Raw genomic sequence first — 44,706 nt, 5'->3', positions numbered from 1 at the left:
CGCCGGTGCCCGCCGGCGCCCGCGCGGTGGCCGCCCCGATGCCCGAGGAGGCCCCGGTGACCAGGACGTGGGCGTCGGCGAGCCTCATGGCCGCCCGGCCGAGGCGTCGGTTCGGGTGCGAGCATCGGCCCACCTGTTTCCGTGACGATGCGTGACGTGGCGTACAGCCGTGTGCTTTCCACTCCCGCGCCGTCCCAACCGGCCGGACGCCCCCGGCACTGTGGACGCTGCGTCAAGGAAGTGTGGACTCCCGGGTGACACCTCCCCCGCGGCGACGAGGGATACTGGCCGCGATCTCGCACCACAGACCCCTCAGGAGCGCAGCACACGCGTTGCCAGGCAATCTGCTGACTTTCCGTCAACGGACCCGTGCCGTGCCCCCTCTACCGTTCTAAGAGGAATTCATGCGTCTGTTCCGAACATTAAACGCCACGGCCGCGGCACTGATGGTGATGGCGGTCACCGCCTCCCCCGCCGCCGCCGCGCAGACCCCGACGTACGACTTCCACAAGCAGGTCTTGTGGGCGTCATACGGGAGCGGGGAGACGAGGACCTGTTTCCGGCTCCCCGCCGTGGTGAAGACCAAGAACAACGTGCTGCTCGCTTCGCCGAGAAGCGCATCATGAGAAACTGCAACGACCACGGCCCGTTCGACGTCGTCATGCGGCGCTCCACCGACCACGGCCGCGAATGGGACGACAGCACCACGGTCCTGCGCAGCACCACGGGAGCGGCCCTCCAGGGGAATGCGACGGTCGTCGCGGACTCCACCGGACCCGTGTTCCTGTTCACCACATCCGAGCCCACCACGGACCAGCACCTCCCGCGCACCCCGAAGGTCCAGGTCAGCACCGATGATGGGGCGCACTGGTCGGATCCGAAGGACCTGTCGAACGTCATCAAGGCCCCGGCGGGGGCCGGCGACTGGTTCGCCACCGGTCCCGGGCACGGGATCGAGCTGACCCGGGGCGCTCATGCGGGACGATTGCTGGTGCCCGTGTACTTCACCGTCGGCACCCGGCAGAGCGTACGGCTCATCTACAGCGACGACCACGGCACGACCTGGAAGACCGGCGCGACCGCCACCTACGACCAGTCCGTGCTGGAACTCGGCGAGCAGACCTTGGTGGAGCGGACCGATGGCAGCGTCCTCGTGATCGCTCGCAACGGCCAGGTCGACGACCCGACCTCCGTCCACGGCATGGCCCAGGCGGTGAGCACGGACGGGGGCCTGACCTTCGCCGGCGACTTCCGCGTCAACTCCAGCATCATCGCCCCGCCGACCCACCCCGCGCTGCTGCGCCAGCGCTGGGACGGCGGCCCCTACAGCCGCATCCTGCTGTCCGCGCCCGCCACCCCCAAGACCGCCGGCAACAACCCGGTGGGGATGAACGTCCGCTCCTCCTTCGACGAGGGCGCGACCTGGCAAAACTGGGACGGCAACGTCAACAACGCGGGCCTGCGCATCGACAACGACCACGGCGGCTACTCGGACATGGTGCTCATCGGCAACGGCGCGATCGGCGTCCTGTACGAGGCGGGCGTGATCCGCTTCCGCGACGAGATCCGCTGGAACTGGTTCTGGGAGAGCGCCATCGGCCTGCGCTGAGGATGCCGCTGCCGTAGGTGGCGCCGCCGTGGATCATCACGAGCAGGTTGGGCAGGCAGCCGCCGCCGTAGCCGATCACCGGGCCTGTTGGGTGCGAGAAGTTGGTCATGGTGGTTGACCTGTGGCTATGCGGCTCGAGCGTGGTGTGGGCTCGGGCATTGCGCCTGCCGATAACCACATCCGCCCAGGTCATAACTCTGCGATGGCTTCGCTTGGCGACGCGAGCTCCAGCCACCAGGAAAGGCGAACGCGTGCGGCATGATGATCGGCCGTGCTCCTTCGCCTGACCTATCTCACAGGGCAGCCGGGTTCGAGCCCCGGATCGTGCAGGAGGCCGTGGGAGATGCAGACCATTGTGGGGCTGGTCGCGGCGGGGCTCGGGGTGTCGATCGTGCCGGAGTCGGTGGCCCGCCTCCGCCGCGGCGACGTCGTTTTCCGGCCGCTGTCACCACCGACCCGCGTGGTGACCCTGGACCTGACCTGGCGCACCGGCGACCTCAACCCGATCGTCCATAACGTCCGGGCCCGGTTCCCTCCACCCCCAGCCCCTGCCTAAGGGCTTGCAGAGGGAACCCCCGGCTTTCGAAACTCGACATTCCGATCCCGAAGAAGACCGTCGATGTCATGCCCGCCGCAGACGCGTGACCAGGCACAACACCCACGCCCAGCGACATGTCACTTCGGCGTGCCCGCAGGCGTTTCCGTGGCTCGCAGCCCCTGTGGCGCTTTCCGACCCACCGTCCACAGCCAGGCCGGCGAGCGCGGTCCGGCCTGAGGGCCGGGGGCGAACGTTTCCCGATAGATGATCTTTCGCTCGCTTTTACGGACGGGTTGATTGGCTGACCACGACCGTGATCTTGATCGCCAATCTGAGGAGTGACATGGGAGTCGAGCGAACGGATTCCGGCGTGTCGCGGCGCCAGGCGTTGCGCGCCTCAATGACAGCGGCCTCCTCCGCCCTGGTGGTGACCCAGACGGGAGCGACACCGGCCCGGGCAGGAACGGGGGTGGCCCAGGCGGGCGCGGACTCCGGGGCCGGTGCGGTCGTCGCCGGTCCGCGTGGCCAGTTCGCCCACAACGTGCAGGTTGTCGGCTACACCGACATGGATCATCGGCCGGCCTTCAAGCTCGCGATCCGTCGCGTGGGCGATCGGTGGTACCTGTACACCGGTCACTTCTGGCACTCGGGCTGGAGCGTCGTGGACGTCACCGATCCGCGGCGGCCGGAGGTGGTGGCGTTCGTGCCGGGGCCGAAGGACACCTGGACGCTCCAGGTCGATCTGCACGGCGACATCATGGTGACCGCGCTGGAGCAGATCTTCCCCAATTTCGGCGGCGATCCCGGGGCGTCTTTCGAGGAAGGGATCTACATCTGGGACATCAAGGACCCCGTACGCCCGCGACGGCTCGGCCATTACACGACCGGCGGCACCGGGACGCACCGCAACCTCTATCCGGGTGGACGCTACGTGCACGTGGCGGCGGGCGCGAAGGGATTCCGCGGCAACATCTACACCATCGTCGACATCGGGAGCCCGTCCCGGCCCAGGGAGGTGGGTCGGTGGTGGGTGCCAGTGCAGCGGGACGGCGAGAAGGGGACGCCCGCCGCCGAGCTGCCGCACACGCACGGCTTCTGCTGCGCGAACGGCGCGGACGTGTCGCTGCACGGTCCTCCGTACGTCACCGGCAACCTGGCCTACCTGCCCTACGGCGCGGCCGGGCTGGTCGTGCTGGACATCTCTGACGTGACCGAACCCAAGCCGGTCGGCGGCCTGAACTTCAGTCCGCCCTTCCACTCCCGCTTCGGCGTGCACGGCGTGCTCCCGATCCCGGACAGGAAGATCGCCTTCGCAAACTCCGAGGACGTCTCTTACGGCAAGGGCGCCGCCCCGCACGCCTCCATCGTGGACATCTCCGACCCGGCCAACCCCTGGCTGCTGTCCCTGCTGCCGACACCCGAACCTCCACCCGGAGCGCCGTACGCCGACTTCTCCGGTAGGGGCGGCTGGAGCGGGCCGCACAACATCAACCACCACCAGCACCACCCGGACGTGCAGAAACAAGGCGACCTCTTCTACGTCGCGCACTTCAACGCGGGGCTGCGGATCTATGACGTCTCCAACACCCGCCTGCCGCGCGAGGTCGGCTACTTCGTACCCCCGGACCCCGTCCGCAGGTACGGCCCGATGCCCGAGGGGGAGTTGGTGGCCCAGACGGAGGACGTCGTGGTGGATACCCGCGGCTACATCTACGTCTCCGACAAGAACCAGGGCATCTACGTCCTGCGCTACATCGGTCGCGGCAGGGACTGACGGAGCAGGTCGAGGAAGCGACGGGCGGACGGTTCGAGGTGTGCCGCGCCCAGATGGCCGAGGTGCCGATGCCGAAGCGCCCGCTCTCGGTGCGCCGGTGGACCACGCCCGGATGACCCGGGTTCCGCACCGCTACTGCGAGCGGACCGGCTGCTTCGAGCACGTCACCCCTTAGGCATCTACGCCGGCCTTTACATGGCTTTTCGGTGTTCGTTGATTGTGTGTTGACCCGCACCTTGTTGATCCACTTCTTGGAGTGTCATGAAGCTGAAGACCGTTCTGACCGCGGCGACCGTGGTCGCGTGCCTGTCCGTGCTCACATCGCCCGCGGCCGCGAGCGCCGTCCCGCCCGATCCCGCCCCCGGCGGGCCGCAGCGTCCCTACGAGCCCGACGTCGAGGGCACCAAGAACATCGATTCGCTGTCGGTGACGGCGACCCGCGGGGCCGGCCGGAGCGTGACGATCGCCTTCGACCGGCGCAGCCGGGCCGAGACGGGGAAGGTTCCCGCCGGGGCGCGGCGGTTCGTGTTTCTGTTCGACCGGTCGGTGAGCTTCAATCCCGGTGCCTTTCCCACTTGCGCACGTACCGTGATCGAGAAGCAGGGGGCGCAGGCGTGCCCGGCGGGGTCGCGGATCGGCGGCGGGCTCGGGGAGTCCGCGGACGGGCAGTCGCAGGAGGTGCTGGCCTTCAACACGCGGGTGGGGCCGCTACCCGGGGTGCTGGTGGTACTGCCCACCTCCGGGGTGATCCTGGAGCAGACCTTGGAGCGGGTCTCGGACCCGTACCGCAAGGACTACCGGTGGGTGCTGGACGAGATCCTGCCGCCCACGTCCGTGCCGCCGCAGGAGCGCCCCGGGACCACGCGGTTCCAGCTCTCCTTCGGCGCCACCCGCCAGTACCAGGGCCGTACGACCGGCTTCGCCGAGACTGTGGCCGAGCCGGGCGACACGCTGACCTTCGGCCTGTGGAGCGAGTTCGTGACCGGCCAGGTCGTCCTGCCCACCGCCCGGACGCCGCTCATGGCCGGTGCGGATGGCGGGCGATGAGCCGGGCCGTGCCGTCCCGGCGATCGCTGACGGAGACGGGCTACTCGCGAGCGCCGGCATCATCAAGATCCGCGCCGGAGTCGAAGGCACCATCCGGCAAGCCGTCGCCATCACCGGCATACGCCGAGCCCGTTACCGCGGACTCCGCAAAGTCCACCTCGAACACGTCATCGCAGCCACCGCCCGCCTGGTGGAACGGCCACCCTCTCGATCGCACCCGAACCAGCCACCTCGCCCGCCTCGACCACGCTCTCACCACCTGAACCCGAGTTAGCCAGCAGGGTCTTGAGTTATCGGGGTCCAGACCGACTCGGCGGTTTCGCCGCTCGGCTCAGGCCGGAGTTGGCCACCGGTGATACATACCCGGTAGAAGATGCCGACATTCTGGTGCTCGGACAGGCCGGGCAAGCGGTCGGCCGCGGGGAGCCGCTCGCCCTTCGGTCCTACGTGATGAGCGAGCAGAACCCGTCCGTCCTCGATGCACAGGCCATGACCGCGAACGTGGACACCAGACGCCCACGCCGCCGATCGAGCTGAAACTCAGCGCACCGACTTGATCGGCATCACGAGGAACGCGGACGCCACCCCGGTCACCACCATCGCCAGGTAGAGGGTGGTGAAGCCGCCCAGCGAGTTGATCAGTACGCCCGCCAGCGCCGAGCCGAAGACGTACGGCAGGACGTTGGCGATCTGGATGACGCCCAGGTCCTTGCCCCGGTGCTCGGCCTTGGGCAGCACCTGGGTGACCAGGGCCTGGTCCACCGCCTGGTAGCAGCCGATACCGACGCCGAGCAGGACCGCGCCGACGATCGTGGAGGGCAGCGTGTACCAGAAGGCCATCGAGACGCCGGCCACGCCCACGCAGAAGGAGGCGAGGAAGACCATCCGCTTGCGCTTGAGGGTCCTGTCGGAGATGCGCCCCGCGGGTACGGCCACCGCGCACACCGCGACGGTGTAGATGAAGGTGACGACCAGCGTGGTGGTGTCGGGGTCCACCCGGACGGCGTCTTTGAGGTACTGGTACATGAACAGCAACCCGAAGGCGTTGGAGAGCTGGATCATGAAGCGCTGTCCGAACGCCCAGGCGAAGTCGCGGTGTTTGAAGGGCGAGACCAGCCCTGACAGCAGTTCGCGCGGGTTCAGCGGCGGCCGTTCGGCGGCCGTCAGCCTCACCCCGCGGGTGCGCAGGGCGAACGGGATGGCGAGCAGGATGACCGCGATGCCCAACCCGGCGTACGCGTTGAAAATGCCGGTCAGCAGCACGCCGACCATCGCGATCCCGGCCAGCGGGCCCACGGCCTGCGCGACCGCCTGCATGCCGGAGACCGTGGCGCGCTGGTTGACGGGGACCTCGTCGGGAACCGCCGCCAGCAACGAGGTGAGCAGGCAGTTGTAGCCGATCTGGAAGACCGACCAGGCGATGACCAGGCCCAGCATGGTGGTCTGCATGCCCTGGACGAAGTAGGCGCCACCGGCGAGGATCGCGCCGGAAATCACCCAGATCTGCCGCCTGCCGCGGCTGTGCAGCGTCCGGTCGGAGAGGACGCCGACCAGGACCGAGACGATGATCGCCACGAGGGAGGCGGCCATCCCCGCGTAGCTGGTGATGGAGACGGCGAGGGCGCTGTCGCCGCCCGCGATGGCGTTGGCGTGACGGGGGAGGAGGATCTGCTGGCTGGCGTAGTAAGCCAGGAAGGCGCCGAAGATCGACATCGTCCAGTAGCTGATCCACCGGCCGGTGGCCGGCTGCTGCGGTTCGTCCAGGGCTGAGCGTGCTGAGGTGAGGGTCATCGCGGTCTCCTAGGACAGCCCGACGCGGAGGGCTCCTGCGGCTTCGAACATGGCGGCACTGGCGGCTCGCCCGACACCGGTGGCGTTGACGAACGCGTGGATGAGTCCCCTGTGAACGCGCAGCGCGGTGGGGACACCCGCTTCCCGCAGGCGTTCCGCGTACCGGATGCCCTCGTCGCGCAGCACGTCGAATCCGGCCACGGCGACGTAGGCGGGGGGCAGCCCGGTCAGATCCTCTGCCAGGAGCGGCGAGGCCCGGGGGTCCAGTGCGGCGTGCTCGTCCGGCAGGTAGTGGGTGCGATACCAGTCCATCTGGGCCTCGGTCAGGAAGAAGCCCTCGGGGAACAGGGTGTAGGAGCGGTGCTTGGCGGACATGTCGGTCCACGGGAAGAACAGCAGCTGGAAGGCGGGCGCGGGGCCGCCTTCCGCGACGGTGACCTGGGAGACCACCGCCGCGAGGTTGCCGCCCGCGCTGTCGCCGGAGACCGAGATCCTCGACGGGTCCGCGCCCAGCTCGCCCGCGTGTTTCACGGCGTGGCGGAAGGCGGCGACGCCGTCCTCGATCGCCGCGGGAAACTTGTGCTCAGGGGCAAGCCGGTAGTTCACCGAGAGCACGGCCACCTCGCTGTGCTGGGCGAGGAATCGGCAGACGGAGTCGCAGCTGTCGGTGCTGCCCACGACGAACCCACCGCCGTGGAAGTAGACCAGCAGGGGAGCGGGGGCCGTCAGGCCGTACGGCCGGTAGAACCGGGTGGGAACCTGGCCGTCGAGCACCAGCTCCCGGACCTCCGCCATGGGGATGGGGGGTCCACCGAAGATCCCCGCCTCCGCGTCGGTCTGCGCGCGGCCCTGGGCCAGCGGGAGCTTGTCGAAGGTCGGTCCGCTCAGCTTGTCGAGCAGTCGCAGGATCAGCTGTGTCTCCGGATGGAGGTGCTGGTTGTCGATCTGAACGGGCTTGCCCGCCGCCAGTCGCTGGAGCCCGACGGGCAGCGCCCCGGCCAGCCTGAACAGGGCGGTCGCGGCCCGCTCGATGAGGACGTCTTTCATGCCGATCACCATTCTTCGGACGTTTGTCCAAAGTAGGGTGAGGTCGGACGATTGTCCAGACTTGATTAGAATGCTGATCATGGCTAACCGACCTGCCACGCACCGCGCCAGCGGCCTGGCCCGGCGCGAAGCGCTCCTTCGGGCCACGGTCGAGATCGTCGCCGAGCGGGGCATCGGCGGCGCCACCCACCGGGCGATCGCTTCCCGCGCGGGCGTTCCGCTCTCGACCACCAGCTACTTCTTCGGCTCCCTGGAAGAGATGATCACCGAGGCGCTGCAGGGGGTCGTGGAACGCTCGGTGGCTCGCATGAACGCCCTCGTCGAGCGGCTGGTCAACGAGCCGCTCAGCCGGCGGGAGGTCGTCGAGCGCTACGCCGACGTGCTGCTGGCGATTCCGCGTTCGGAGGTCGTCGCCCAGTTCGAGGCCTACCTCGACGCCTCCAGGCGTTCGGAATTGGAGCAGGTCGTGCACGGCGTGCTCGCCTCGTTCGAGGAGGTCGCCCGCCGTTCTCTCGCGGCCGAGGGAGTCGAGCGGCCGGAGGAGGCGGCACGAGCCTTCGTCGCTCTGGCCGACGGTTTCGCCCTGGCCCGGATGGCGCGGCCGGAGCCGCAGGCGGATCGGCGGGCGCTGGTCGAGGGCATGAGCGCGCTGCTGGTCGGTTACCTGGCGTCACGGGGTCCCGGAGAGGGGACCCCGTGACGGGAGGCGTCAGGCGGCGTCGAGCGCAGCGGTGATCTTGCGCTTCATGTCCGCGACGGTAGGGCCGGGCTGGCCCTGGTGGGTGCGGGCGGCCGCGTCGACCGCGACCAGGACGGTGCCGCGGAAGTTGCCGGCCTCCGCCGTGTCCTGCTTCTTGAGCAGGAGCATGGCCTCCGTGAGGGCGGGCAGCACCTGATCGGCGATCGCGGCCACGGACTTGCTGGCCAGCTTCATGTCCTTGGGGTACTCGGCGAGGACGTGCCCGATCGGGCCGGTCGCTGAGGACAGGGCGATGGAGCCCTCGGTGGCGGCCTTGTGCGGCTTGCCTGCGGCGTCAATCGTTATCTTGGGTTGTTGGCCTGTTCTCCCAGGTCAGAGCGCGATGGTCTTGTCAGGCACGTAAGGCACGTGGACCGGCCTCGAAGGCACGTTGCGTCGAAGGCCATGCCGTGGGTGTTCGGCCGAGTTCGCGATGCTCATCAGGGCCGAAATCGGCGTGAGGGCTGGTCTGGGCCGGCCGCTGCGTCGCCGTCGTCGTGCTGCGGGGTCGTGTTGGGCGGCGCTGCGGGCGGAGGTTTCCTCGCCGAGGCGGACGTAGCGGCCGAGGCTGCCCAGGTCTTGGCGGCGGTACTTGGCCTGGAGTTCGGGGGTGGTGCGGCCGGCACGGCCAGGAGGTCGCGTCCCAGGTCGCCGCCGTGTGGAACAACTGACCGTACGTGGCCGGGTCATTGGCGGGAGGTGAACCGGCGTCGCCGGGTCAAAGCCGTGGCCACCATGTGGCCCGACCCACCGCCCAGGCCGGCGCCGGGATGGGTGGAGGCCCCGATGTGCCAGAGCCCGCCGACGCCGGTCGCATGCCGTCCCGAGGAGGGCAGGGGGCGCCACAGGTAGCTCTGGTCGAGCTCGCTCGCGCCGCCGTACGGGTCGCCGCTGACCGCGTTGGGATTGCCGGCGGCGAGCTGGACGGGGGTGATGACGTCCCGGGCGAGCACCTTGTCACGCAGGTCGGGGGCGTGCCGGGCGATGCGGTCGAGCACCCGGTCGGCGTAGCCCCCGGCCAGCTCGGAGGTCCAGCCCCCGGAGCTGTCCAGCTCGCCGGCCGCGTCCCCACGTGGCGCGAAAGGCACCTCCTGGAGCTGCAGCCAGAGCGCCGCGGCGCCCTCGGGCACCCGGCCGGGGTCGAGAACGTACTGCTGGCCGACGACCACCGTGGGCCGCCCTGGCAGCAGGCCCGCCTCGGCCTCCGCGCATGCGATGCCGGTGCTGCCCGAGCCGTCGGCCAGGTGGACGAGCGGTATCCGGCCAAGCCGCTCGTCCCGCCAGCCGAGCGGCCCGGACAGCGCGACGTGGATCTGCATGGCCGCCCGGCCGTACCTGAAGCGGGTGGCCTCCTCGCGGAGTCTGGGGTTCACCGATCCTTCGGGGAGGAGGCCGCCGTACAGCGCGCTCGGGGTCACGGAGGCGAGCACGGCACGCCGAGCGCGGATGACGCGGTCGCCTGCCGCTACCCCGGTGGCACGACCGCCGTCGACGATCACGCGATCGACCATCGTGCCGGTCTCCACCTGGACGCCGAGGGCGTCGAACAGCGACCGGAAGGCGTCGAGGAACCGCCCGGCACCTCCGGCGACCACCGGCAGCCCGAACCCGTGCAGGGTCGCGGCGAAGAGCGGCAGCATGAAGCCGCCAGAGGCGTGGTCGGGTGAGAGCCCGGCGTGCAGCAGCCACGGGGCGTAGAGGTGGTCGACCTCGTCCCCGCGGAACCGCTCGCGGGCCCACGCCCGGCCGCTGGTGGCCACCGAGCGCAGCCATCCCTCCAGCCCGGTACGGCCGCCCGAGCGCATCAGGCCCGCCGCATGCCGGAGCAGGGCGGGGGAACGGAGTTCAGCGCCGAGCAGCCCGCCGATCGGCTTCATGGCCCCGCCGAGCCGATTCAGGCAGTCCAGGTAGGCGTCCCGGTCGGCCTGGTACGCGAACCCTTCGGCCGTCCGCACGGGGTCCCGGTGGGCCAGCGTGACCCGGCCGTCGTCGGCCACGCTGGCCGTAACCCAGCCGTCGGTGTTGCGGTATTCAAGGCCGTGCCGGTGCAGCAGCTCGCCGAGGCTCGCGTACGCGCCGCCCGACACGAAGAGCGGGTGCCAGGAGGAGTAGGTGTCGTGCAGGTAGCCGGGGAGGGTGCGTTCCTCAGTGGCGATGAAACCGCCTATGTCCTGGTTACCTTCGACCAGGGCGACCGTCCAGCCCGCCTTGGCCAGTTCGGCCGCGGCGACGAGACCGTTGATCCCTGCACCGACGACGACGGCGTCCACTTCGTCCATCAGTCGCTCCTCCGTTTCATAACTCCTCGTCTTGGTACATCTACGCCATCGCCGGCAAAGAGATCTCCTTGTTCGTGATTCGCGCCGCGGCTTTGAGCGCCGGTGGGCGAGCGCGTGGCGGCCTGGCGGGCGGCTGCCGGCCTGGCAGGCGGACGCGGACGGGCGGCAGGGGCTGTGCCGGGCGAGCCGACGAAGGAGGCAGGCGGGGCGACAGGCGGGCCGGCTCCGAGGGCAGGGGGTGACAGGAGGGTCGGACGTAGCCGACCCGGATCGCGTTCGAGCGTGCCGGCTTCGAGACCGTGGCGCCGAGCTGGGAAGGCTTCAACGCCGCCAGGCTTGAGCAACTGCGCTATGTCGCCGTCGATACCGAGACGGGCCAGTTGGCCGGCTGGGTGGCGGCCTCCCGGGTTTCGGCCAGGCCCGTCTACGCCGGCGTGGTCGAGCACAGCATCTACGTCCACCCTGGCTGCCAGGCGCAAGGGATCGGCCGTTCCCTGCTGGAGGCGTTCGTCGCAGCCGCCGAGGACGCGGGCGTGTGGACCATCCAATCCGGGGTCTTTCCCGAGAACGCCGCCAGCCACGCACTACACCAGGCGCTTGGCTTCCGGAAGGTGGGAGTACGCGAACGCATCGGATGCCACCACGGCGTCTGGCGCGACGTGGTCTTCATCGAAGGCCGCAGCCCGGCTTTCTAAGCCGCCGGCATGGCGGGAAGGCCGCGCACAACGGCGAGGACGCGGATCACGCTCGCGGGTATGGCCGCGGCCAGAGGCCACACCGGGCCGGTCGAGAAGCGCAGCGCTCCGGTCACCATCAGGCCGTCCAGCAGGATCAATCCCAGCGCGCCCGCGATCACGATCACGCGCGTCCGGTGGTAGGCGCGTGGGTACAGGGCCGCGGCGATGAGCAGGCCGGCGACGGTCAGCAGCGCGACGCCGTACAGGACTTTGATCGGTGTGTGCACGGGCCAGGTCCACGCCTGGCCCGCGATGAGCGTCGCGGCCCAGATGGCGGCCATGATCGGGCGGGTGACGAGCAGCGTCAGGGCGGTGCGCCGCCAGGGCGAGGCGCGGCCGAACGCGGTCATGATTGTCTCGGCGTCGCCGAACTCGGCGATGGCCGCCCGGGCGGCGACGTCGGGATCGCCGTGGCGGCGTTGCTGATCCTCGTAGGCCTCGTACAGCCCGTCGGCCAGTTCCTCGACCGCTTCGGCGGGCAAGCGAGCGGCCAGGATGTCGAGCTGTGCGGCGATCAGCTCGTGGCCGGCCATGGCCGTGTCCCCAGCGCTGCGGTGATCGCGGTGGCGAACTCCTGCCAGCCGGTGCGTTCCCTGCTGAGTGCGGTGCGGCCGGCGGTGGTGAGTTCGTAGGTGCGGCGGCGGCGCCCGCCGACGACCGACCAGCTGCCGGCGATGAGCCCGGCGCGCTCCAGTCGGTGCAGTGCCGGATAGATCGTGCCGGTGGGTAGGTCGATGCGGCCTTCGGTGGCTTCCCGCAGAGCCTCTTTGACGGCGTAGCCGTGGCGCGGGCCGTCTTCGAGGGCGGCCAGCAGCAGCCCGTCGAGGTGTCCTTTGAGCGCTTCCGCTCTCATAGGTAGTAACGCTATATCGGGCCTTGGCGGGCGGCAACGGTCGGAGTAGCGTCACTATAGGTAGTAATGCAACGCATGGCGGTGTGTGGTGGACATCCTCGGCATCCCGGTCCCTGACGCTGGTCCGGTCTTCCTGGCCGCGCTGGCCGTCCACATTCCCGTCGGTCTGGCCTGCGTTGCGAGGGTGCGGGCAGCCTCGGCGATCGAGACACCGTCGCCGACCAGGCGGCCTAGGGTGGCCAGCTCGGCGAAGCCGATCACGCGCGGCCGGCCGGTCTTTTCTTGCCGGACAGCGTGGCACCGGTGGCCTCGCGGCGCTTGGTGGCGGTCATGCCCTCGGACTGGTGCTCGGCTCGCAGCTCCGGTTCGTATTCCGCGGCCGCGGCCAGGACCGCGAACATGAACCGGCCCTCTTCGGTGCCCAGATCGAAGTTCGCTTCATCTCATGCACCATGACGATCACGCGCCGGTGCGGGACGGCCTGCTTGAGGGTGCGGGCGTACTCCATCGCCCGAGTGAACACCGGCCGCGTTGCCGGGGAGCATGCGCAGGATCAAGTCGACGGCGTCCTCCGAGTGGACTCCTGGAGTCAAGACTTCCTGTAAGAGCAGGCCGCGGATCGCGGCAACGGCGACAGTGGCCATGGTCAGCGCTTCCCCGGTGTCGTGCCCTTCGCGTTCCGCGAGTGAGGCCAGCATTTTGGTCAGGTCGTCGAGCGAGTCGATGAACTCGCGGAAGTCCTCCGGCCTGTACGCGGCCAGTCCTACGACGTGGAAGAAGCCGCGGACACGCGACAACTGCTCCGGGCGGGTGTAGGTCCGGTAGATCGCCACAACGAGGTTGGTGAAGGTGCCCTGCTGGGCGGCTGCGAAAAGGGCCTCGTTGTCACGAGATCGCTGTGCCTTGAGCATGGCCGCCAGGACGCCCGGAAGTGACCCGAAGTGGTATCGCAGGAGGGCGTGGCTGGTCTCGGTCCGGGCGGCGATCTCGCGGAGCGACACCTCCGGTGAGGGAAGGGCCTCGTCGAAGGTGTCGAGGAGCCGGGCCAGGAGGCGCTCGCGTGCGTCGCCTTTGCGTTCCGTGGTTGACAGGATCACTCCTACAGTTTATCCATTGGAAAAGATTGCTGGTGGCGCCGTGTTGCTTCGTACATGGTCGCAGTCAGCTCGCGACGGCGGAGGGAACGACTCGTGGGACGTTTGCAGGTGGTCGGCGCGGCGGTCGCCGACGGGACGGGGCGCGACCCCATAGACGTCGACGTCACCGTCGAAGACGGGCGGATCACCCAGCTCGGGGCCTCCGGCGACGAACCCGGCGAGCGGCTCGACGCCAGGGGACTGACGATGACGCCCGGCCTGATCGACGCGCACGTTCACCTGGGCCTGTCGAGCCCGATCCAGCCGCAGTTCTCGTTCCAGATCAGTGCCGCCGAGATCGCGGCGGACATCTTCGCCACGGCCGGCGCAGCGCTCGACGCCGGCTTCACGACCGTCCGGGACACCGGCGGGATCGACGGTGGCGTCGTCACCACGATCGCGAAGGGCAAGGTCAGGGGACCGCGCGTCCTGTCGTGCGGACCGGTGCAGTGCCAGATCGGTGGGCACGGCTACTACGGAGCCGACTGGGAACCCACCGAGCTGTGGAGTGGCCATCACCTTCCGGGTCTGTGTGCCCTGTCCATGATGTCGGGCAACGCGGACGAGCTGCGAGGCAACGTACGTGAGGCCTTCCGCCGCGGAGCCTCCTTCCTGAAGCTCTGTGTGACCGGGGGAGTGGTCAGCGCTCACGACCGGCTGACCGACACCCAGTTCACCGTGGAGGAGATCGCCGTCGCTGTGCAGGAAGCCACGGCACGGGGCACTTACGTGACGGTTCACGCCCACAACAATGAGGGCATTCGGAACGCGGTCGAGGCCGGGGCGCGCTGTGTCGAGCACGGCACCGACCTCGATGAGCCCACGGCCACCTTGATGGCCACGCGTGGGGTCGCCCTTGTGCCCACGTTCGCCGTCGTCGAGCGACTGCTGCACGACCCCGCGGAAGCCGGCCTCGGCGAGTCGGTCCGCGATCGTGTGCTGGGTGTCCGCGAGCGGATGACCGAGGCGCTCGCTGCCGCCAAGGAGGCCGGAGTGCGGATCGGGCTGGGTTCCGATCTCATCGGTCCGGCTCAGGACCGTCGCGGCAAAGAACTCAGCCTCCGCGCAGCCCTCGAGACGCCGATGGAAGCGCTCGTGGCGGCGACCCAGACCAACGCCGAGATCCTCGGCCTGTCCGGCCAGGTGGGTGTCATCACTCCCGGCGCGCAGGCAGACCTCGTTCTTTGGAACGGCAACCCGCTCGAAGACCCAGAACTGTTCTCCGACCCCACCAACGCCGTCCTCGTGATCCAGGCCGGCCAAATCGTAAAGGACCTCAGATGAGCACCATGTGGCAGGGCTGCCTCGCCTACACCGACTACTTCGAGATGCGCTCCAGCGGTGGGCACGACTACGGCGTCTGGGTCACCACGCCACCGCGTTACGACCCTGCCACGGCGCAAGCGCCTGTCGTGTACGTGCTCGACGGCAATTGGGCCGTGGGCATGACCGCCCCACTCATCGTCACGCAACTGGACCCCATGCAGTCGATTCAGCCCTACGTCCAAGTCAGCGTGGGTTACGCAGGCGAGGAGGCAGAGCACTGGGAGCGGTTGCGCAACCGCGACCTCGTGCCCCCCGGCGAACCCATCGCGAAGGAGTACATCGATGCGGTGGAGATGGGGGTCGAAGCGGGCGCGATGACTCGCGAGCAAGCCGACGCCTACCTCGCTGAATTGAGCGACAGCCGCGGGGATATGTTCCTGAGCTTCCTTACCGACGACCTACACCCGCGGATCGAAAGCGACTACGGCACAGCCCCGAGCGGTCACGGCCTCTTCGGCTATTCCTACGGCGGACTCTTCAGTCTCTACGCCTGGCTCACCAATAGCACCTTCTTCGAGAGCATCGGCGCGGGCAGCCCCGGCATTGTCAATGCAGACAGTCAGGTCTTCGCTCGTCTTGAAGCAATGGGTGACACCCTGCCTGCTACCAAGCTTCACGTGACCTTCAACGACCGAGAGATCCTCGGAGACGTGGCGGTCTACCAGAATCTCGCGAAGAACGCGGCCACGTTCCTTCACCGCCTCACCTCACGCAGCGGATCCGTCACCAGCGCACTCATGCACGAAACGCACGTGACTGGGCTGCAGGCCTCGTTCCTCAGTTATCTCAGGACCTGCCGTGCCCGGTAAGCGCACGGACGTCGTGGTGATCGGGTCGGGGGTGATCGGCGCGTCGGTCGCCTTGGAACTCGCCCGCCGTGGCTGGCATGTGACGGTGGTCGACAAGGCGGGGGGCGCCGGCCACGGCTCCACGAGTGCGTCCAGCGCGGTGGTGCGGTTCAACTTCTCCACCGCCGCGGGCGTCGCCACCGCCTGGGAGGCGCACTTCGGCTGGAGGTCGTGGGCGGAGCACCTTGGCCGCGACGTCGGGCCGTTGGCTCGGTACGTACGGTGCGGGATGGCGATGCTGGACGTGGACGTGGCTCCTCGGTCGGTGTACCTGCCGTTGTTCCAGAACGCGGGTGTCCCGTTCGAGGAGTGGACGAGTGCGGACCTGTCGGAGCGGATCCTGGGTGTCGACGTCGGCAGATACTGGCCACCGAAACGTATCGACGACGACGAGTTCTGGGCCGAGACCGAAACCACGCTGGGTGCCGTGTACACACCTGATGCGGGGTTCGTGAACGATCCGCAACTGGCGGCGCAGAATCTGGCCGCCGCCGCGCGGGCACACGGTGCCGAGTTCCGGTTCCATACGTCGGTGCGCGGGATCGAGCGGGCTCATGGCCGGGTCACCGCGGTGACACTCGCGGACGGGAGCAGGATCCCCTGCGGCGTGGTGGTCAACGCCGCAGGCCCATGGTCGACCCGCATCAACGAGCTGGCCTCGGTCGGATCCGACTTCACCGTGGGATGCCGGCCGTTACGGCAGGAGGTCGCGCACGTCGCGGCCCCCGTGGGTTTCGGCGCCGACAACCGCGCCGGGATCTGCGTCGCGGACATGGACCTGGGTATCTACCTGCGCGGTGAGGCCGGCGGGGGACTGCTGGTGGGTGGTACGGAACCGGAATGCGACCCGCTGCAGTGGGTGGACGACCCGGATGCCGTCACCGCGCATCCGACGACGGCGGTGTTCGAGGCCCAGGTGACGAGGGCTGCGCGACGGCTACCGGCGTTGGAGATACCGAATCGGGCTCGCGGAGTCGTGGGAGTCTACGACGTCGCCGACGACTGGACGCCGATTTACGACCGTACGGAGCTGGACGGGTTCTACGTCGCCATGGGGACGAGCGGCAACCAGTTCAAGAACGCGCCGGTCGTCGGCAAGTTCCTCGCCGCGATCATCGAACAGACCGAGAACGGCGTAGATCACGACGAACGGCCGGTACGATTCGTCGGCGAGCACACCGGCCTGGCCATAGACCTTTCGGCGTTCTCCCGCAAGCGTCCCCGCGGCACCGGGAACTCGGGCACAGTCCTGGGCTGATGCGCCTTCTTGGCACCTCGTCCACTAATGTCATCCGCCTGGGATTCGTCTGCTGAATCCGTACGGTGTCGGTTGTGGCGCGTCCAGGACCGTCCGCAGTGGAGATCCACTTATCCTGGCGGTGTCCGGTCGGATGAGGAGCCGTGGCCGGTGCAGGACCTTGCCCGGCGACAAGGTCAGAAGCGCCCTCGGGCAGCAGTCGTACTGCGGCGAACGTGTTCGTGACGGTGAGACAAGCCAGGCGAAGAGGCACGGTCGATCATTCTGCCGCTTGTTTACACATGCGCTCCTAGCGACTGTTTCAAAAGGTGGGCTCGTCGTGGATGAGCAGGTCGGCCTCACGGTACAACCCGCGGCCACGGCGATTGCACTGCCAGTGACCGCCGGACAGCCATCGCCGTCCTTGAAGCGGCGCTCCAGCAGGGCGCGACAGCCGGGGCAGGCCGGCCATGACGTCGTCAACGCCGGCGCTGGCGACCGCCGTTCCGAAGCGCTTGCCTGCCTCGTTGGCCGTGGGCGAAGGTATCGCCAACGGCCCTGGCCTCAGGCGTGCCGATGGCGCGGGAGCTGAACAGACCAGCACCAGCGCCGATATCGTCGTGGCGAAGAACCCTACAGACCACAAACAGACGAATAAAGCCGCAGGTCGCTACCGCTAGTTTCTGCACTCAGCCTCCCCCAGGCCGAAAGCACTGAGGCTGAAAATGCGGAGAGTTCGTCAGAGTCCCCACAGGCGCCGCTCCCATGGGGATCACTGCCGGGATGCCTGGTCGAGTTCGTCGGAAAGCAGGTGCTCGGCGACGGCGGAGTATCCAGCGGCAGTGCTATGGGAGATCCCGAAGACCCACGACAGGCGGCGCGGCTCCGCCTTCGCGGCGAGGGCTTCGTGGAGGATGCGGTCCCTTGCGTATCCGATCGACGCCGCATCCGGTGCGGTTCATCCGCAGCGTCACGGATTGCTGGCTGATTGGGCCGGCGCCGTGGGCGGTCTTGTCACTGATGAGGACGTGTGGATTGGAGGGTGCGGCCAGGTGATGCGACGGTGGCGGAGCGCTCTGTGGCTGAGGTCGCCCAGTCGCTGACGACGGCCCCCAAGGTGATCCGCCGGTTGGCCAGGTCGAGGTCATCGAGCGTCAGGCCTTGGACGGCTCCGGTACGAGCGGCGTTCTCGGCCGCCAGGGCGATGATCACTCCTCCGGCGAGGTTATCGGCCAGCTGCTCGATGGCCCGAATCTCCTCATCAGCCATGGGCAGTGGGGCGAAGTCCGCCGGCGACCCTTCAGCCCGGTCGTCGGGTTGCGGAAGATCAGGCAGCGCTTCTTGGCGAATCCGAACAGCGACCTCAAGGGTGCTGGTCGCCGTGGCGACGTCGTAAGCCACTGCGAGCAGTGTCACATGGGTGTCGGGAAACCTTCTGATCTCGACACCCCTCAAGGTAGAAGCCGGCCTATGGATCAGCCGTCTGGCGGTAGGGCACGTTCGAGAGCGCAGGGCCCTGATGGGGAGCCGGGGTCGGTATTGGCGAGCAGGGTCAGGCTGGTGACGAGGCTGGCGGCCTCTGGGGAGGCGAGCCGGTAGCGGACGACGCGTCCGAACCGGTGGGAGGTCACCAGTCCGGCCGAACGCAGTACGGCCAGATGGTTCGACATGTTCGGCTGGGTGACGCCCATGCGGCCGGTCAGTTCGCCCACGGACGCTTCTCCCTCGGCGAGCGTCTGCAACACGGCGAGCCGCACCGTGCAGCTCAACGCGCGCCCGATCGCGGAGAGCCGATCGTTGCTATCCATCAGTGTCAGATGATACCTTCCGCGACATATCAGTGGTGAGTGATGTATCCGACGGGAAGGCAGGGTCATGGTCAGGAATGCCGTCGTCACAGGTGCCGGCAAGGGCATCGGGCTGGCCATCGTCACCGCGTTACGCGACGAGGGATACCGGGTCGTGGCGGGAGCACGGACGATCAGCTCCGAACTCAGGCAGGTCACCCCGTTCGCTGTCCCTGTGGACCTCAGCACGCCCAGCGGGCCCTCTCACCTCATCGACACGGCCATGGCTGAACTCGGCGGCATCGACCTGCTGGTCAACAACGTCGCCGGCACCGCAGGCCCGCACCCGGGCGGGTTCCTGTCCATCTCCGACGACGACTGGCGGCACGCCCTCGACCTGACCCTGTTCAGTGCCGTACGAGCCAGTAAGGCCGCGCTACCCAGCATCGTCGAACGCAAGGGCCACATCATCAACATCGGTTCGGTCACCGCCCGCCGCCCGGCGGCCCAGCTGGTGGACCTCTCCGCTGCCAAGGCAGCTCTGGCCAGCCTGGGCAAGGCCCTCGCCGAGGAGTTCGGCCCCCAGGGCGTCAGAGTCAACACCATCTCGCCCGGACCAGTACGTACCGCGGTGTGGACCGAACCGGGTAGCACCGGGGACGCGCTCGCGAAGAAGGCCGGCATCTCGCGCGAACAGCTGCTGGACTCCCTGCCCGCCACCCTCGGGATGTCCACCGGGCACATCACCGAACCTGCGGAGATCGCTGCCCTGGTCGTGTTCCTGGCCTCCAGGAAGGCGCCCAACATCAACGGCTCCGACCTCGTCATCGACGGTGGCCTGCGCAAAGAGTGGTAGCGGTCAGGACAGCAGGACCGCCAGGGTTGGTGGTGGCCCGTGACGCCGGCGCCCATGAAGGCAGACGCCGCCGATCTTGAAGACGCCCCCGTCCGGGGAACGTCACCGGGATAGACACTCGAACCGGCGGTTGGGCAAGTGGTGACGCCGCGGGGCAACTGGCGAGAGGTCGTCGCGCTGATCGCCTCACTCAGCCCGCTGGCGGGTTTCCTCTTCGCCACCGCCGCCTTCGGCAACGAGCCGGCCGTCCTGGGCGCGCTCGCAGCCGTCCTGCTGAGCGGCCTGGCCGCGGCCCTGCCGATTGCAGCGGTGCTGAGCCGTCGCCGGGGCGGCTCCACGACATGAAGGCCCGCAGCCCAAGTACGGTTCGAAGGTGAGCCGTACGGGCTCCCGCAGGCGCGGAGTCGCTACCCCGTTGGTGCTTTGCGTGCTCGGCCCCGAGAGGCTGGCCTCCGTGGCGGGGTGCGGTGGCCAGAGGTCATCTTCGAGAAGGCACGGATCGGCGTGCATTGACACGTGGGCTGCGGCGTGGCGAGGTCACGGGCCTGCGCTGGGTGGACGTCGACCTGGGGCGGCGTGAGCTCACTATGGCGCATCAGTTGGTGCACCCCGAGGAGGGGCTGGTCTGGTGTGAGCCGAAGAGCGCGGCCAGCCGGCGGACGTTGGCACTCGATTCGGAGAGCGTGCGGCTGTTGCGCCGGCTTGAGTGTGCGCAGCGCCGGCTGCCGGGGGAGGGCGGTCACCGGCCAGCCCGATCTTCACCTTGGGGAGCGGAGCGCCGGTGCAGCCGAGCTATCTCACGCACCGTTTCCACAAGCTGGTGGCGGCCAGTGGGTTGGCGCCGGTGCGGTTGCACGACTTGCGGCACGGAGCTGCGACGTTGGCGCTGGCGTCGGGGACAGAGTTGAAGGTGGTGCAGGGCACGCTGGGGCATGCCGGCATCGTGCTGACCGCCGACACCTACGTCTCGGTGCTGCCGCAGCTGGATCACGACAGCGCCAAGGCGACCGCGCGGCTGGTGCTGAAGGCGGTGCGGACGACCAACCGTAAGATCGGCAAGACCCGGGAGGCGATGTGACTCACATGGGGCTCACTGTGACTCACGATCAGACGACGCGACTACAGATCCGCGTAAAGCCGCAGGTCGGCGTGGTAGGGCGGGTGGGACTTGAACCCACGACCCACGGATTATGAGCGGGTGCCCCTGCCGGGTCACCGACTCGTAGCAGAACCCGGTGACGACCACCAGCACGACCACCGCCGCGCACCAGGCGGCGACCCTGCGCAGCGCTCGGGCGACCACAGCTCTCTTGGACACGTCACGAATCTAGGGACGCGATCGCCCTGCCGGCCCATCCTCCAGGACGAACCGCCTGCGGGAGGGGACGCCAGAGAACCTCATCCATCAGGATGAGACTCTCCTCTTTCGTCACCGCGCCCACCCGGTGACGGCGAGGTGGGGTCACGGGAGGTCGACGCGGGTGACGGAGAGGGTGCCGTCCGCGCCGAGATCGTTGAACAGGACTGCTGAGCCGTCCGGGGCGAAGACCGGGTGGGGGTGGGCGGGGTGGCGGGTCGCACGGGTGCGGGCGAGCGGCGTCGTACGGCCCTCCACCAGATCCACCAGCAGCACGTCGGCGATACCGTCGGCGCCGTCCCAGCCCTTGCCGGGCCGGTCCGCAGGTCCGGTCGTGTCGACCACCGCGAGCGTGCCGTCCCGGCTGACGTCGCAATGCCAGTAGCGGTCGCCGCGCGACAGCAGGCGTCCTGAGGGGTCGTCCGGTGACGTCCAGTACAGGCCGCGCGGCTCGGCCGGGCTGACCCCGTATGCCACGACCACCGCACCCACCGCGTGATGCGCCCACCGCTCGTGCCCGAAGTGCAGCCCCTCCGGCTGCTTGAGCACGCACCGGCCCTCGGGCATCTCGACGGCGTGCTGCGCCCACACGCGATCGGGCACGGTCTCGGTGGGTCCTTCGTGGGAGAAGCCGATCCACTCCTCGTCGGCAGGGCAGTAGTGGGCGTGGTTCGCCCACCAGTCGCGGGTGTGCAGTTCGCGAACGCCTCCCGTGTCGACGTCCATCTCGAGCAGCGTGTACGCCCCCGGCGACTCCTCGGAGAACAGCACCCGCTCTCCGGACACGCTGATGCTGACCAGCCCCTGCAGGGTACGGCCCGCCGGGGCGCGATACACGGTCTCGGGCTTGGCGGCGTGATCGGCGAGGTCCACGAGGTGCAGCGCGTCGTCCCACATCGCGGCCAGCCGTTCCGTCGCACGCGCGACGTCGAACCAGACAGTCCCCTCCTTCGCGCTCCCGTCCGGCAGCCCGCACACCTCTCGCATGTCCGCTTCGCCGGGGTTCCGCCACGCCACGCTGGCGAGCCCGGTCGCCAACCGGTCGGGATCCCAGCGGGTGACAACCAGCCTCTCTCCGCCGGCATGGAAGCCGTTGGCGTGGGGGTACGTCAGGTGCGCGCCCGTCGATACGTTCATCCCTGAATCCTTCCTTCGTGGGTGTTCACTAAGCTGCGTGGATGGATCGTCAGCCGGTCACGACAGCGCGGCGGGCTGCCGGCTGGGCCCAATATCTGACGCCGGCGCCGGAGTCCTTCCGTCTCGGCCTCGTGTGCCTCGGTGTCGGCGCCATCGAGGGAAAGATCGTGTCGCAGCCCGACCGTGCCCTGGAGTCGTACGCCGCCGTGCTGGTGACCGGGGGGCGCGGCTGGTTGCGGTGGGACGGCCACCACCACGACATTGTCGCGCCGGCCATGTTCTGGCTCCCGCCGGGCGTACGGCATGCCTACGCCCCGGACCCGCAAGGATGGAGCGAGTGGTGGGCGCTCTTCGACGGTGACGCGACCCAGGTGTACGAGCGATTCGGTTACATCGATCTGGACCATCCAGTGCAGCGCCTGCACGACACCGGTGCGCTCGAGATCGCCTTTCGCACGCTGGCCAGGGTGAGCCGGCCGGACGATCCGCGCAGCGACGTGGAGGCGGCCGGCGCGATGCACCAGCTGATCAGCGTTGCCTACAAGTCGATCTCCGCGGCGGGGCCGGCCCAGAGCCCGATGCTGCGTTCCCTGCAGAGCGACGCGTACCGGCCGGTGTCCGTGGAGGCTCAAGCCGGCCGCCTCGGCATGTCGGTGACCGCGTTCAGGAACGCCGTACGGCGCGCCGCCGGCTGCAGCCCCAAGGAGTACGTGCTCCGGCTGCGGCTCAACCGCGCGAAGGAACTGCTGGTGAGCACAGACCTGCCGGTCGCCGCGGTCGGCAGGCGCGTCGGGTACGACGATGCCGGTTACTTCAGCCGCCTCTTCACGCGCAGGACCGGGACCGCGCCGAGCCGGTTCCGCGAGAGCCAGCGTCGGATGGGTGGAGCCCCGCAACCCTAGCCGCCGGAAAGTCCATCCGACATGTCGATCCGTGCATGGCGGGTCCGGTTGGCGGTTGGCAAGGTCGTCTCCATGCTCACCTCCAACGGCTACACCCTCGACGAGTCCCGGCTCGGCGAGCTCGAGGCCGTACCCGGCGCCGAACGTCACGATCGCGATGCCCTGCTGACGCGGATCCGCCGCGACGGCTACCTCTTCCTCAGGCAGGCTCTCGATCCGGCCGCCGTGCTCGGGTTCCGCCGGTACTACTTCGAGCGGATCAGCGCGGCCGGCGCCGGTCTCACGGCACCGGGAACGGCGGCCGGGGACGGGATCGCAGCCGGGCGGGTGGATCCCGCAGCGCTCCGCCGGGTCCTGTTCACCGACATCGTTCCGGGCTCCACCTACCATGCTTTCTGCACGCAGCCCGCGATCAGGGACTGGTTCGCCTGGTTCCTCGGCGGGACGACCCACCTGCACCGTCGTAAGATCATCCGGCACACGGCGCCCGGTGAGTCCGGGATCGGCACCGCCACCCAGGCGCACTACGACCTCGTCTACATCCGCGAGGGAACGGACCGCGTGCTGTCCGCGTGGATCCCGCTCGGCGACTGCCCGGTCTCCCGCGGCGGCCTGACGTACCTGGAAGGCAGCCACCGCCGGGTCATGCGCGCGGAAGCCGAGGGCACCCTCAAGCGTCCCGCGGCATCGATCACCGCCGACCTGCCGGCGCTGGCGGCGGAGTACGGCGCTCGCTGGCTGGTGGCCGACTACCGGGCCGGCGACATGGTCATCCACACGGCTCACATCGTTCACGCCGCACTCGACAACGTCGATCCGGACGGGGTCATGCGGCTGTCCACCGACATCCGCTACCAACGCGCCGACCAGCCCATCGACCTTCGCTGGCAGGATGACTGGCACGATCGCGACGGGCTGTGAGCCCGCGGGGACGCCGCCCGGCGGCTCGCTCGGCTCCGGCCGTACTCGCACGGTTTCAGCCCTTGATCCCGTCGGCCAGCCCCGCACCGCGGATGAAGTAGCGCTGGAAGAGCAGGAAGATGACGATCGGCAGCACCACGGAGATCAGCAGTCCCGCCATGAACAGGTTGATCTGCACGTTGTCGCGGATCGCCGGAAGCATCACCGACAACGGCTGTTTGGCGCGGTCGGGGAGGACCAGCTTCGGCCACAGGTACTCGCGCCAGGCCGCGATGACGGACAGCAGCGACACGACGCCGATGATCGGCCCGGACAGCGGCAGCACCAGCGACGTGAACATCCGGAAGTTGCCGACGCCGTCGATCTTGGCCGCCTCGAACAGCTCGGCCGGCAGTTGCGCGAAGAACCGGCCGGTGATGATCACGTTGAAGGCGCTGGCGCCGGCGGGCAGCCAGATCGCCCAGTAGCTGTTGATCAGCGACCCGCCGACGATCGGAACGTCCAGCACGGTCAGGTAGAGCGGCACGAGCGAGATCACGGCGGGGATGAACATCGTCGCCAACAGCGCGCCGTTGATGATCTTGGCGTACCTCGGTCGCAGGATCGCCAGCGCGTAGCCTCCGGTCGTCGCCACCAGCACCGACACGGCCCAGTTGCCGAGGGCGATCAGGACCGTGTTGATCAGCGCTGGACCGACCCGGAGCCTGGACCAGGCGGTCTCGATGTTCTGCCACTGTGGCGGCCCGGACCACAGAGCGAGTGGGTTGGAGGCGATGTCGTGCGGTTGCGAGATTGCCGCCTTGGCCAGCCACAGGATGGGCCCGAGGCCGGCCAGGGCGAGCAGGATCAGGATCAGCGCCTGGCCGCCGCCGAGGGTCCAGCGCACCACTGGTCGCCGTCGATCCGCCGTGGAGATGAGGCCGCGGTCCTCGGACCGGGCGCTCACGTCGTGCTCCAGCGCCGCGTGAGCCGGAAGTACAGCAGCGACAGCAGCCCGAGGAAGATGGCGAGCAGCACCGACAGCGCGGTCGCCCCGCCGTAGTCGCCGTTGATGAAGGCGTAGTTGTAGAGCAGCATCAGGATCGTGGTGGTCGCGTTCGCCGGGCCGCCGCCGGTGAACAGGAACGGTTCGGTGAACACCTGGAAGGTGCCGATGATCTGCAGCAGCAGGGTGATGAGCAGGATCGTCCGCATCTGCGGCAGCGTCACGTGCACGATCCGCCGCCAGATCGAGGCTCCGTCGATCTCGGCCGCCTCGTAGAGATCCGTGCGGACGCCGGACAGCGCGGCCAGGTAGATGATCATCGTCGAGCCGGCGTTGGCCCAGGTCGCCTCAAGGACGATGCTTGGCATCGCGGACTGCGCGTCCTGCAGCCACTGGAACGGGCCGAGGCCGATGCCCCGGGCAAGGGTGTTGAACAGGCCGGAGTCACTCGCGTCGTAGAAGACCCGCCACAGCAGGATCGCCACCACCGGCGGCAGCACCACCGGCAGATACGCCAGCACCGAGAACAATGCCCGGCCACGGCGCAGCTCGCGGACGAAGACCGCGAGCGCCAGCGGCGCCGGATACCCGAACACCAAGGCCAGCAACGCGAACCACGCGGTGTTGCGCGCCGCGGTGACGAGCAGCGGATCGGCCAGGACCTTGCGGAAGTTGTCCAGCCCGACCCACTCCGCCGCGGTGACGAGGTTCGTCTGCTGGAACGCCAGGACCAGCCCGCGCGCGATCGGCCACCACGAGAACAGCCCGAAGACCACCAGCGTCGGGATCAGGAACACCAGCGTGCTGATCCCGCCGCGCCGGACCCACCGGGCCACGCGCCGCATGACGCGCGTGGCCCGGCCGTCCTCGGGCGAGAGCGGGAGACTCACCGCCTTCGACGCCATCACGAGTTCGCCAGCAGCCCGTCGACCGCCTTCGACGCGTCCGCGAGCAGCTTGCCGACGTCGGCGTCCTTCTGGGTCAGTACGGTCTGGACGACCGAGTCGAGGTTCGCGTACACCTTCTGCCCGGCGACCGGCGGCTCGATCATCAGCTTCAGCGACGCGGCCTTGGACGTGTACGGCGTGAAGTTCGCCTGGACCGTGTTCACATACGGCTTGATCCACTCGTCGTACTGCTTCTTCGACGCCTCGTCGAACAACCACAGCATCGGAAGTCCGACGGAGTACTGCTTGTCCGCGTTCGCGGCCTTGGCGTCGGTGACCGCATGGTCCTGGTCGGTGAACTTCTCCAGCCAGAAGAACTCGGCCCACTTGACCGCGGCCTCGATCTGCTGCTTCGACGCCTTCGGGTTGAACATCTGTACGGCGCCGCCGGTCAGCGTGCCGCCGTCCGGCGAGCCGAGTGGCAGCGGCGCGACGCCGAAGTCCGCACCCTTGGCGCCCATCGTGGTGACCGCGTCGCGGTAGTCGCCCGGGGTACCGATGTACATCCCGACCTTGCCGCCGGCGAACTCCTGCTGCAGCTGCTTCTGGTTGAACAGGAAGTTGCTGCCCATCGCGTTGTCGGTCCAGCGCATCTGCTGGAGCGTGGTGAGCGCGCCGTTCATCGGGGTGTCGGCGAAGGCGGCCGAGGCCTTGCCGCCGTTCACCTTCTCGATGGATCCGCCGTACGTGTAGGTCATGGCCGTGAGGACCCAGCCGCCGGTGTTGTTGGTGGTCATCATCGCGTAGCCGGCCTTGCCGGTCTTGTCCGCGATCGCCTTGGCGTCCTGCCGGACCTCCTCCCACGTGGCCGGCGGCTTGTCCGGGTCGAGCCCGGCCTGCTGGAAAAGCGCGCGGTTGTAGTTGAGGCTCATCGTGTACGCCTGCACCGGCAGGCCGAAGATGTGGCCGCTGGAGTCCTGGACGGTCTTCAGCACCTCTGGGTTGATCTTGCTTCCCGCCGGCGACGCCTTCACCACGTCGGTGATGTCGGCGAGTTGCTTGCGCTCGATCAGCCCCTGAACGTCGGTGTACGGGATCGCGACCACGGTCGGCAGCGTCCCGGCCGCCAGGTCGGCCTGGAACGTCTGGACGTCGTACCCGTATTCCGAGCCCTCGATCTTGATCTTCGGGTTCGCCTTCTCGAACTGCGCGACCCGGTCGGTCCAGGTCTTCAGCGCCGCCGCCTGGTCCGGCGTGGGCTTCTGCCCGACCGTGATCGTCACGGTGCCGTCGTCGCTGACTGCCGTTCCGGATCCTGACGAGCAGGCGGTGGCCGTCAGGATCGCCAGCGCGGTGACGGCCCCCGCCCTCCATCGTGTGGTCAGCACTCTTCGCTCCTTCTTTCAGCGGGTGAACGTTCCTGGCAGGAACAAGGTGGTGGTCTTCCCCGTGACGATCCCGCTCGCCCACTGCAGGGCGCCGGCACGCCCGGCGCCGTCGTCCTCGTTCAGGGCGAGGGCGATCGCGACCGGTCCGGCCGGCTGGGACTGGAACCCGAGCGCCGCCCAGGGCACCTTGACCTGGTACGACGTGACACCGTCAGCGCGCGCGATCGCGGCGGTGGCGTCGGGCGTGGTCCCGGCAGGGCTGCCGTCCGAGGTGCCGAAGGTGTATACGGCCGGCCCGGCCGGCAGCAGTGCGGCACCGATCTCGGTGGCGGACGGACTCTCACCCGGCAGCCCGTCGCTGATCGCGAACTGCAGGCTGTCGCCTCGCCACAGGGTGGCAGCGGTCCCGGTCTGGGAGAACACGTCGTCGGTGACGGCCGCGTTGATGGTCAGCCCGGTCGCGTCGTACTGGAGGCTCGCCGTACCCGAGAGGTCGCCGGGCCCGCCCCAGGGGCGGGTGAAGGCGATCCAGCCCGCGTCGGTGGTGAGGTTGATCGAGCTGCTCGGGGTCGTCGCCGAGGGCACGATCGGGTTGAAGGCGGTGGCGCCCTTCGCGGAGACCTTGTTGCCGTCGGAGGTGGTGAGGTCGACCGTGTAGGCGTAGGCCTTCCAGGGCTGGAGGCCACTGACCGGGACGCTGATCGTCGCCTTCTGTCCCGGTGCGATCGACTGGCCGGCGCCGGCTGTGCCCTTCTGCCCCGCGATGGTCCAGGTCAGGTCCTGGATCGTCGCTGCCGTGGTCGCTCTGGTGTTGGTGAGCTCGACACCGAGGCCGGCCTGCAGCGGTGAGGCCTGGGCGATCTGGGGGATGATGCGGATCTTGGTCGCCGGTTCGACGCTGGTCCATGCGACCAGGCGGGCGGTCGGCCTCCCGTTACGGGCGACGGTCGCCACCAGGTGGCGTGACCCGAGGGTGTCGCTCGCAGGGACCGGGATGGTGACCGTGGTGTCCTTGCCCGGGGTGACCAGAACCTGCTTGGTCCGGCCCGCGATCGTCACCGCGCGCGGGCCGAGGTTGCGGACCGTACCTTTGAGAGTCACCGTGACCGCGGTCGGCTCCAGCGAGTTGGACGGGTCCGCGGCCGCGACCTTCAACTCCGGCTTCGACTGCTGGGAGGCCGCGGTGGCGGGTCCCTTGACGAAGAGCGGATCCTGGTCGACGGTCAGGTTCACGACGCCGCCCGCCGGGGTCAGGGTGGTCTTGTGGCCGTACATGTCGGTCACTTCGAGCGGGCTGCTGGTGGTGAGGTTGACGGATGAGGTGCCGGTGCCGGTCGACCAGAGCACGCGGGTGGTCGAGGCGCCGGAGCCGAAGCGGTAGGAGTACAGCGGGGACGGCAGGGTGTCGCGGCCGCTGTAGGCGAGGCCGGTGAGGGCGCGGATCGTGGTCGCCTTCGCGACCAGGCCCGGCTTCGGGGCCATGCCGGCGATCGGCCCGGCCGGGGCCTGCAGGAGGCCGAAGGTGCTCTCCTTGTCGTCCAGGTTGGTGCCGTCGTTCAGGGCGTCGTACCAGTAGAACTGGCTGACGCCGTTCGCAATCATGATCACGTCGTTGCGGATCGATTTGCGCGCCTGGTCGAGCATCGAGCCGCCGAAGCTCGGCGCGGTCGGGTAGCCCTCCTCGCTGATCCAGATCGGCTTGCCGGCGCCGCCGTGCGCGTCGGCCGCGGTGCGCAGGCTCTGGATCTGGGTGTCCAGGTCTCCTTCCGGGCCGGGGAACGTGTAGATGTGCGCGTTGATCGAGTCCACGTAGGCCAGTCCACCGAGGGACAGCAGCTGGTCGCGGAAGGAGGTGTCGCCCTTGTTCGGGCCGACGTCGGCGATGACGTTCGCGTTCGGGTTGTTTTTGTGGGTCTGCTCGTACGCGGCCTTGATCAGCTGGAGGAAGCACGCGCCGGTGATGCCGCAGGCGCTGTCGTTGAAGCCGGCCATGTAGTACTCGTTGTAGGTCTCGATGTCGTTGGTGGTGCCGGCGAAGTGCTTGAGCCACCAGCTCTGGTAGCGGCCGTACGCCGCCAGACCAGTGGGCGTGCTCGGGGTCCGGCCGCCGTCGTACAGCGGGTTGCGGTATCCGGTGACCAGCAGCGGGATGATGCCGTTCGCTTTCGCGTCCGCGATCATCGCGTCGTACCGCGGGTCGACCGCGTAGTTGCCGGGCGAGCCCGACTCGACGCGCGGCCACTCGAGGCTGTCGCGGATGTGCGAGAAGCCGGCCAGGGCGAGGGTGCGGATCAGGGCGTCGCTGAGGTCGTAGTAGTGGGACATGTGCGTGTTCACGCCCCACTTGCCCGTTGGGGACTGGATCCCTGCCGGGAGCGGCGGGATGACGGCGAGCGTCGTACCGACGACGGTCTGGCCGGCGGTGAGGCGGAGGTTGTAGAAGCCGGGCTTCAGTCCGCTGGTGTCGATCGAGCCCGCCCCGGCTGCGATCGGAACGTTGCCCGAGGTCACGGGAAGGTACTGGTCGTCGGTGATGCTCCAGGCGACCGAGGACGCGGTCGAGGTGAGCGTGACGCTGCCCGCGCCCTGGGTGAAGACCAGGCTCTGGTTGGTCACCGTGATGCCGGTGGTGTCGGCGAACGAGACACTGACCGACGAGACGCAGACCGAGCTGATGACACCGCCGGGCGCGTTCGCCATCAGGCGGATGTCGGCGCCGTTCGCGCGGTTCTGGAAGTTGACGTTGGACATCCGTAACTGCGTGGTCGCCCAGGCTCCGGAGCCGGGGAAGGAGAACCACGGCAGCGGGCTGAAGGGCGCGCTGACGCTGTCGTACTGCGCGGTGAGCTGCTGGCCCGGGCTGTCGAAGTAGTTCACCGTGAGCACCGCGTCGGTGGCGCCGGCCGGGATCCGGGCCGCGTCGATGTTCAGGTAGATGTACTGGTCCTTCAGGTCGTTGCTGGTCTGCCAGCACGGCACCCCGAGCCGGCTCGACGCCGCGTGCTCGGGTGTCTTGTCCCGATCTCCCGGCCAGGCGGTGATCCCGTCCGCGGCCACCGGGTTCGTGAAGACGATCTCGGGGTCAGCCGCTGCTGATGCCGGTGCCACCAGCTGGGTGACGGTCAGCACCACGGTCGCGACGAGGGTGAGAAGCCTGCGACGTCCGCTGCTGACTCTGCAATGGTGCATGGCGAACCTCCGGATCGACAGCGCGTTGGGTCGTCATACTGCCCGGCTAGCGCTTTCCCGACAAGAGCACCAGATCGGTTTTTTTGCTGCTATAGCGGGGCACAGGTCGGATTGGAGTGTTGGACAGCGCTGTCCCGCTCCAGCTGGTTATCATGACAATCGTGTCGAAGGAACCGAATGGGACTCCCCGTCTGGCCGATGTCGCGCGCGCGGCGGGTGTGTCGCCGTCCACAGCCTCCCGCGTGCTCAACGGCAGTGTCCGGCAGGTCGCCGACGAGTACAGGGAGCGGGTGCTGGCCGCGGCGGAGCAGGTTGGATACACCACCAATCTCGCCGCGCAGGCGATGGTGCGCGGTCGCTATCCCGCGGTCGCGTTGGTGGTCGGCGACATTCGCGACCAGTTTTTCGCCCGGATCGCCTTCGGGGCGATGGGGGAGGCGTCCAGGCGCGGGTACATCCTGAACCTGCTCTCGACCGACGGCGACGAGTCACGGGAGCGCGATCTGGTGCAGGATCTGCGCCGGCAGCGCCCCCAGGCGCTGGTGCTGGCCAGGAAGCGGGACACGACCGCGAAGGCCGGTTCCAGGCTGATGGAGCAACTGCTCGGCTTCCAGCGCGAGAGCGGCCGGGTCGTGATCGTCGGCGAGGCATCCGAGCCGGTCCTGGCGATCAGGCCGCCGGACTTCGACGGTGGCAAGGCGCTCGCCGGCGCCCTGCTCGGCCTCGGCTACCGGCGTTTCGTCGTCTTCCTCGCCGACGAGGCGGTCCCCTCGGAGCGCGATCGGCTCGACGGTTTCCGGGTCGGGCTGTCCGCCGGCGGCGTAGCGCTGCCGGACAGCCACGTCTTCCGAGCCGTGCACAGCGTTGCGGGCGGGATGGAGGCCGCGACCGCGTATCTGGCGGATGGACCCGATGCCGAGATCATCGTCAGCACGGAGGACGTGGTCGCCTGGGGCGCGATTCATCGCTTGCGGGAGAGCGGCCTGGTGGTGCCCGACGACATCGCGGTCGCCGGGTACGGCCATCGCATGTTCAGCCCGCTCGGCGACGAGGCCGACTGGCTCACCACAATCCGGTCTCCCCTGGAGGAGATGGGCGCCGCCGCGGTGAGCGCTGCGCTTGATCCGCTGGCAAGCGACATCCTGACGCCGTCGCCGAAGATCCATCTCGGCGGCAGTACACCGGATCGCAGCATGTTCAGCGCTGGGGGGGCCGACTGCCGTCGATGATGTCCAGAGCAGCGACCGGCCCCTGAGATCCTGCGCCGCGATACCGCTCGGTCGGCGGATCGTCGGCTGCTCGCCCTCCACTGGTTGGGCGCCGCCGGCGTTGAGGAGCGGCCGGTCCATGCCGTCCACGGTGGCGAGCGAGGCGGGCTCGTCGAAGTTCCCGACCACGGCGTCACAGCCGAGGGCCCGTCCTTTGGCCTCCCGGCGGACCCCATGGTCGAGGAGAAGGCGGAGGACGCCCGCATGACCACCAACCGCCAGCCTCATCACCGTCACGATGGACGGCCGCGCCGCCACCCCTGACGCCGCGACGCCCGGCCGAGGGCTGAACGTTTCACGGCAAGGGCCACAGCGACGGGTCGTGTGAGGTGCGGAAATTCAGCCGCCGAGGTTGACCTGGGGGTTCGTGGCTCGAGCATGATGAGGGCTCGGGCATCCTGCTGACGGTGTCGTGGTCCTCCCTCTACCTCATGCTCGGGCGTGTCTTTCAGCTCCTGGTCCTGCTGGGCCGCGGTGATCGGGCCAAGACGGCCGAGATCGTGGTGCTTGGCCATCAGGTCGCCGTATTGCGCCGTCAGGTGAACCGGCCCGATCTCCAACCGGAGGATCGGGTCGTGCTCGCGGCCTTGTCGCGGCTGCTTCCTCGCCCGTCGTGGGATGTCTTCTTCGTCACCCCGCGACGTTGCTGCGCTGGCACCGCACGCTGGTGAAGCGCCGATGGACCCACCGCTCCAAGCACCCGGATCGTCCCTCTACCCGCGCGGAGGTCCGGGAGACGGTGTTGCGCCTGGCCCGTGAGAATCCCACGTGGGGCTATCAGCGCATCAGCGGAGAGCTGGCCGGCGTCGGCCTTCGGGTACCGCCCAGTACCGTGCGCGACATCCTCAAAGAGCCGGGCTCGATTCCGCGCCACGTCGCATCGGCCCGTCGCCACCCGCGTGGTCCACGTCGTGGGCGTCACGGCGCATCCGACCGGAACCTGGGTCGCTCAGCAGGCCCGCAACATGGTCATGAACCTGGGAGAGCAGGCCGAGGGCATCCGATTCCTCATTCGCGACCGCGATGCCAAGTTCACCGCGGTCTTCGACGAGGTGTTCACTTCACTCGCCGCCCGCGTCATCAGAACACCGGCCCGCGCACCGCAGGCCAACGCGATAGCCGAGCGCTGGGTCGGCACTATTCGAAGGGAATGCACCGACCGGCTGCTGATCTACAATGCAGGCCATCTCCGCCGAGCCCTGAAGGCATACGAACGGCATGACAACCGGCACCATCCCCATCGCTCACGAGATCGTCGGCCGCCTCAACCGTCACATGCCCCGGCTACACCCACCGATCTCGATCAGGTCCGCCTGCAACGCCGACCGGTACTCGACGGCCTGATCAACCAGTACCGGCGGGCCGCCTAGACGGAGTGAATAACCGCAGTTCAGAGGCCGTACCCTGGTTTTCGCACCCCACAGGGTGATCCCACCCCCGTACGGGGTAGCGGCAAACCCCATGACGGAAATTTTGAACAAGACCGAACGCACCTACGAAGGTGATCATGACCGGCCGCTCGGCAAGTACGCCGGCATCCTCGGCGCGTACGGCGGCACGGTCGCGGTGGCCGCCGCCGTCGCCACGCTGGCCGGGCGGCGCGTTCCCGACCACATCGGCGTGATGGACCTGCTGCTCATGGCGGCTTGCACGCACAAAGTGTCACGGCTGCTCGCCAAGGACCCCGTCACCAGTCCCATCCGCGCGCCCTTCACCCGGTACGAGGGTGACAGCGGGCCTTCGGAGGTGCAGGAGGCGCCGCTCGGCGTGGTGGGGGAGCTGATCGCCTGCCCGTTCTGCCTGGCCCAGTGGGTGGCCACCGGGTACGCCGCCGGGCTGGTGCTCGCGCCCAAGGCCACCAGGCTCGTGGGCGCGACGATGACCGCGGTGGCGATCTCCGACTGGCTGCAGCTTGCCTACGGCAAACTGATCAAGTCGGCGGAGGCGTCCTAGCGGACCCTGGGCAGGACCTCACGACCCGGACGTCTTCCGGACCATCCCATGCCGGCTCGCCATGGCGCATGGCGCGTGCAAGAACGCGGCCATCCGGGCGACGATCAGAACCGGCTGGGCGAACGTCCTCATCACCGACGTCACCCAGCCCCTGGATGACCGCCGGGGCAGCGAGGCCGACAGATGCTGCCCTTGGCTCGGACGGGAGGAACTTCTGATCTTCCAGTGCACCGACGGGGTAGCACCGTACCTTTCGAGTCCGCGATCGGAATACCAAGTTCACCGCGACACGCTGGATCGGCGGCCTGCGCCCGATCGGATCCTTGTCATCAACGCCCGAAACCTACGACGCGTGCCGGCCGCCTACAGGACCCACTTCAATGAGCATGGTCATCGACGTGACCGCCTCGGCCGGCTGATCCACGAATACGCGTAGGTCGCATAGGGCGGCCGAATTCTTGGCACCCGCACGGTGGACAGCCGTCACCTCGGCCTCGGGAGGGTGGTACTGGCACGACCGGCGACGAGCATGATTGCCGCCGCCCCGTTGACTCTGTGTATGAACCGCGCCGGCGCGATGACCGCTGAAACCCGATTTCCGGACACGACTCACGCTTCCGATACGCCACTTTCAGCTGGAGGCAGGACCTTGCCGGTGTAGGTTACTCGCGGCCGAGCGCCTCTCGTCCTACAGCATCCGCCAACTCTGACAGCAGGACGATCCTGCGGGTCCTTACACCCGACGGAGTGGGGGTGGCCTGAGCAAAGTCACGCCCGCAGACATGCGGGGCACACCGGGAGCGGCCAGATTCTGCGCGGAGTCACCGCCGGCACGAGCCTGTCAGGGCTTCAGCGGAGGAGTTGACGTCGGGCTGGTCACAGAGCGCATCACGCAGATGGCCCAGAACGGCGCGCAGGATCCGGGAGACGTGCATCTGCGAGATGCCCAGCTCGGCGGCGATCTCGGCCTGGCTCAGGTCGCCGTAGAAGCGCAGCAACAGGACGGCCGTCTCCTCTTCGGTGATGCCCATCCGGTGTGCCAGTTCGGCGCTGGTCGGCGAACGGCCGAGGTCGTGGGTGCACTCGGCGATGGCGCGGTTGAGTGCGGCGCGTCGCTCCTGGTAGCGGTGCGGCACCCGAACGGCCCACGTTCGGTCGCGGAAATGCCGCTTGACCTCGCCGAGCATGGTGACGGCGGCGTAGCCCTGGAAGGCGTGGCCGAGGGTGGCGTCGAACCCGTTGATCGCCTTGACCATACCGACGTACGCCGCCTGGATCAGATCTTCCATCGGCTCGCCGCGGTTGCGGCAGCGGTAGGCGATCTGGCGGGCCAGCGGCGCGTGCATCCGTACGAGCCATTCGCGCAACCGCGTCCGGTCGGTCTCGGAGGTCTGTGGCCTGGCCAGCTCCGTCAGGAGTTCTTCGGCGGTCATCCCGTCAAGGGCGAGGCTTTGAACGGTCATCTATGTGCGCTTTCGTGCCGATACGAGCCATCCCATCAATGCGAGTAGCCCATTTCTGGTGCTGTCTTGACCGGCTTGAAGCTCCCCGGAGTGACCCTCAGACCCTTGCTACTCAGCTACACCATGGTTAGACGCTTCCGCTGTTGGGCGGACATGCCTCAGGGATCTCCCGACTCCATCCCGCCCGTGCTCGCCGCCACGGCGGACTTGGCCGTGGTGCGTTTCCACGGCCATTCAGCGAAATGGACCAGCCACGACGTCCACGAGCGGTTCGGCTATCTCTACAGCGAGGAGGAACTGCTGGAGTGGGCACCCCGGTTACGGCGCCTGGTCGATGACACCCACACGACGCACATTCTCATGAACAACTGCTACCGCGACAACGCCCAGGTCAACGCCAGGCAACTGGCTCGCCTGATCCCGCGCCACAAGGCCGAGGCCGCCTTTCCTCGCGAAACCTGGCCGCGGCAATTCTGACGGCCCCGCGGTGGAAACCTTCACGAATGAGCGATCCCTGAAGTCACGTACAGGCGGTCGGCATGGAGCCAAAGGACGAGGGTAGGTCCGGGTACAACATTGGGCTGCCGGGCGCTGCTGTGACAGGCCTTCTCCCTGCCGGCATGCAGATCACATCGGTCGGATCGGCAGGGGGCAGTGGCCATGGATAGACCACGCTTGGAAGAGCCGTTGACGTCTCTGGCTCCGGTCCGCGCGCGCCGCCCTGGTGAGGTGATAGTCGACTGGCTGTCGTCCACCGATCACAAGGTGATCGGTTACATGTATCTGATCGCCTCGTTCCTCTTCTTCGCGCTGGCCGGGATCATGGCGCTGGTCATTCGCGCCGAGTTGATCAAGCCCGGCATGGACCTGGTGAGTCAGGAAATTTACAACCAACTGTTCACCATGCACGGCACGATCATGATGCTGCTGTTCGCCACCCCACTGTTCGCCGGATTCGCCAACGTCATCATGCCCTTGCAGATCGGCGCACCCGACGTCGCCTTTCCCCGGCTGAACGCCGTCAGCTTCTGGCTGTTTCTGTTCGGTGGGATCATCACGGTCAGTGGCTTCTTCACCGACGGTGGCGCGGCCGACTTCGGCTGGTTCGCCTATACGCCGCTGTCGTACTCCACCTTCAGCCCGAGCCTCGGCGGCGACCTGTGGCTCATGGGGCTGGCGCTGTCCGGACTGGGCACCATCCTCGGCTCGGTCAACTTCTTCACCACCATCATCTGCATGCGCGCGCCTGGCCTGACGATGTTCCGGATGCCGATCTTCACCTGGAACGTGCTGCTGACCAGCATGCTCGTGCTGATGGCGTTCCCCGTGCTGGCCGCGGCGCTGCTCGTGCTGGAGTCGGACCGAAAGCTCGGCACCCAGGTCTTCCACGCTGAGAACGGTGGCGCGCTGCTCTGGCAGCACCTGTTCTGGTTCTTCGGCCACCCCGAGGTCTACATCATCGCCCTGCCGTTCTTCGGCATCATCACCGAGATCATCCCCGTCTTCAGCCGCAAACCCGTCTTCGGCTACGTCGGCCTCGTCGGCGCCACCATCGCCATCGCCGGGCTGTCGATGACCGTCTGGGCACACCACATGTTCCCCACCGGGCAGGTCCTGCTGCCGTTCTTCTCCTTCATGACGTTCCTCATCGCGGTGCCGACGGGTGTGAAATTCTTCAATTGGGTCGGCACCATGTGGCGAGGGCACCTGACCTTCGAGTCGCCCATGATGTTCTCCATCGGGTTCCTCATCACCTTCCTGCTCGGAGGCCTGACCGGGATGATCCTCGGATCACCCCCACTGGATTTCCACGTCACTGACAGCTATTTCGTGGTCGCCCATTTCCATTACGTCGTGTTCGGCACCGTGGTGTTCGCCATGTTCGCCGGGTTCTACTTCTGGTGGCCGAAGATGACCGGCAAGATGCTCAATGACCGGCTCGGCAAGTGGCACTTCTGGACCCTGTTCATCGGCTTCCACACCACGTTCCTGGTGCAGCATTGGCTGGGCATGGCGGGCATGCCCAGGCGGTACGCCGACTACAGCGCCGCCGACGGCTTCACCGGCCTGCACCAGATCTCCTCGGCGGGGGCGATGCTGCTCGGCGTCTCGACGCTGCCCTTCCTGTTCAACGTCTGGCACACCGCGCGCTACGCCCCGCGGGTCGCCCTCGACGACCCGTGGGGGTACGGCAACTCGCTGGAGTGGGTGACCTCGTGTCCGCCGCCTCGGCACAACTTCACGTACCTGCCGCCCATCCGCTCCGAGCGGCCCGCCTTCGACCTGCACTACCCGCATTCATCACACGGGGAACCGCAAGATCGTGACGACGACGGCGAGAGCGACCGGACGCCATGACCATCCGGTCAACGTCTCCAGGCTGTCGCACCGTGTCCGCCCGGAAGAGCGCCACGGCGCTGTCGCGGTGTTGAGCGATGGATTCATCCGAGCGCGAGCACCGCCTCCTGAAGGAGATCGAACAGAACCTCCGCCATCACGACCGCGCCTTCGCCTGGCGCATGGACGCGCTGAACACCGCCTCCGCCAGACAGGGGCCGCAACGCTTCGCCTGCCATACCACGCGCCGCGAACTCGTATGCGTGTTCCTCGCCGTCGTCATTCTGACCGCGCTGTCGATCCTCCCGATCCTCACCGTCGGCCGCACCCGCATCCCACCGGCTAGGCCGGTAGACACAGCAGTATCAGGGAACAGCAGAGGCACCTTCGTCTCCGAACTCACGGCCGGGCTCTTCGTCGGGCAGGATCGACGCCTGCAGAGTCGGCGTACCAATGTGTCCTCGCGTCGTGGACGGGTACCCGGCCGGACAGCTCCAGCCGGGCAGCCAGCATGGCCGGGGTGGCGGAGTCCTCCACGAGTACTCACATGCCGCTTGAACTGCATGGATGAAATTTTTGGCAGGCGCACGGTGCCCGGCCGGGCGGCGGCACCCGTTCCTGGGAAGCGTCAGTGAGGAGCCGGTCCACGAGACCCGGAACTGCGGCGCGGAGCGCTCGCAGCCGGCGCAGCCCCAGCGCGGGCAAGGACACCGCCGCGACTCGGCGCCGGGCGGACGTCTGCGCGACGCCCGCTCGGCGAGCCGGTCGGCCAGCTCGTCGGCGAGCCGCGCGACCACCTGCGCCGGATAGTCCGGCGGGGTCGCCACGAGTCCGACGACGATCTCCGGCCGATGCTGCTCACTGATGGTCATGGGCGCTCCTCGCCGGTAGCCGGGCGAAATCCCGGGAGACTACCCACAGTCGCGCGGCACATGCGTCTTGTATCGGATCACGCTCTTATGGCCGTCGAGCAGCCGTCCACGCGCCTCGACGTCACTGTTGGGTCGCGACCGCCTTGAGGAGCCGGTGGGCAGCCGTCGGCGCTGAGAAGGATCTTGGGTGCAGAGAGCTGAGACTGGAAGGCCGGTGTGGTTTCAAGGACCAGTTCTGGCTCCACCCGCTGGCGAGCAGCGGCCCAGAGTGTGATCGGTTGATTGCGTTCTGGTTGGTTTTGGGGTCCACCGGAGTTCTTGTGATGGCACGCTGGATGTGCTCGATCAGAGTGCGCTGATGGCGCGTCTATCAGCATGGGCAGCGGGCGGCCGAAGGTGTTCGGCGACAATATGATCGCCTATGCGGGAAACGCTGCGGCCCGCGGCATGGCAGTTCCCGACGACGCCCGTGAGCTGGTCATCCCCGCGGGCAAGAACAAGGGCGCTCACCTCACTGTGGCCAGCGTCTACCGCGTGCTGGGCTCCAGGCCCGAGCACCATGACGCGGTGCGGGTCGGAGCAGCCGCTGAGGGGGAGCAGGCGCGGGCGCCGGCCTTGCGCCCCTTCCATGACGCGACTTTGGAAGTGGACGTTCCTGACGAAGCGCAGGCGGGACCCATCTGGTCAGCCGTGTCCGGCTTGCCTCGACGAAGGCCTGGTGCGGTTCGGGCTTTTCGCCTTAATGGAGGCCTTTTTGAAACAGCGTGTACAGGTAGACCAGGGCCGGGATGAGGATCACCGCGCCCGCGGACAGGGCGATGAGCAGGGCGAGCAGAGTGGCGCGGCCGGCGGCGGCCTGCTCGACGGTCAGTGAGGGCAGCAGCAGGTACGGGTACTGGGCCACCGCCCAGCCCGCCAGGATCGCGGTGACGGCGAGCGCCGAGGCGATCCGGGCGGCGATGTACCGGCGGGCCAGTAGCAGGCCGAGAGCGGTGAGCCCGGCGGCCACCGACACCAGTACCACCGGCAGGCCGTGACCGGTCAGCCCCTCGAACAGCCGGGGCGCGTCCGTCCGCAGCACCGCGATGCCGATCAGTCCTACCGCGCCGGTGACGACGGCGGCTGCCAGGGCGCGGCGGCGGAACGCGCCGGCCAGGTCGTGCTGGCCGTCGCGGCGGGCATCCCCGCACAGGAACACCGCGGCCAGGTAGGCGCAGACCAGCACGGCCAACGCGCCGCCCAGCAGGGAGGTCGGGTTGACCCAGCTGCTCACGACGGCGCCCGCCCCGATGGTCGGCGGTACCCGACCGGAGGCCACCCCGCCGACCACCGCGCCGAGGAAGAACGGCGTGAGCAGCGACGACAGCGCGAACGCGGCGCCGAAGAAGCGGCGCATCCCCGGAGCGTCGACGCTCTTGCGGTAGGCGAACGCCGCGCCGCGGGCGATGATCCCGAACGCGGCGAGGGTGAGCGGGATGTACAGGGTGGTGACGGCGGCGGCGAACCCCCTGGAGAATCCGGTCCACAACACCACCAGCACGAAGATCAACCAGACGTGATTGGCCTCCCACACCGGGCCGATCGAGCGTTCGATCCGATCACGGACGGCGTGTCCCCGTTCGGTGCCGCCCGCCAGCAGGTCCCAGATGCCGCCACCGAAGTCGGCGCCGCCGAACAAGGCGTAGGCGATCAGGCCGGCGAACGCCGCTCCCAGCACCGTCTCGGCGAGCGTCATGGCGCCTGTTCCTGCCCTTGCGCCTGTCCCCGCTCCTGCGGGGCCAGGGTGTCGCGGCCGCGTGCCAGCCTGCGCAGCACGACCACCGTGAATACGGTCAGTACGGTGTAGACGACGATCACCGCCGCCAGACCCCAAGCGAGCCCGTCGGCGGGGCTGACCGCGTCCGCGGTGCGCATGAGCCCGTAGACGATCCACGGCTGCCGGCCCACCTCCGTGGTGATCCACCCGGCCTCCATCGCCACCACCGCCGCGACCCCGGACACGGCGACGGCGCGCAGGAACCAGGCGGTGCGCGGCAGCCGCCGTCGCCGCCACCACACCAGGCCAAGCCAGGCGGCCAGCCCCAGCAGCGCGGTGCCGATGACGACCATCGTGTTGTAGGCCAGATGCACGACGTTGACCGGTGGCCGCTGATCGGGAGGTATCTCCTCCAGACCGGGCACCACGCCGTCCGGGTCGTGGTGGATCAGCAGCGACAACCCGTACGGGATCTTCAAGGCGTACCGGAGTTCGTCATCGACGTAGATGCCGCCGAGCGACAGACCGGCCCCGGCGGTCGTCCTGTACAGGCCCTCCATCGCGGCCAGCTTGGCGGGCTGGTTGTCGGCGACGGTGTTGGCGATCCAGTCGCCCACGCCGATCTGCACCGGGGTGATGACCGCGGCGACGGTGATCGGGATGAGCAGCCCCATCCCGTGGTGGCGATCACGCCGCCCGCGCAGCATCGCAACCGCGTACACCGAGGCGACCAGGAACCCGGTGACCATGAACGCGGCCAGCCACATGTGGGTGAACTGCGGCCACGTGGACGGCCCGAACATCGCCGCCCATGGCCTGGCGTCCACCACGGTCCCCTGGGTGTCCAGGCGGAACCCGGTCGGGTTGTTCATCCAGGCGTTGGCCGACACGACGAAGAACGCGCCCGCGATCCCGGCGGCGACCATCGGCAGTGCGCTGAGCATGTGCGCCCGCGGCGACAGGCGGTCCCAGCCGAACAGGTAGACCCCGACGAAGATCGCCTCTATGAAGAAGGCGAAACCCTCCAGCACGAACGGGAACCCGAACACCTCGCCGAAGCGGTACATCAGCCTCGGCCACAGGATGCCCATCTCGAAAGACAGCAACGTTCCCGACACCGCGCCGGCCGCGAACAGCACGCCCATCGCCTTGGCCCACGTGTGCGCCAGCCCCGTCAACACCGGATCGTCGCGCCGGTGGCCCAGCCATTCGGTGAACACCACGATCGCCGGGAAGGCGATGCCGAAACAGGCGAAAATGATGTGCCAGCCCAGTGTGAGCGCCATCTGGGTACGCGCGAACAGCAGATTCTCGACGCCGTCGGCTGCGGCGAGCTGAAGCGCATTCATACATCTCCTGACCTGCCTCGGATCTACGTCGCCGTTCGATGGTCCGTACCCGTTGTCGAGAGCCTGGACCCATCCGGCCTGTTGTGCCGGAGGTAAGAACGCGCCCGCCGGCCAAGCCTGGGCGCAAGGGCCAACTCTCGATGGCCTGTCCGGCGGCCTGGCGACGTTGGAGCCGAGCATGGGCGCGGCCGGTAGTGGTGTACCACTGGACCGCAACACCGGCGGCGCGCAGGTGGCGCTTCTGCTGGCGGGCGTCCAGGATGCGGGGCGCGAAGCTCGGGGATGTCGTCGCGGCGCACCACGGCGGGGCCGGGCCCGAGCTGGGTGACGACGTGTTCCAGAACGGTGAGGTGGGCGTTGACGGTGTCGGTGGTGCGAGCAGGCCAGGAAGGTCCGGGCCCGGGAGTGGTAGGCGCGGCGGGTTTCGCCGTCCAGCGGCCCCGTGCCAGGGCCGCGGCGTAGGCGGCGTGGACCGCGGTGTAGGTCTCCGGCACCGCTTGGTGGCGCCGTCCCCCATGGCCCTCGCGATATCAGATCACCGTTCCGAGCCCTCTGTTGTGTGACGGTTAGTGCTCGTTCGGACACTAAACGCGTCCGGCTGCGGTTTAGGGGGTTTTCCGGGGGTATCGGCCTGAGGGGCCGCCCGTGGGGAGGGAGGCATCTGCGACGAGGAGATAGCCATGAAGGCAGTGGTGTACGAGGGGCCACGGCAGGTCAGTGTCAAGGATGTGCCGGACGCGCGGATCGAGCGGCCGACCGACGTCCTGGTGCGGATCACGTCCGCGAACATCTGCGGCTCGGACCTGCACATGTACGAGGGCCGGACCGACTTCGAGCCCGGCCGCTGGTTCGGACACGAGAACCTGGGTCAGGTGATCGAGATCGGCACCGGGGTCGACAAGGTCCAGGTGGGCGACTGGGTCGTCGTGCCTTTCAACATCGCGTGCGGGCACTGCAAGAACTGCGAACGTCAGCTGACGAACTACTGTCTGACCGCTCAGCCTGAGCCGAAAATGGCCGGCGCCGCCTACGGCTTCGCCGACATGGGCCCGTACGGCGGCGGGCAGGCCGAGCTGTTGCGCGTGCCCTGGGGTGACTTCAACTGCCTACGGCTGGGCGAGGACGCCGAGCAGCGCCAGACCGACTACGTGATGCTCGCCGACATCTTCCCGACCGGCTACCACGCCACCGAGATGGCCGGCGTGCAGCCCGGCGACCAGACGGTCATCTACGGCGCGGGTCCGGTCGGGCTGATGGCCGCCCTCTCGGCGACGATCCGAGGGGCGAGCAAGGTGATGGTCGTCGACCGGCACCCCGACCGGCTGCGACTGGCCGAATCGATCGGCGCGATCGCCATCGACGACTCGAAGGTCGACCCGGTACAGGTCGTTCTGGACGAGACGATGGGGCTGGGCGCGGACAACGGTTGCGAGTGCGTGGGCTATCAGGCGCACGACCCCAACGGCCATGAGCAGCCCAACCTGACGATGAACCGGCTGGTCGCCTCGGTGCGCTTCACCGGGAAGATCGGCTGTGTCGGCGTCTTCGTGCCCCAGGACCCCGGGGCCGGCGACGAGCTGGCCAAGCAAGGCAAACTCGCCTTCGACTTCGGTATGTTCTGGTTCAAGGGCCAGCACATCGGCAGCGGCCAGGCCCCGGTCAAGAGGTACAACCGGCAGCTGCGCGACCTGATCGTCGCGGGCAAGGCCGAACCGTCCTTCATCGTCAGCCACGAGCTGCCCCTCGATCGTGCGCCGGAGGCCTACGAGCACTTCGACAAGCGAGACGAGGGCTGGACGAAGGTCGTCCTGCACCCGGCGATGGCGGGGGCGGGTGCCTGACATGGCTGGAGAGCTGAACGGACGCCGGATCGCCATCCTCGCGGCCGACGGGGTGGAACGAGTCGAGCTGGAGCGGCCGCGGCAAGCGCTGGACGACGCCGGCGCCCGCACCGTCGTGGTCTCCATCACCAGCGGCGAAATCCAGGCGCGCGAGCGCGACCTCGAAGACGCCGGCACCTTCACGGTAGACAAGCTGGTCGGCGAGGTGTCGGTCGACGACTACGAGGCGCTGCTCCTGCCGGGCGGGACGGTGAACCCGGACAAGTTGCGAATGGAACCCGCTGCGGTGCGGTTCGTCCGGGACTTCGTCCAGTCGGGCAAGCCGGTCGCTTCGATCTGCCACGGCCCGTGGAACTTCGTCGAGGCCGACGTCGCGCGGGGCCGCCGGCTGACCTCGTGGCCGAGCGTGCGCACCGACTTGCGCAACGCCGGGGCCGACGTGGTCGACGAGCCGGTCGTCACCGACGGCAACATCACCACGAGCAGGTCGCCCGACGACCTGCCGGCCTTTTGCGAGCGCATCGTGCAGGAGTTCGCCAAAGGCCCGCAGGCCACCGCCACTACACGTCGGGCGTGACCTCGCCGACCACGAACGTGCGTCCGTCGCTGTCCGCGCCGGCACTGCTTCCGGAATGGGACCTGGTGGGGGCGGGTGCTCGCGTGCGCGCTGCGAGGCTGGGAGCCGGCCCATGTCCAGGCGCTTGAGGATGCGCCACACGCCCGACTTGCCGATGGTGGCGTCGTGGTATCGCTCCAGGTACATCGCGATCTCCTCGGGTCCGCAGATAGATGAGCTTCACCCGGCGACCTCGACGTGGGTGGCGTTCGGGCCGGTCTTGGGCCGCTTGGAGCGCGTGCGCAGGCCGTTGATGCCCTCGGCTTGGCAGCGGCGGTACCAGAGCGATCGAGCGGCGGGCTGGGCTGAGACATGGGGATCCGGGCCGGAGACCCAGAGGTCAACGATGATCGTCAGTTTCAGAACCACCGCGGCCTGCTCGGGCGCCGTCGCACACCGTCTGGCGTCGTCCGGCCGTCAGCAGGTCCGGTGCGGGATGTGAAGCCCGTCGTGGACGGCTATCCAGGCGATGTGCACCTTTCATCCCTGAATCTGCTGGTGTCATCCGTTTTGTCAGGGGCAAGGGACGAAGGACGCGGGGGGCGTCAGCAGACCGGGGGCCGCCTGCGGCGTACGCACATACCACCACAACCTGCGTGAGGACACATGATGACCGACAGATTCGCCCGTGCGCTCGGGTGGGCCAGCCTCGCGCTGGGCGCGGCGCACCTGGCGGCACCAAGGGCCGTGACCCGCCTGTGCGGTGTCGACGACGCGCCCGGGGCCACGACCGTCACCAGGCTCGTCGGCGGGCGCGAGCTCCTGCACGCCGCGCTGCTGCTCGGCGCCAAGCACCCCGCCCAGTGGGCGTGGACCAGGGTCGCCGGCGACACGATGGACCTCGGCGTCCTGGGCAGGGCCGCCGCCAACCGCACCGGCGC

The 44,706-nt window shown here is 68.5% G+C and carries 43 protein-coding genes and 1 pseudogene; 25 read left to right on the top strand and 19 right to left on the bottom strand.

The window, feature by feature from the left end; translation table 11 throughout:
- The first annotated feature begins 452 nt into the window (after nucleotides 1-452).
- From ACWDX9_RS23630 to ACWDX9_RS23610, 5 genes are all read left to right on the top strand, one after another.
- Nucleotides 453-626, top strand: coding sequence for a hypothetical protein (locus tag ACWDX9_RS23630; RefSeq protein WP_449957351.1), 174 nt, complete (start codon nucleotides 453-455; stop codon nucleotides 624-626).
- A complete protein-coding gene (locus tag ACWDX9_RS23625; RefSeq protein ID WP_449957350.1) occupies nucleotides 623-1,609 on the top strand; it encodes a sialidase family protein in 987 nt (328 codons plus the stop codon). The genes ACWDX9_RS23630 and ACWDX9_RS23625 overlap by 4 nt, the downstream gene beginning before the upstream one ends.
- A gap of 343 nt (nucleotides 1,610-1,952) precedes the next feature.
- Nucleotides 1,953-2,165, top strand: a complete 213-nt coding sequence (locus ACWDX9_RS23620) for a LysR substrate-binding domain-containing protein (RefSeq protein ID WP_449957348.1) — start codon at nucleotides 1,953-1,955, stop codon at nucleotides 2,163-2,165.
- Nucleotides 2,166-2,490: 325 nt separating this feature from the next.
- Entirely contained in the window at nucleotides 2,491-3,921 is a 1,431-nt protein-coding gene (locus ACWDX9_RS23615) for an LVIVD repeat-containing protein (protein ID WP_449957346.1), read from the top strand.
- A 261-nt stretch (nucleotides 3,922-4,182) separates the two neighbouring features.
- On the top strand, nucleotides 4,183-4,968 hold the full coding sequence (locus ACWDX9_RS23610) for a hypothetical protein (RefSeq protein WP_449957344.1): 786 nt from the start codon (nucleotides 4,183-4,185) through the stop codon (nucleotides 4,966-4,968).
- A 540-nt stretch (nucleotides 4,969-5,508) separates the two neighbouring features.
- Here ACWDX9_RS23610 and ACWDX9_RS23605 read toward each other — a convergent pair.
- Nucleotides 5,509-6,759 (bottom strand): MFS transporter, encoded by a 1,251-nt coding sequence (locus tag ACWDX9_RS23605; RefSeq protein WP_449957342.1) that lies wholly within the window; start codon nucleotides 6,757-6,759, stop codon nucleotides 5,509-5,511.
- 9 nt (nucleotides 6,760-6,768) lie between these two features.
- Nucleotides 6,769-7,806 (bottom strand): alpha/beta hydrolase, encoded by a 1,038-nt coding sequence (locus tag ACWDX9_RS23600; protein WP_449957340.1) that lies wholly within the window; start codon nucleotides 7,804-7,806, stop codon nucleotides 6,769-6,771.
- A gap of 79 nt (nucleotides 7,807-7,885) precedes the next feature.
- On the opposite strand from ACWDX9_RS23600, the gene ACWDX9_RS23595 reads away from it, so the two are divergent.
- Nucleotides 7,886-8,506: a TetR/AcrR family transcriptional regulator gene (locus tag ACWDX9_RS23595; RefSeq protein ID WP_449957338.1), complete on the top strand. Its 621-nt coding sequence runs from the start codon at nucleotides 7,886-7,888 to the stop codon at nucleotides 8,504-8,506.
- Between the two features lie 9 nt (nucleotides 8,507-8,515).
- Here ACWDX9_RS23595 and ACWDX9_RS23590 read toward each other — a convergent pair whose 3' ends face one another.
- Both ACWDX9_RS23590 and ACWDX9_RS23585 read right to left on the bottom strand, forming a co-directional pair.
- On the bottom strand, nucleotides 8,516-8,740 hold the full coding sequence (locus ACWDX9_RS23590) for a hypothetical protein (protein ID WP_449957336.1): 225 nt from the start codon (nucleotides 8,738-8,740) through the stop codon (nucleotides 8,516-8,518).
- A 491-nt stretch (nucleotides 8,741-9,231) separates the two neighbouring features.
- Nucleotides 9,232-10,824, bottom strand: a complete 1,593-nt coding sequence (locus ACWDX9_RS23585; RefSeq protein WP_449957334.1) for a phytoene desaturase family protein — start codon at nucleotides 10,822-10,824, stop codon at nucleotides 9,232-9,234.
- Nucleotides 10,825-11,123: 299 nt separating this feature from the next.
- On the opposite strand from ACWDX9_RS23585, the gene ACWDX9_RS23580 reads away from it, so the two are divergent.
- Complete coding sequence (locus tag ACWDX9_RS23580) at nucleotides 11,124-11,519, top strand: N-acetyltransferase family protein (RefSeq protein WP_449957332.1); 396 nt, start codon at nucleotides 11,124-11,126, stop codon at nucleotides 11,517-11,519.
- Here the strand turns inward: ACWDX9_RS23580 and ACWDX9_RS23575 are convergent.
- From ACWDX9_RS23575 to ACWDX9_RS23560, 4 genes are all read right to left on the bottom strand, one after another.
- Entirely contained in the window at nucleotides 11,516-12,094 is a 579-nt protein-coding gene (locus ACWDX9_RS23575; RefSeq protein ID WP_449957330.1) for a hypothetical protein, read from the bottom strand. The genes ACWDX9_RS23580 and ACWDX9_RS23575 overlap by 4 nt on opposite strands.
- On the bottom strand, nucleotides 12,076-12,414 hold the full coding sequence (locus ACWDX9_RS23570; RefSeq protein ID WP_449957329.1) for a PadR family transcriptional regulator: 339 nt from the start codon (nucleotides 12,412-12,414) through the stop codon (nucleotides 12,076-12,078). The genes ACWDX9_RS23575 and ACWDX9_RS23570 overlap by 19 nt, the downstream gene beginning before the upstream one ends.
- Before the next feature lie 257 nt (nucleotides 12,415-12,671).
- On the bottom strand, nucleotides 12,672-12,839 hold the full coding sequence (locus ACWDX9_RS23565; protein WP_449957354.1) for a hypothetical protein: 168 nt from the start codon (nucleotides 12,837-12,839) through the stop codon (nucleotides 12,672-12,674).
- An 18-nt stretch (nucleotides 12,840-12,857) separates the two neighbouring features.
- Nucleotides 12,858-13,511, bottom strand: a complete 654-nt coding sequence (locus ACWDX9_RS23560) for a TetR/AcrR family transcriptional regulator (protein ID WP_449957327.1) — start codon at nucleotides 13,509-13,511, stop codon at nucleotides 12,858-12,860.
- 93 nt (nucleotides 13,512-13,604) lie between these two features.
- Between ACWDX9_RS23560 and ACWDX9_RS23555 the strand changes: the two genes are divergently transcribed.
- From ACWDX9_RS23555 to ACWDX9_RS23545, 3 genes are read left to right on the top strand one after another with little or no spacing between them, the layout of a single operon-like run.
- A complete protein-coding gene (locus ACWDX9_RS23555) occupies nucleotides 13,605-14,834 on the top strand; it encodes an amidohydrolase family protein (RefSeq protein ID WP_449957325.1) in 1,230 nt (409 codons plus the stop codon).
- Complete coding sequence (locus ACWDX9_RS23550) at nucleotides 14,831-15,685, top strand: alpha/beta hydrolase (RefSeq protein WP_449957323.1); 855 nt, start codon at nucleotides 14,831-14,833, stop codon at nucleotides 15,683-15,685. Before ACWDX9_RS23555 ends, ACWDX9_RS23550 begins: the two co-directional genes overlap by 4 nt.
- A complete protein-coding gene (locus ACWDX9_RS23545) occupies nucleotides 15,675-16,982 on the top strand; it encodes an NAD(P)/FAD-dependent oxidoreductase (RefSeq protein ID WP_449957321.1) in 1,308 nt (435 codons plus the stop codon). The genes ACWDX9_RS23550 and ACWDX9_RS23545 overlap by 11 nt, the downstream gene beginning before the upstream one ends.
- Before the next feature lie 993 nt (nucleotides 16,983-17,975).
- On the opposite strand, the gene ACWDX9_RS23540 is transcribed toward ACWDX9_RS23545, so the two are convergent.
- Together ACWDX9_RS23540 and ACWDX9_RS23535 are read right to left on the bottom strand one after the other, a co-directional pair.
- Entirely contained in the window at nucleotides 17,976-18,362 is a 387-nt protein-coding gene (locus ACWDX9_RS23540) for a hypothetical protein (protein ID WP_449957319.1), read from the bottom strand.
- A gap of 74 nt (nucleotides 18,363-18,436) precedes the next feature.
- The gene (locus tag ACWDX9_RS23535; protein WP_449957317.1) at nucleotides 18,437-18,769 is read right to left on the bottom strand and encodes an ArsR/SmtB family transcription factor; all 333 of its coding nucleotides are present in this window, start codon (nucleotides 18,767-18,769) and stop codon (nucleotides 18,437-18,439) included.
- A 67-nt stretch (nucleotides 18,770-18,836) separates the two neighbouring features.
- Here ACWDX9_RS23535 and ACWDX9_RS23530 point away from each other — a divergent pair, with 67 nt between their 5' ends.
- The 3 genes from ACWDX9_RS23530 (at nucleotide 18,837) to ACWDX9_RS23520 (ending at nucleotide 20,682) form a co-directional block, all read left to right on the top strand.
- Nucleotides 18,837-19,604 (top strand): SDR family NAD(P)-dependent oxidoreductase, encoded by a 768-nt coding sequence (locus ACWDX9_RS23530; protein WP_449957315.1) that lies wholly within the window; start codon nucleotides 18,837-18,839, stop codon nucleotides 19,602-19,604.
- 138 nt (nucleotides 19,605-19,742) lie between these two features.
- The gene (locus ACWDX9_RS23525; protein ID WP_449957313.1) at nucleotides 19,743-19,949 is read left to right on the top strand and encodes a hypothetical protein; all 207 of its coding nucleotides are present in this window, start codon (nucleotides 19,743-19,745) and stop codon (nucleotides 19,947-19,949) included.
- 361 nt (nucleotides 19,950-20,310) lie between these two features.
- Nucleotides 20,311-20,682, top strand: coding sequence for a tyrosine-type recombinase/integrase (locus ACWDX9_RS23520; RefSeq protein ID WP_449957311.1), 372 nt, complete (start codon nucleotides 20,311-20,313; stop codon nucleotides 20,680-20,682).
- 384 nt (nucleotides 20,683-21,066) lie between these two features.
- Here ACWDX9_RS23520 and ACWDX9_RS23515 read toward each other — a convergent pair whose 3' ends face one another.
- Nucleotides 21,067-22,098: an oligogalacturonate lyase family protein gene (locus tag ACWDX9_RS23515; protein ID WP_449957310.1), complete on the bottom strand. Its 1,032-nt coding sequence runs from the start codon at nucleotides 22,096-22,098 to the stop codon at nucleotides 21,067-21,069.
- Between the two features lie 41 nt (nucleotides 22,099-22,139).
- On the opposite strand from ACWDX9_RS23515, the gene ACWDX9_RS23510 reads away from it, so the two are divergent.
- Both ACWDX9_RS23510 and ACWDX9_RS23505 read left to right on the top strand, forming a co-directional pair.
- On the top strand, nucleotides 22,140-23,000 hold the full coding sequence (locus ACWDX9_RS23510; protein ID WP_449957308.1) for an AraC family transcriptional regulator: 861 nt from the start codon (nucleotides 22,140-22,142) through the stop codon (nucleotides 22,998-23,000).
- 21 nt (nucleotides 23,001-23,021) lie between these two features.
- On the top strand, nucleotides 23,022-23,921 hold the full coding sequence (locus tag ACWDX9_RS23505; RefSeq protein WP_449957306.1) for a phytanoyl-CoA dioxygenase family protein: 900 nt from the start codon (nucleotides 23,022-23,024) through the stop codon (nucleotides 23,919-23,921).
- Between the two features lie 55 nt (nucleotides 23,922-23,976).
- On the opposite strand, the gene ACWDX9_RS23500 is transcribed toward ACWDX9_RS23505, so the two are convergent.
- Genes ACWDX9_RS23500 through ACWDX9_RS23485 form a run of 4 tightly spaced genes read right to left on the bottom strand, consistent with a single transcriptional unit; the run spans nucleotide 23,977 to nucleotide 30,370 of the window.
- Nucleotides 23,977-24,867 carry a carbohydrate ABC transporter permease gene (locus ACWDX9_RS23500; protein ID WP_449957304.1) on the bottom strand — a complete coding sequence of 297 codons (891 nt, stop codon included), beginning with the start codon at nucleotides 24,865-24,867 and terminating at the stop codon, nucleotides 23,977-23,979.
- Nucleotides 24,864-25,796: a carbohydrate ABC transporter permease gene (locus ACWDX9_RS23495; RefSeq protein ID WP_449957302.1), complete on the bottom strand. Its 933-nt coding sequence runs from the start codon at nucleotides 25,794-25,796 to the stop codon at nucleotides 24,864-24,866. The genes ACWDX9_RS23500 and ACWDX9_RS23495 overlap by 4 nt, the downstream gene beginning before the upstream one ends.
- Before the next feature lie 14 nt (nucleotides 25,797-25,810).
- On the bottom strand, nucleotides 25,811-27,181 hold the full coding sequence (locus ACWDX9_RS23490) for an ABC transporter substrate-binding protein (protein ID WP_449957300.1): 1,371 nt from the start codon (nucleotides 27,179-27,181) through the stop codon (nucleotides 25,811-25,813).
- 15 nt (nucleotides 27,182-27,196) lie between these two features.
- Entirely contained in the window at nucleotides 27,197-30,370 is a 3,174-nt protein-coding gene (locus ACWDX9_RS23485; RefSeq protein ID WP_449957298.1) for a hypothetical protein, read from the bottom strand.
- Between the two features lie 161 nt (nucleotides 30,371-30,531).
- Between ACWDX9_RS23485 and ACWDX9_RS23480 the strand changes: the two genes are divergently transcribed.
- From ACWDX9_RS23480 to ACWDX9_RS23465, 4 genes are all read left to right on the top strand, one after another.
- A complete protein-coding gene (locus tag ACWDX9_RS23480; RefSeq protein ID WP_449957296.1) occupies nucleotides 30,532-31,599 on the top strand; it encodes a LacI family DNA-binding transcriptional regulator in 1,068 nt (355 codons plus the stop codon).
- Between the two features lie 470 nt (nucleotides 31,600-32,069).
- Nucleotides 32,070-32,309, top strand: coding sequence for a hypothetical protein (locus tag ACWDX9_RS23475; protein WP_449957294.1), 240 nt, complete (start codon nucleotides 32,070-32,072; stop codon nucleotides 32,307-32,309).
- A gap of 240 nt (nucleotides 32,310-32,549) precedes the next feature.
- Nucleotides 32,550-33,008, top strand: a complete 459-nt coding sequence (locus ACWDX9_RS23470) for an integrase core domain-containing protein (protein WP_449957292.1) — start codon at nucleotides 32,550-32,552, stop codon at nucleotides 33,006-33,008.
- A gap of 91 nt (nucleotides 33,009-33,099) precedes the next feature.
- Complete coding sequence (locus tag ACWDX9_RS23465; protein WP_449957290.1) at nucleotides 33,100-33,591, top strand: DUF1360 domain-containing protein; 492 nt, start codon at nucleotides 33,100-33,102, stop codon at nucleotides 33,589-33,591.
- Nucleotides 33,592-34,412: 821 nt separating this feature from the next.
- Here the strand turns inward: ACWDX9_RS23465 and ACWDX9_RS23460 are convergent.
- The gene (locus ACWDX9_RS23460) at nucleotides 34,413-35,054 is read right to left on the bottom strand and encodes a sigma-70 family RNA polymerase sigma factor (protein WP_449957288.1); all 642 of its coding nucleotides are present in this window, start codon (nucleotides 35,052-35,054) and stop codon (nucleotides 34,413-34,415) included.
- A 123-nt stretch (nucleotides 35,055-35,177) separates the two neighbouring features.
- Between ACWDX9_RS23460 and ACWDX9_RS23455 the strand changes: the two genes are divergently transcribed.
- The 3 genes from ACWDX9_RS23455 (at nucleotide 35,178) to ACWDX9_RS23445 (ending at nucleotide 38,026) form a co-directional block, all read left to right on the top strand.
- On the top strand, nucleotides 35,178-35,531 hold the full coding sequence (locus tag ACWDX9_RS23455; protein ID WP_449957353.1) for a DUF72 domain-containing protein: 354 nt from the start codon (nucleotides 35,178-35,180) through the stop codon (nucleotides 35,529-35,531).
- A gap of 183 nt (nucleotides 35,532-35,714) precedes the next feature.
- Nucleotides 35,715-37,412 carry an aa3-type cytochrome oxidase subunit I gene (gene ctaD / locus ACWDX9_RS23450; RefSeq protein WP_449957286.1) on the top strand — a complete coding sequence of 566 codons (1,698 nt, stop codon included), beginning with the start codon at nucleotides 35,715-35,717 and terminating at the stop codon, nucleotides 37,410-37,412.
- Between the two features lie 77 nt (nucleotides 37,413-37,489).
- Nucleotides 37,490-38,026: a DUF3040 domain-containing protein gene (locus ACWDX9_RS23445; protein ID WP_449957284.1), complete on the top strand. Its 537-nt coding sequence runs from the start codon at nucleotides 37,490-37,492 to the stop codon at nucleotides 38,024-38,026.
- Between the two features lie 976 nt (nucleotides 38,027-39,002).
- Here the strand turns inward: ACWDX9_RS23445 and ACWDX9_RS23440 are convergent.
- Both ACWDX9_RS23440 and ACWDX9_RS23435 read right to left on the bottom strand, forming a co-directional pair.
- Nucleotides 39,003-39,998 carry a cytochrome d ubiquinol oxidase subunit II gene (locus ACWDX9_RS23440; protein WP_449957282.1) on the bottom strand — a complete coding sequence of 332 codons (996 nt, stop codon included), beginning with the start codon at nucleotides 39,996-39,998 and terminating at the stop codon, nucleotides 39,003-39,005.
- Nucleotides 39,995-41,368 carry a cytochrome ubiquinol oxidase subunit I gene (locus tag ACWDX9_RS23435; RefSeq protein ID WP_449957280.1) on the bottom strand — a complete coding sequence of 458 codons (1,374 nt, stop codon included), beginning with the start codon at nucleotides 41,366-41,368 and terminating at the stop codon, nucleotides 39,995-39,997. The genes ACWDX9_RS23440 and ACWDX9_RS23435 overlap by 4 nt, the downstream gene beginning before the upstream one ends.
- 680 nt (nucleotides 41,369-42,048) lie before the next feature.
- Here ACWDX9_RS23435 and ACWDX9_RS23430 point away from each other — a divergent pair.
- Nucleotides 42,049-43,209 (top strand): glutathione-independent formaldehyde dehydrogenase, encoded by a 1,161-nt coding sequence (locus ACWDX9_RS23430; RefSeq protein ID WP_449957278.1) that lies wholly within the window; start codon nucleotides 42,049-42,051, stop codon nucleotides 43,207-43,209.
- A gap of 1 nt (nucleotide 43,210) precedes the next feature.
- Nucleotides 43,211-43,786, top strand: a complete 576-nt coding sequence (locus ACWDX9_RS23425; RefSeq protein WP_449957276.1) for a type 1 glutamine amidotransferase domain-containing protein — start codon at nucleotides 43,211-43,213, stop codon at nucleotides 43,784-43,786.
- 219 nt (nucleotides 43,787-44,005) lie between these two features.
- Here the strand turns inward: ACWDX9_RS23425 and ACWDX9_RS23420 are convergent, their stop codons facing one another.
- The gene (locus ACWDX9_RS23420) at nucleotides 44,006-44,194 is read right to left on the bottom strand and encodes a hypothetical protein (RefSeq protein WP_449957275.1); all 189 of its coding nucleotides are present in this window, start codon (nucleotides 44,192-44,194) and stop codon (nucleotides 44,006-44,008) included.
- A 237-nt stretch (nucleotides 44,195-44,431) separates the two neighbouring features.
- Here ACWDX9_RS23420 and ACWDX9_RS23415 point away from each other — a divergent pair.
- Nucleotides 44,432-44,706: pseudogene (locus ACWDX9_RS23415) on the top strand (SRPBCC family protein); the annotation flags it as partial.

The organism is Nonomuraea sp. NPDC003201 (assembly GCF_053590415.1).
The sequence above is the reverse complement of the archived record's forward strand: the minus strand, read 5'-3'. Positions and strand labels throughout refer to the sequence as shown.

What these genes read in the sequence shown, in the direction of transcription:
- ACWDX9_RS23630 (WP_449957351.1), top strand. Translation starts at nt 453, where the DNA reads ATGGCGGTCACCGCCTCCCCCGCCGCCGCCGCGCAGACCCCGACGTAC.
- ACWDX9_RS23625 (WP_449957350.1), top strand. Translation starts at nt 623, where the DNA reads ATGAGAAACTGCAACGACCACGGCCCGTTCGACGTCGTCATGCGGCGC.
- ACWDX9_RS23620 (WP_449957348.1), top strand. Translation starts at nt 1,953, where the DNA reads ATGCAGACCATTGTGGGGCTGGTCGCGGCGGGGCTCGGGGTGTCGATC.
- ACWDX9_RS23615 (WP_449957346.1), top strand. Translation starts at nt 2,491, where the DNA reads ATGGGAGTCGAGCGAACGGATTCCGGCGTGTCGCGGCGCCAGGCGTTG.
- ACWDX9_RS23610 (WP_449957344.1), top strand. Translation starts at nt 4,183, where the DNA reads ATGAAGCTGAAGACCGTTCTGACCGCGGCGACCGTGGTCGCGTGCCTG.
- ACWDX9_RS23605 (WP_449957342.1), bottom strand. Translation starts at nt 6,759, where the DNA reads ATGACCCTCACCTCAGCACGCTCAGCCCTGGACGAACCGCAGCAGCCG.
- ACWDX9_RS23600 (WP_449957340.1), bottom strand. Translation starts at nt 7,806, where the DNA reads ATGAAAGACGTCCTCATCGAGCGGGCCGCGACCGCCCTGTTCAGGCTG.
- ACWDX9_RS23595 (WP_449957338.1), top strand. Translation starts at nt 7,886, where the DNA reads ATGGCTAACCGACCTGCCACGCACCGCGCCAGCGGCCTGGCCCGGCGC.
- ACWDX9_RS23590 (WP_449957336.1), bottom strand. Translation starts at nt 8,740, where the DNA reads ATGAAGCTGGCCAGCAAGTCCGTGGCCGCGATCGCCGATCAGGTGCTG.
- ACWDX9_RS23585 (WP_449957334.1), bottom strand. Translation starts at nt 10,824, where the DNA reads ATGGACGAAGTGGACGCCGTCGTCGTCGGTGCAGGGATCAACGGTCTC.
- ACWDX9_RS23575 (WP_449957330.1), bottom strand. Translation starts at nt 12,094, where the DNA reads ATGGCCGGCCACGAGCTGATCGCCGCACAGCTCGACATCCTGGCCGCT.
- ACWDX9_RS23570 (WP_449957329.1), bottom strand. Translation starts at nt 12,414, where the DNA reads ATGAGAGCGGAAGCGCTCAAAGGACACCTCGACGGGCTGCTGCTGGCC.
- ACWDX9_RS23550 (WP_449957323.1), top strand. Translation starts at nt 14,831, where the DNA reads ATGAGCACCATGTGGCAGGGCTGCCTCGCCTACACCGACTACTTCGAG.
- ACWDX9_RS23535 (WP_449957317.1), bottom strand. Translation starts at nt 18,769, where the DNA reads ATGGATAGCAACGATCGGCTCTCCGCGATCGGGCGCGCGTTGAGCTGC.
- ACWDX9_RS23530 (WP_449957315.1), top strand. Translation starts at nt 18,837, where the DNA reads ATGGTCAGGAATGCCGTCGTCACAGGTGCCGGCAAGGGCATCGGGCTG.
- ACWDX9_RS23515 (WP_449957310.1), bottom strand. Translation starts at nt 22,098, where the DNA reads ATGAACGTATCGACGGGCGCGCACCTGACGTACCCCCACGCCAACGGC.
- ACWDX9_RS23510 (WP_449957308.1), top strand. Translation starts at nt 22,140, where the DNA reads ATGGATCGTCAGCCGGTCACGACAGCGCGGCGGGCTGCCGGCTGGGCC.
- ACWDX9_RS23505 (WP_449957306.1), top strand. Translation starts at nt 23,022, where the DNA reads ATGTCGATCCGTGCATGGCGGGTCCGGTTGGCGGTTGGCAAGGTCGTC.
- ACWDX9_RS23485 (WP_449957298.1), bottom strand. Translation starts at nt 30,370, where the DNA reads ATGCACCATTGCAGAGTCAGCAGCGGACGTCGCAGGCTTCTCACCCTC.
- ACWDX9_RS23475 (WP_449957294.1), top strand. Translation starts at nt 32,070, where the DNA reads ATGCTCGGGCGTGTCTTTCAGCTCCTGGTCCTGCTGGGCCGCGGTGAT.
- ACWDX9_RS23465 (WP_449957290.1), top strand. Translation starts at nt 33,100, where the DNA reads ATGACGGAAATTTTGAACAAGACCGAACGCACCTACGAAGGTGATCAT.
- ACWDX9_RS23460 (WP_449957288.1), bottom strand. Translation starts at nt 35,054, where the DNA reads ATGACCGTTCAAAGCCTCGCCCTTGACGGGATGACCGCCGAAGAACTC.
- ACWDX9_RS23455 (WP_449957353.1), top strand. Translation starts at nt 35,178, where the DNA reads ATGGTTAGACGCTTCCGCTGTTGGGCGGACATGCCTCAGGGATCTCCC.
- ctaD (WP_449957286.1), top strand. Translation starts at nt 35,715, where the DNA reads ATGGATAGACCACGCTTGGAAGAGCCGTTGACGTCTCTGGCTCCGGTC.
- ACWDX9_RS23445 (WP_449957284.1), top strand. Translation starts at nt 37,490, where the DNA reads ATGGATTCATCCGAGCGCGAGCACCGCCTCCTGAAGGAGATCGAACAG.
- ACWDX9_RS23440 (WP_449957282.1), bottom strand. Translation starts at nt 39,998, where the DNA reads ATGACGCTCGCCGAGACGGTGCTGGGAGCGGCGTTCGCCGGCCTGATC.
- ACWDX9_RS23435 (WP_449957280.1), bottom strand. Translation starts at nt 41,368, where the DNA reads ATGAATGCGCTTCAGCTCGCCGCAGCCGACGGCGTCGAGAATCTGCTG.
- ACWDX9_RS23430 (WP_449957278.1), top strand. Translation starts at nt 42,049, where the DNA reads ATGAAGGCAGTGGTGTACGAGGGGCCACGGCAGGTCAGTGTCAAGGAT.
- ACWDX9_RS23425 (WP_449957276.1), top strand. Translation starts at nt 43,211, where the DNA reads ATGGCTGGAGAGCTGAACGGACGCCGGATCGCCATCCTCGCGGCCGAC.